We start from the raw sequence: 49,381 nt of genomic DNA, 5'->3' as shown, positions 1-49,381 counted from the left end.
TCACGCAGTCTGGTGCACAGTTCCAGCCCGGTACACCCCGGGGACCCGTAAGCACCCGAGGACCCGGCCGGAACACCAGCACGCATCCGCCATCACACCCCGGGACCGGCTGATCCTCACGCTCACGCTTGCGGCCTGCCGGCCGACTCGTTTGCGGCTGCGGTTCCCAGCGCCACCGACGGCAGCAGGCGCCCGCCGGGGTGCAGCGCGCCGATTCCACACCTCACCCAGACTTGCATAACGGACAAGGACCCCGCCCCAGGGCCAAGCCCCGGGCGGCGCATATCCGTCTGGGGCGGGGCCTTTGCAGGGCGGATGACCCATACAAGGGCACGACAAGGGTAAGGGTCGGAGTGCTCCATCACATCTGTGCCAAGCGCGGAGGTCGATGAAGTGGCCGCCGGTGCTTCGTGGTTCCATAGATAGGTAAGACCCACAGCAAAATAGAGATCCGCCGGCAGAGAAGCGCCGGCACCTGATGAGAGGACCCCGCTGCCATGGCTGACCAGGAGCACACCGCTGGACGAGACGGGGAGTCCCGCAGGGCGGGAGATGGCACCGGCGGCCGTCAGGGAGGATCCGAGCAGTCGGGTCGCCGTCATTCATGGGGATCGAAAGCCGGCAATGCGAGTGCACGGTCGTCGTCACCCCGTAGTTCCAGCAGTGAGCAATCCCGTGACCGTCGGGAGCCCGGACGGACCGGGTCAGAGCCGGGCAATGCGACGCGCGGCCGGGCAGGCGGAGAGCGTGCGACGTCCAACGACGAACGCCGCGGCCCCCGCGCGGAGGGCGGTTTCCGCGGAACGAGTAGCGGCGGACGGCCCACGGGCGGACGTCCGGCATGGAAGGGCCAGTCTGATCCACGAGGCGGCGATCGCACGGGCGGGTCGTACAGCCGGGACGGTCAGAGCGGTCAGCGTGATCGTCCGGGTTACAGCCGGGACGGTCAGAGTGGTCAGCGTGATCGTCCGGCATACGGACGAGATGACCAGGGTGGTCAGCGTGATCGTCCGGCGTACGGACGGGACGACCGGGGCGGGCAGCGGCGCAGCGAGGGTCGCAACGACCGCACGGGATCGGGCGGCCGGTCCGCAGAGCAGTCTTCGGATCGTCCGACTAGGGCACCCGAGGGTGGCAGGGGCGCGCAGCTCCGTGGCACAGCCTCTCGTGGTGGTTCAGCATCAGGATCTTCCAGCGACAAGCAGTCCCGCTTTGCGGGTCGTGGGGCGCCGACCAGCCGCACCGGTGAAAGCCGTGAGCGTCCTTGGCAGTCGCGCTCAGCATCGGAGGAAGGACGCCCGGGGAGTGAACGTCGTTCGTCTGAGCGGAGTGGTTCCTTCCGTCGCCCTGCAGATCGCCAGGACCGGGGCGGCAGCGCGGAGCGTCGCAATGATGATCGGCGCCGCGGGACCCGGCCGGACGATGCAGTGTCGGCAGGGCCGCGCCCTCACAACGCGCGTGACCTCCGCAGCGCCAATCGGCCGGATCGCGAACGGTCTCCCGAGATCGATGAGGACGTCAAGGGTGATGAACTCGACCGGGTGACCCGCGCTCAGGTCCGCAACCTCGAGGAACGCAGTGCCGAGTGGGTCGCGAAGCACCTCGTGATGGCGGGGCGGCTCATCGACTTCGAGCCTGAACTTGCCTTCCAGCACGCCCTCGCAGCGAGTCGTCGCGGTGGACGCCTGGCTGCAGTCCGTGAAGCCGTAGGCCTGACAGCGTATGCTGCCGGCCACTACGGCGAAGCGCTCCGGGAATTCCGGACCTTCCGGAGGATCAGCGGATCGAACGTCCACTTGCCGGTCATGGCGGATTGCGAGAGGGGCCTCGGGCGTCCCGACAGGGCGCTGGATCTTGCGCGGAGCGAGGAAGCGGAGTCGCTCGACGCTACCGGCAAGGCCGAGCTCGCCATGGTGGTCTCCGGCGCACGCGCCGATCTCGGTCAACTGGATGCTGCTGTCGCTGCGCTCGAGATCCCGCAGCTGGACCTCCACCGGGCCTTCTCCTTCAGCCCCCGGCTGTTCCGCGCTTACGCGGATGCACTCGACGCTGTCGGGCGCTCCGACGAATCGGGTAAATGGCGTCGTCAGGCGGGCGTCGCAGAGAAGGCCCTCGGGCTCGACGACGATCTCGAGCCCGACATCGTCGACCTCGGCGAGGACGACGAGCCTGCTCCCGTGACTGTACCCAAGGTCGGTGACCTGCTCGGCAGGGCCGCTGCCGCTCCGGCGGCAGATCCTGCCGGTGATGCCCCCGTACAGAATGGCGACGCCCCCGTACAGAATGGCGACGCCCCCGCACAGAATTGCGACGCCCCCGCACAGAATGGCGATGTCCCTGCTCAGCATGGACAAGCAACGGATACCAGCGATGCCGAAACCCCCGACGGTGCGACGGACGACACGGCTGAGGGTCTGCCTGACCCTGACGGGGATGCGGACGGGGATGCGGACGCGGACGGAGGCCCGGGTCTGCCGCTCAGCACAGAGGGGGCAGAACCCGAGGCAGCAGGCGACCCGGCGGATGACACCGAAGAAACCGAGCGGGACGGCGGTGAAGCCCAGGCAGTGCCGGTCGATGCCGTGCCGGTCGATGCCGTGCCGGTCGGCGAGACCGCCCACCCTGTCCAGTCCCTCCAGACCGAGATGCTCTTCAGCATGGACGAGTCGGGTGCGGCGGACATCGCGCCGTCGGGCGACGACGGATCAGCGGACGAACGCCGGCCCTCGGCAGGCCCGGCTGTCGAGTTCTCGGAAGCAGGATCGAGCCCGGCGGGGCACGATGCCGGCATAGGCGAGCAGGCTGGCGAGCAGGCAGGCGGCGAAGCCGATGCGCGCGAGCGGGCCGGCAAGGCCGAGGCGAGCCAGGACGACGTCGTCGATGACTGAGCGCCTCATCGACGGATACGACGGCGTGCTCGCTGACCTCGACGGCGTCGTCTACGCCGGACCGCAGGCCATCCCGGGGGCTACTGAGGCCCTCGAGAAGCTCGCCGGGGAGGGCAAGAGCCTCGCGTACGTGACCAACAACGCGTCCCGCTCCTCCGAGCAGGTGGCAGCCCATCTCCGGGAACTGGGCGCTCCGGCCACCGCGGAGCAGGTCTTCGGTTCGGCCCTTGCCGGCGCGGAACTGCTGGCCGGCCGGGTGGCCGCGGGGTCGACGGTGCTCGTCGTGGGGAGCGAGACCCTCGCTGACGCCGTCAGGGCGCAGGGGCTGGTCGTCGTCGCGTCGGCGGACGACCAGCCGGATGCCGTCATCCAGGGGTTCGCTCCCGGGCTGGGCTGGAAGGACCTCGCCGAGGCTGCCTACGCCGTGGCTGCGGGCGCGGTCTGGGTCGCCACGAACACGGACATGTCCATTCCGCAGGAGCGGGGCATCGCGCCCGGGAACGGCACCCTGGTGGCGGCGGTCGCCGCTGCCACGGCGAAGTCGCCGGCGGTCGCAGGGAAGCCCGAGGCCGCCCTCTTCGAGACGGCGGCCCGCCATTCCGGCGTCGACCGCGCGCTGGTGGTCGGGGACCGCCTCGACACCGACATCCTGGGTGGGAACCGCGCGGGGATGGCCACAGCACTGGTCCTCACGGGCGTGGACTCGGTCCGCACCGCCCTGGTAGCGCGGGTCGACGAGCGCCCGGACTACCTGATCGGTTCCCTCGCGGAGCTGTACGAGGAGTACCCGGAGGTGACGCACGACGACGGCTCGTACGGCTGCGGCGGGGCCGCGGCTCAAGCGACCGAGACGACGGTGACCATCAGCGGGCGCGAGGGGGACCTCGACAGCTGGCGTGCCGCGTGCGCGGCGTGGTGGGCCGTCCACCCCGAGGAGGCGCCGGCGGTTCTGCCGGAGATCCGATTCACAACCGGTCGTTAGGCTGGAGGCAGGAACGACAGCTTCGGCGCGGAAGGGCGATCAATGGACGACGACATGGGTAGCGGGGACGACGGCGACCTGCGTCCGCTGACCGGCGACCCGCAGGTCGACCGGATCGTGGCCGTGCTCGACGGGCTGGACGACCTTCCCGTTCCGGAGCACGTCGACATGTACCTCGACGTCCATGCCCGGCTGAGCAGAGAGCTGAACCCGGAACAAGGACTCCGCCAGGCGGGAGCCCATGGCGCGCCTTGACCAGGAACTCGTCGCCCGCGGGCTCGCACGGTCCCGCTCCCACGCGGCGCAGCTGATCGCGGCCGGCCGTGTCCTGAGGGATGGTGCCGTGGCGAGGAAGGCCTCCGCTCCGATCCTCCCGGCCGACCGCCTCGACGTCGAGGAGCGCGGCGAGGAGTACGTCAGCCGTGCCGGTACCAAGCTCGACGGCGCCCTCCGTGCCTTCCCGGCCGTGGATCCGGCGGCCCGGCGGTGCCTTGACGCGGGTGCCTCGACCGGAGGGTTCACGGACGTCCTCCTGCGGCGGGGAGCGCGCGAAGTGGCCGCGGTCGACGTCGGGCACGGCCAGCTCGTGCAGCAGTTACGCGACGACCCCCGCGTCCAGGTCTTCGAGGGAATGAACGTCCGCCACCTGGACCCTGCCGACATCGGGGGGCAGGTGCAGCTGACCGTCGCGGACCTGTCCTTCATCTCGCTCCGGCTGGTCATGCCGGCGCTCGCTCATGCCACCTGCCCCGGCGGCGAGCTGGTCCTCATGGTGAAGCCCCAGTTCGAGGTCGGGCGCAGCGGGCTGAACCGGCTCGGCGTCGTCACGTCCCCCGAGGCCCGACACAGGGCTGTTGCGGGAGTGCTGCGCAGCGCGCTCGAGTGCGGGCTGGAGATCGCCGGGGTCGCGCAGAGCGAATTGCCGGGCCAGGACGGCAACCTGGAGTACTTCGTGTGGATAAAGGTGCCGAGCGGGGGATTGATGCCTAGGATCGAAGGGGAGCTGGACCGGTTGGTGGACCAGGCACTCGCCCAGGGAGCCCTCTTTCCGCCACCGCCCCGCCCGACCAATCAGACGGAGCTTGATGAGTAGAAGAATTCTGGTGCTCGCGCACACCGGCCGAAGGAACGCAATGGTCGCGGCGCAGGAAGCGTGCACGCGCCTCCACGACCTCGGACTCCAGCCGGTCATGCGTCCCGAGGAACTCGCCGACCTCCAGCGCGAGTACGGCGCCCTCGCTGCTCCTGCCGAGGCGCTGGGCGACGGCGTCGACTTCGGCGACGTCGAACTCGTCATGGTCCTCGGTGGTGACGGCACCATCCTCCGTGCGGCGGAGCTCGTGCGGGAAGCGGAGATCCCCCTGCTCGGCGTCAACCTCGGACATGTCGGTTTCCTTGCCGAGAGCGAGCGGGCCGACCTCGAGGAGACGGTGCGCTGGGTGGCCGACCGCAGCTACACCGTGGAGGAGCGGACCACCATCGAGGTCCTCGTCTGGCAGGGCGACACCCTGCTCGGCCAGAGCTGGGCCCTCAACGAAGCGGCCATCGAGAAGGCGAACCGTGAGCGCATGATCGAGGTGGTTATGGAGGTGGACGGGCGTCCCGTGAGCTCCTTCGGCTGCGACGGCGTCGTCCTTGCCACGCCGACCGGTTCCACCGCCTATGCCTTCTCCGCCAGCGGCCCCATCGTGTGGCCGGAGGTGGAGGCGCTGCTCATGGTCCCGATCAGCGCCCACGCGCTGTTCGCGAAGCCACTGGTCGTGGCACCGACGTCGGTGCTCGCCGTCGAACTCCTGACCCGCACCGAAGCCGCGGGAGTGCTCTGGTGCGACGGACGACGGAGCATCGACCTCCCGCCCGGAGCCCGGGTCGAAGTGCGGCGCTCCGAGCACCCCGTGCGCCTCGCCCGCACGCACCAGACACCGTTCTCGGAACGCCTCGTCCGGAAGTTCGAGCTGCCGATCCAGGGGTGGCGCGGCCCCGTGAAGCACCAGGACGGACAGCGATGATCGAGGAGATGCGCATCCGCGACCTCGGTGTGATCACCGACGCCACACTCAACCTCGGCCCCGGCCTGACCGTCGTGACCGGCGAGACGGGCGCGGGCAAGACCATGGTCATCACCGCGCTCGGGCTCCTGCGCGGTGCCCGCTCCGACGCCGGCGCCGTCCGCCTGAACGCGAAGTCCGCGTCGGCGGAGGCCGTCCTCCGGCTGGACCCGAACAGTCCGGCTGCCCTCCGTGCCGCGGAGGCGGGGGCCGTGCTGGAGGAGTACGACGGCGTCGCCGAACTGATCCTCGCGCGGACCGTGACGAGCGAGGGACGAAGCCGCGCCTACGTCGGCGGCCGGGCCGCACCCGTCGGTGTCCTGGCCGAGCTGGGTGACGAACTCGTCGTCGTGCACGGCCAGTCGGACCAGTTGCGGCTGAAAGGCGCCCCCGCGCAGCGGCAGGCGCTCGACAAGTTCGGCGGCAAACCTGTCGAGGAAGCCCTCCGGGCCTACGGGGATGCGTTCCGCCAGTGGCGCGACGCCCTCGCCGAGCGCGACCGTCTGCGCAGCGAAGCCCGCGAACGGCTGCGTGAGGCCGAGGGCCTCGAAGCCGCGCTCACCGAGATCGGGGATCTCGATCCGCAGCCCGGGGAGGACGTGGCGCTGAAGGCGGAGTCGATGCGGCTCGGCAACCTCGAGGAACTGCGCACAGCTGCCCTCGTGGCCCATCAGGCGCTCGTCTCCGAGGACATCGGAGCCAGTGCCGACGCCGTGTCGCTGGTCGACGAGGCGAAACGGCAGCTCGAGGCCGTGGCCGAGCACGACGCCGACCTGGGCGCGCTGGCCGAACGACTCGCCGAGGTCGGTTACCTCCTGGCCGACATCTCGGCCGAACTGGCGGGGTACGGCACGGCACTCGACAGCGAGGGCGCGGGCAGGCTCGAGGAAGTCGAATCGCGGCGTGCGGCGCTCTCCGTCCTCGTGCGGAAGTACGCTCCCACGATCGACGAGGTGCTGGCCTGGCAGGAGGACGCCATCAAGCGCCTGCTCGAACTCAGCAGCGACTCCTCCCGCGTGGAGGAGCTCGACGACGTCATCGCCGATCTCGACCGCCAGGTGCACGAACTCGCGGACGGTCTGTCCGCCCTGCGCCGCACCGCAGCCGAAAGCCTCGCCGCGAAGGTCAGTGACGAGCTCACTGCCCTCGCGATGCCGGACGCCCAGCTGCTGATCGACGTCACCCCGGCGGAATCGCTGACGGCCCACGGTGCCGACGACATCGCCTTCACCCTCCAGCCGCATCCCGGCTCGGCGCCGCGCGCCCTCGGCAAGGGAGCGTCCGGTGGAGAGCTCTCCCGCGTGATGCTCGCCATCGAAGTCGTCCTCGCCGCCGTCGACCCCGTGCCCACCTTCGTCTTCGACGAGGTCGACGCCGGCGTGGGAGGCAAGGCTGCCGTCGAGATCGGCCGGCGGCTCGCCATGCTCGCGGAGCACGTCCAGGTCATCGTGGTGACGCACCTGCCCCAGGTCGCGGCCTTCGCCGCACGGCACATCCGGGTCACGAAGAATGTCTCCCGCGACGGCGAGGGCGGGGGCGTCACCGCAAGTGATGTCGAGGTGCTGCCCGACGAGGAACGCGTGAGGGAGCTGGCGAGGATGCTCGCGGGCCAGGAGGACTCCGCCTCGGCCCGCGCACACGCCGAGGAACTCCTCGCCGATGCAGCCCGCACCTTCGCTCGGTGATAGGCTTGAATTCCGTGGCGCAGCAAATAAACTCCCGGTTCCTGAAATCCGCAACGACCAAGCACATCTTCGTGACTGGCGGCGTGGCCTCCTCACTCGGCAAGGGACTGACGGCTTCCAGCCTGGGTCACCTCCTGAGGGCGCGCGGCCTCTCCGTGACGATGCAGAAGCTTGATCCCTACCTCAACGTCGATCCCGGCACGATGAACCCCTTCCAGCACGGGGAGGTGTTCGTCACGGACGACGGCGCCGAGACCGACCTCGACATCGGACATTACGAGAGGTTCCTCGACGAGAACCTCGACGGGTCGGCGAACGTCACGACGGGCCAGGTCTACTCGACCGTCATCGCGAAGGAACGCCGCGGCGAGTACCTCGGCGACACCGTCCAGGTCATCCCGCACATCACGGACGAGATCAAGCGCCGCATGCGCCTGCCGGCCGACGCGGTACCGGGCAAGAAGACCCCCGACGTCATCATCACGGAGATCGGTGGAACGGTCGGCGACATCGAGTCGCAGCCCTTCCTCGAAGCGGCCCGCCAGGTCCGCCAGGACGTCGGCCGGAACAACGTCTTCTTCCTGCACGTCTCGCTGGTCCCGTACATCGGCCCCTCGCAGGAACTCAAGACCAAGCCCACCCAGCACTCCGTCGCCATGCTGCGCTCCATCGGCATCCAGCCGGACGCCATCGTGATCCGCTCCGACCGTGAGGTTCCCGCAGCGATGCGGGAGAAGATCGGCCGCATGTGCGACGTCGACCTCGACGCCGTGGTGAACGCCGCGGACGCCCCCAGCATCTACGACATCCCGAAGACCCTGCATGCCCAGGGCCTCGATGCGTACATCGTCCAGGCACTCGACCTGAAGTTCAAGGACGTCAACTGGACCAAGTGGAACAAGCTCCTCGAAGCCGTCCACAACCCGAAGCACCAGGTGGAAGTCGCGCTGGTGGGCAAATACATCGACCTGCCCGACGCGTACCTGTCGGTGACCGAGGCCCTGCGGGCGGGCGGCTTCGCGAACAAGGCGAAGGTCACCATCAAGTGGGTCCCCTCCGATGAATGCCAGACCCCCGAGGGCGCTAAGAAGGCCCTGGCGGGCGTCGACGCCGTCTGCATCCCGGGCGGGTTCGGTATCCGCGGCCTCGAGGGGAAGCTCGGCGCGCTGACCTACGCCCGCGAGAACAAGATCCCGACCCTCGGACTCTGCCTCGGACTGCAGTGCATGGTCATCGAGTACGCCCGGAACGTCGTCGGACTCGAGGGCGCCTCCTCGAGCGAGTTCGAGCCCGACACCCAGTACCCCGTCATCGCGACCATGGCGGAGCAGCTCCACATCGTCGCAGGTGAGGGGGACATGGGCGGCACCATGCGCCTCGGCCGCTGGGAAGCGAAACTCCAGGAAGGCTCGGTCGTCGCCGGGACCTATGGCAAGACCACGGTCTTCGAGCGCCACCGCCACCGCTACGAGGTGAACAACGAGTACCGCGAGCAGATCGCAGATGCGGGCCTCGTGTTCTCCGGAACGACGACGGACGGCAATCTCGTGGAGTTCGCGGAGCTGCCGAAGGACGTGCACCCCTACTACGTCTCTACGCAGGCGCACCCCGAGCTGAGCTCGCGCCCGACACGGCCGCACCCGCTGTTCGCGGGCCTGGTCAAGGCGGCACTCGAGCTCCGCGGCGCGAAGGCCTGACGGTGCAGCCGGCCGGCAGCGACGACGCCACGTTCAGCGACGAGCAGAGCCCGCGCCGCCTCCTCGGGACCACCACGGTCTACGAGGGGCGGGTGTGGGACGTCGTCAGCGAGGAGTTCACCCTCGCGGACGACGGCGAGGCCATCACGCGCGACTTCATCCGGCACCCGGGCGCCGTTGCCGTGCTGGTGCTGAACGACGAAGGACAGGTGCTCCTTTTGCGTCAGTACCGGCACCCGGTGCGGATGGCGCTCTGGGAGATCCCCGCGGGCCTCCTCGATGAGGAGGGCGAGGACTTCGTCGATGCCGCCGCACGCGAACTCGCGGAGGAGGCCGACCTCACGGCTCGGCAGTGGGACGTGCTCGTGGACATGTTCCTGTCGCCCGGCTCGTCCTCGGAGGCCCTGCGCGTGTACCTGGCGCGGGGGATCGGGGACGTCCCGGAGGCCGACCGGCACACGCGCATGCACGAGGAAGCCGAGATCGAGCTGATGTGGGTGGACCTCGACGCCGCGGTGGACGCCGTGCTGGAAGGCCGCATCCACAGCCCGTCCGCCGTCGTCGCGATCCTCGCAGCACGCGTGGCACGCGAGACCGGCTTCCGCGAGCTCCGCCCCGCGACGACCCCCTGGCCCGAGCACCCGAGCCAGCATTCGACCTGGCCGCGTGGCGCCGTGCTGGAGAACTGACGACCGTGCCGGATCCGGCGGCAGGGGACGACGGGCCGGTAGCAGTCCTCGTCCGGGACTACCTGCAGCACATGTCGGTGGAACGCGGGCTGTCCGCCAACACGCTCGCCGCGTACCGGCGCGACCTCCGGCGCTACGAGTCCTTCCTCGTGTCCCGGGGTGCGGACGATGCCGCCCGCATCACCCGGCATGACGTGTCGGCCTTCGCGCAGGCCGTCGTATCGGGGGAGGACGGGTTCTCACGCCTGAGTCCACGTTCCGCTGCACGCACCATCGTGGCCGTCCGGGGCCTTCACCGTTTCTGGGCACTGGAAGGCGTCACCGACGGCGATCCGGCCCGTGACGTCCATCCTCCGATGACGGGCCAGCGCCTGCCGAAGGCGATCCCTGTCGCCGAGGTGGTGCGGATCCTGGAGGCCGTGGACGTCGGGACGCCGTCCGGGCAGCGCGACCGCGCGCTGCTCGAATTCCTGTACTCCACCGGCGCCAGGATCAGCGAGGCCGTCGGCCTCGATGTCGACGACGTCTCCGTCAGCGACGCGCTCGAGGGCCCCGCCGTCGTCCGGCTCACGGGTAAGGGCTCGAAGGAGCGGCTCGTACCGGTAGGGTCCTTCGCTGCGCGCGCGGTCGACGCGTACCTCGTGCAGGGCCGTCCTGCCCTCGCCGCGAAGGGCAAGGGCAGCCCCGCGCTCTTCCTCAATACGCGCGGGGGCCGCCTGAGCCGCCAGAGCGCCTGGAGCATCCTCAAGACGGCGACGGAGCGGGCCGGGGTGACGCGCGAGGTCTCACCCCACACGCTGCGGCACTCTTTCGCCACCCACCTGCTCGAAGGCGGGGCCGACGTGCGGGTGGTGCAGGAACTCCTCGGGCATGCGTCGGTCACGACCACCCAGGTCTACACGCTGGTCACGGCCGACACCCTGCGCGAAGTCTATGCCGCGGCGCATCCCCGAGCCCGTGCCTGAGGCCGCGCCGGTGCCGGAGACCGGGCCGGTGCCGGAGACCGGGCCGGTGCCTGAGGCCGGGCCGGTGCCTGAGGCCGGGCCGGTGCGGGAGGCCGGGCCGGTGCCTGAGAGCGCGCCGGTGCCTGAGAGCGCGCCGGTGCCTGAGAGCGCGCCGGTGCCTGAGAGCGCGCCTGCGCCTGAGAGCGCGCCTGCGCCGCAGGCGTCCCCGGAACCGGAGCCTCCCGGGGAGTGGATGACCGTCGACGGCGTCGCGTATCGCTGCGTGGTCCTGTGCTTCCTCTTCCGGTCCCGCGGCGGCGCAAGGGAGGTCCTGCTCGGACTCAAGCGCACCGGATTCGGCACCGGCAGGGTCGTGGCGCTCGGCGGGAAGATCGACGGGCGGGAGTCCGCCGTCGGGGCCGCCGTCCGTGAGGTCGCCGAGGAGAGCGGCATCGAGCTGGCGCGAGACGAGCTGCGCGACGCCGGCCGCATCTCGTGGTCCTTCCCCGCGCAGCCGGCCTGGAACATGGCGGCGTTCCTCTTCACCGCGGACGCCGGCGTCACGCCCCCGGTGGCCAGCGAGGAGATCGAACCGCGCTGGTACGCCGTCGACGACATCCCCTGGTCCGGTATGTGGCAGGACGCGCCCTACTGGATACCGGCCCTGCTCGACGGGCGCCAGATCGACGCGCGCATCGTGATGGATCCGGACAACGAGGGCGTGGCCAGCGCCGTCGTGGACTGAGCTGCGGTGGGCCGACTCGGCTGCCCTCGACTCCGGCTGACCCGGCTCCTGGGCAGCGGAACCATGACCGGCGGCACCGGCGGCACCGGTGGTGTCGTGCCGCCGGTGCGGGTCCTCAGCTGTCGCCCACGTGCCGCTCGTCCGGGCCGTTGTAGAGACTCAGGGGGCGGATGAGCGAGTTCGACGCCGCCTGCTCCATGATGTGCGCCGTCCAGCCGGTGATGCGCGCTGCGATGAAGAGCGGCGTGAACATCTCGGTGTCGAAGCCCATCAGGTGGTAAGTGGGGCCGGCGGGGTAGTCGAGGTTGGGCTTGATGCCCTTCGCCTCGTCCATGGCCGTCTCCAGCCCGGAGTACAGCCCGAGGATCTCGCTGCGCCCGTAGTACCCGATCATCGCGTCGAGTGCCGCCTTCATGGTCGGGACCCGGGAGTCGCCGTTCTTGTAGACGCGGTGCCCGAACCCCATGACCTTCTTCTTCGACGCCAGGGCGTCCTCCATCCAGGCCTTCGCGCGGACGGCGGCCTCCTCGGCGGTCTCGTCCTCCCGGATGCCGATCTCCTCGAAGGTGTGCATGACCGCCTCGTTGGCGCCGCCGTGCAGAGCACCCTTGAGGGCGCCGATCGCGCCCGTGACGGCCGAGTGCAGGTCGGAGAGCGTCGAGGTGATGACCCTCGCCGTGAAGGTGGACGCGTTGAACGAGTGCTCGGCGTACAGGACCATGGAGACGTCGAATGCATGGACCACCTCTGCCGGAGCTTCCTCCCCGAAGGTCATCCACAGGAAGTTGGCCGAGTAGCCGAGGTCGTCGCGGGGCTCCACGAGGCCCTGGCCGCGCCGCCGGCGCTGGTCATAGGCGACGACGGCGGGGAAGACGGCGAACAGCGCCGCGGCCTTCTCCCGATTCGCCTCGACCGAGTCGTCCCCTGCGAGGGGGTGGCTCGCCCCCAGGACGGACACGGCGGTCCTCGCCACGTCCATGGGGTGCGCCGACAGGGGCAGGAGGTCGATCGCCGCGACCACGTGCCCGGGCAGCGTGCGGTGCTCCCGCTCGAAGGCGTCGAACTGGCGGCGCTGGGAGGCATCCGGCAGCTCCCCGTTCCACAGCAGGTAGGCGACGTCCTCGAAGTCGCGGTGCCCGGCCAGCTCCTGCACGGGGTACCCCCGGTAGAGCAGCGAATTCGTCTCGGGGTTGACCTTCGAGATCGCGGTGTAGTCCACCACGACCCCTGCAAGCCCCTTGTGGATCTCTGGTTCTGTCACGGCTGCTCCTCCTGGGATGGTCCTGCGGAATCCGGTGTGCGTGCCGGCGCGGTCAACGATCGCCCCGGCCGGAGCGCCCGTCCGGCACCTCGAAGTTGAAGACGGAGGAGTCGAAGCGGTTGTATCCCTCGTAGTCCACCAGCTCGTAGAGGCGGCTGCGCGTCTGCATGGACTCCACGGCAGGCTCCTGCGTCCCGTGCGTCCTGATCGAGTCCAGCGTACGCTCGGCGGCGCCCATCGCACTGCGCAGCAGCGTGACCGGGTAGATCACCATCGTCACGCCTGCCTCCTGCAGCTGGTCCACGGTGAAGAGGTCGCTCTTGCCGAACTCCGTCATGTTGGCCAGGACCGGCACGTCGACGACGGCGCGGATGGCCCGGAATTCGTCCAGGGTCCGCATCGCCTCGGGGAAGATGGCGTCCGCCCCTGCCTCCACGAGGGCACGGGAGCGCTCCTGTGCGGCCTCGAGGGTGTCGGTGCCGCGGATGTCGGTGCGGGCCATGATGAGGAAGTTCGGATCACGGCGGGCATCGGCCGCGGCACGGATCCGCTTCACGGCCGTCTCGAGGTCGACGACGTTCTTGCCGTCGAGGTGCCCGCACCGCTTCGGATTGAACTGGTCCTCGATGTGGCAGCCGGCGAGCCCGGCGTTCTCGAGTTCCTGCACGCTGCGGGCGACGTTCATCGGCTCGCCGAACCCCGTGTCGGCGTCGACGATGCACGGCAGGTCGGTCATGCGGGCGATCTGCCCGGCACGGTGCGCGACCTCGGTGAGGGTGGTGAGGCCGATGTCCGGCAGCCCGAGGTCGGCGGCGATGACGGCACCGGAGATGTAGACGCCGTCGAATCCCTTGTCCCCGATGAGCCGGGCGGACAGGGGATTGAAGGCTCCGGGGAACTGCTGGAGGCGTCCGGACGCGAGTCCGTCCCGCAGTGCACGGCGCTTCTGCTCGGGGGTCACGGTCGAGTACAGCACGGCGGCCTACAGGAGTCCCTGCGGCGCGGCGGCCGCATCGAGGTACCCGGGTCGGGCGAGGATGTTCAGCTGTCCCAGCGAGTCTGCCGGGAGGTCGGGCAACTGCTCGACGGCGGCCAGGAAGCGGTCCAGTTCCGCGTCCTCGACGACGCCCTCGGCGAGCATCCGCAGCTTGGCGATGTAGTCCGTCCGCGCGAAGGGCCGGGCTCCCAGGGGATGGGCGTCCGCCACCGCGATCTCGTCCGTGATGACCGTGCCGTCCGTCAGGGTGATCTCCACGCTGCCGCCGAAGGCCTTCTCGGCGATGTCCAGGGAGTGGTAGCGGCGCGTCCACTCGGGGTCCTCCACCGTGGTGACCTTCCGCCACAGTGCCACGGTGTCCGGCCGGGCGGCCCGTGCGGGGGCGTAGGAGTCCTCGTGGTGCCAGCGGCCGTCCTGCAGGGCGACTGTGAAGATGTAGGGGATCGAGTGGTCGAGCGTCTCACGGGAGGCAGCCGGATCGTACTTCTGCGGATCGTTCGCACCGGAGCCGATGACGTAGTGGGTGTGGTGCGAGGTGGAGATGACGATGGACACGACGTTGTCCGGATCGGTCGCCTCCGGGTGGGCCCCGTGCAGGCGCCGCGCGAGGTCGATCCAGGCCTGGGCCTGGTACTCGGCGGAGTGCTCCTTCGTGTAGGTGTCGAGGATGGCGCGCTTCGGCTCGCCCCGCGCCGGAAGGGGCACCTCGTAGTTCGCCTCGGGGCCGTCCAGCAGCCAGGCGATCACGCCGTCCTCGCCCTCGTAGATGGGCGTGGGGGAGGTCTGCCCGCGCATGGCCCGGTCGATCGCCTCGACGGCCATCTTCCCGGCGAACGCCGGGGCATGGGCCTTCCACGTCGAGATCTCGCCCTTGCGTGACTGCCGGGTCGCCGTCGTCGTGTGCAGCGCCTGGCCGACGGCGTGGAAGATGACGTCGGGGTCCAGCGCGAGGAGGGTGCCGATGCCGGCGGCCGCGGACGGGCCGAGGTGGGCGACGTGATCGATCTTGTGCTCGTGCAGGCAGATCGCCTTCACGAGGTCGACCTGGATCTCGTAGCCGGTGGCGATGGCGCGGACCAGGTCCCGGCCCGGGGCGCCGGTGTGCTGCGCGGCGGCGAGGATCGGCGGGATGTTGTCGCCGGGATGGGAGTAGTCCGCTGCGAGGAACGTGTCGTGGTAGTCGAGTTCACGCACGGCGACACCGTTGGCCCAGGCGGCCCATTCCGCCGAGACGGGGGAGTCGACGCCGAAGACGGCGGCACCCGCGCCGTGTGCGGAGACCGGGTGGCTCGTCGCCTGCGCGCGTGCGGCGATCACCGGGGCCCGGTTCAGGGACGCGAGGGCGACGGAGGCGTTGTCGATGATGCGGTTGATCACCATGTCGGTCACGTCGGCGGGAACCTCGACGGGATCGGCGGCGACTTCGGCGATCTTCCAGGCGAGCTGCCCGGCTCGGGGGAGGTTCTCCTCGCTGCGGTGGACGCGGACGGGATGGAATTCAACCATGGTGTTCCTCTCGGTGGTGCGTGTCGTGGTCCCCGGTAAGCGGGGAGCGGAGGTGCTGCAGACTGTTGTGGAGGTGCACGCGCATGGAGGCCTCGGCGAGCTCGGCGTTCCCGGCACCGAGGGCGAGGGCGATCTGCTCGTGCTCGCGTGCCGAGGCCAGGAGCCGGCGGGGGTTGTCCCGTGCCAGCCTGCGCACGCGGGCGAGGTGTGTGCGGATCGGTTTCTGGGCCTGCAGCAGGTAGGGGTTCCGCGCCGCATCGTCGATCTCCCGGTCCAGCCGTGCGACGAGCGCGTAGTAGGCGTCCTGCCCGCCGTCGTCGTCCTCGATGAGCCTCCCCGCAGCGGCGAACTCCTCCGCGAGCGCGGTGAAGAGTGCAGGGTCTCCCCGATGGGCGGCGAGCCGGACGGCCGCGCATTCCAGGGGCAGCCGGACCTCGAACAAATCCGTCACGGCGTCGAGGGAGATGGCGGAGACGACGACGCCGCGGCCGGCGGGGGCGGCGAGCCCTTCGGCGACGAGCCGGGAGAGTGCCTCCCGTAGGGGCGTCCTCGAGACGCCGAGCCGGGCGGACTGTTCGACCTCCGCGAGCAGGTCACCCGGGGCCAGCCGCCATTCGACGATGTCGGAGCGCAGGAGGGAATAGGCGCGATCGCTGGCCCGCATCCTCGTCGCCTCCGTTCCTTCCGACATCTCCGCGTTCGGGACGCGCGATATGCCCAATGTATACACAACAGGGGACGGGAGCAAGAGAAAGCGGGCCAATCCGAACGCACCTACCGGTTGTGTATACAGATCCTCGGACTGGTTGGTATGCCCGTGGTACTGTTCCTCCACGCGCGACGAAGGGCGATCATGGCTGCTGCAGGACACGACGTCGACCAGGGGAACGTGGACCAGGCGAACTCCGGGCTGGACCGGTACCGCCGGCTGCACGCTGCGAGCTTGGCCGACCCCGAGGCCTTCTGGCGCGAGGCAGCCGGAGCGGTCGACTGGGTGACGCCGCCGACGACCGTCCTCGACGCCTTCGCCGCCCCCTTCTACCGGTGGTTCCCCGACGCATCCCTGAACACCAGCTACAACGCGCTCGACCGGCACGTCGACGCGGGCCGAGGCGGCCAGGCCGCACTGGTCTACGACTCGGCGATGCTCGGAGTCAGCCGGACCTACACCTACGCCGAGCTCCTGGACGAGGTCGCCGTCTTCGCCGGTGTGCTGGCGGGGCTCGGCGTCGGGAAGGGCGACCGTGTCCTCATCTACCTGCCGATGATCCCCGAGGCCGTGGTGGCCATGCTCGCCGCGGCCCGGCTCGGCGCTGTCCACTCCGTGGTCTTCGGCGGGTTCGCCCCGGCCGAGCTGGCCGCCCGCATCCGGGACGCCCGGCCCTCGGTCATCCTCACGGCGTCGGGAGGGATTGAGCCGGGCCGGCGCGTCGAGTACCTGCCCGCGGTCCACGCGGCACTCGCGCTCGCGGAGAGCGCCGGCACGCCCGTCGTCGCTAAGGCGCGCGAGGGCTTCGCGCACGGTATTCGGGACTACCAGGAGCCGGGAACCTCCTGGCTCGACTGGGACGACGCGGTGTCCACCGCCTCCGCTGTCCCACCGGTCGAGGTCGCGGCCACCGATCCGCTCTACATCCTCTACACCTCGGGCACGACGGGTGCTCCCAAGGGGGTGGTGCGCGACAACGGAGGACACGCCGTCGCCCTCACGTGGTCGATGCAGGGGATCTTCGGCATCGGACCGGGCGACGTGATGCTCACGGCGTCCGACGTCGGCTGGGTGGTCGGCCATTCCTACATCGTCTACGGGCCGCTGCTGGCGGGCGCCACGACGGTCCTGTACGAGGGCAAGCCGGTCGGCACGCCCGACGCCGGGGTCTTCGGCCGGCTCATCGAACAGCACTCCGTCAAGGTGCTGTTCACCGCGCCGACCGCCCTGCGCGCCATCCGGCGGGCGGATCCCGAGGGCGCGGCGCTCCGGGCCCACGACCTGTCCTCGCTGGCCACGCTGTTCTCGGCGGGCGAGCGGCTCGACACGGGAACGTCCGGGTGGATCGGGGAGGTCCTCGGCGTGCCCGTCGTCGACAACTGGTGGCAGACCGAGACCGGCTGGCCGATCTGCGCGAACCCCCGCGGACTCGGCGGCGTACCGCTGCGGGCCGGTTCGCCGTCGCTGCCGTCCCCAGGGTTCGACGTCGTCGTCCTCGACCACCAGGGGTCCGCGGTTCCGGCCGGGACGGAGGGGAGCATCGCCCTCCGTCTTCCGCTTCCGCCGGGTGCCCTGACCACGCTGTGGGGGAGCGACGCCCGGTACCGGGACTCCTACCTGAGTTCGTTCGAGGGGTACTACACGAGCGGTGACTCGGGCTACGTGGACTCCGACGGCTACGTCTTCGTCATGGGACGCACCGACGACGTCATCAACGTCGCAGGCCACAGGCTCTCGACGGGGGCCATCGAGCAGGTGATCGCACAGCACCCCGCCGTCGCCGAATGCGCCGTCCTCGGTCTGCAGGACCCGCTCAAGGGACAACGGGCCAGCGGGTACGTGGTCCTCAAGTCGGGCGCGTCCGTCGATCCGCTGACGCTCCAGGCAGACCTCGTGGCCATGGTCCGCACGGCGATCGGCCCGGTCGCGGACTTCAGGTCGGCAGTCGTGGTCGAGGCGCTGCCCAAGACCCGATCGGGCAAGATCCTGCGGAAGACCATGCGGCAGATGGCGGCGGGAGAGTCCTACGTGGTGCCCTCGACCATCGAGGATCCCGCTGTCCTCGCGGCGCTCGAGCCGCTGCTGCGACCACGGCCGGAGTGACGGTCCTGCTGGAACGTTCCTGCGGTGACCGTTCCGGGCGCAACCTCGTGGTGCTGGGCTCCCGAGAGGCGGACCGTCACCCCTCCGTGCTGGTCCGCGCCCAGCTGTATTCGAACTCGGGGCGTCCCCGCGTGCCGTAGCGGGGGGTCCGGAGGACGGACTGTTGGTCCGCAAGGTACTCCAGGTAGCGCCGCGCGGTGACCCGGGACATGGACAGGGACTCCGACACCTCGATGGCCGACGTCGGTTCCCGGAGTTCCTTCAGCAGGCGCGAGACAGCCCGCAAAGTCTCGGCCGAGAGGCCCTTGGGCAGCGTGGCCGCCGTGACGGGCCTCAGGGAGGCGAAGGCCTGGTCCACCTCGGCCTGCGTCGTGGCGGACGCCTGGTCCACCAGGTTCTGGCGGAACTCCCGGTAGGCCTCGAGCTTCTCCCGGAACGCGGAGTAGGTGAAGGGCTTGATGAGGTACTGCACGATGCCGGACGAGATGGCCGAGCGCACCACGTGCAGGTCACGCACCGCGGTGATCGCGATGATGTCCAGCGGCAGGCCGAGCCCGCGCACCCGGCGGATGATGTCCAGTCCGTGCGCGTCCGGCAGATTCATGTCCAGCAGCATGAGGTCGACGGCCGCCTCCGCCTGGCCCGTCCCCTCACCGGCCAGGTGGAGGAAGACCGCGAGTTCCGCACCGCTCCGGGCGACACCCACGAGTTCGAAGCCCTCGAGCCGACGCACGTACTCGGCGTGCGCGTCCGCGGCCACGGGGTCGTCCTCCACGACGAGGACACGGATCGTGCTCATGCCACGCCTCCGGTGTCGGCGCGGAGTGGGACGTCCGGCTCTCCGGGCGCTCGCGGACTGCTGTCTGGATCCTGCGCTGGACTGCCCGTCGGACTGCCTGCCGGATTGCCTGCCGGATTGCCTGCCGGATTGCCTGCCGGATTGCCTGCCGGATTGCCTGCCGGATTGCCTGCCGGATTGCCTGCCGGCGCAGCCGGGTAGGGGAGGCGCACGGCGAAACGGGCTCCGCCGTCGTCCGTGTCGGTCACCTCCAGCGAGCCGCCGAAGCGCTGGACCGCCTGGCGGACGAGGGCGAGGCCGACGCCGCGCCCGGCACCCGTCGCATCAGGGGATGCCTTCGTGCTGTAGCCGAAGTCGAACACCTTCGCCTTCTCGGAGTCGGGTAGGCCGTTGCCGCTGTCCTCCACGGCGATCTCGAGTTCGGGGGACCCGCTCCCGCCGGTCACCCTGTGCACGGTGAGGAGCACCCGGGGGTCCTCGGAGGCGGCGGCCTCGTCGAACGCGTTGTCCAGGAGGTTGCCGATGATCGTCACCAGGTCCACGGGGTTGAGGGAGCCCGCCTGCGCGTCCGGAGCGATGTCCGAGGTCAGTTCGATGCCGCGCTCGTTCGCCTGGGCGGCCTTGCCCACCAGGAGCGCCGCGAGAAAGGGCTCGTCGATGGCCTCGACCACCTCGTCGGTGAGCCGCTGCGACTGCTGCAGGTCCCTCGTCGCGAAGTCGACCGCATCCGCGCTCCTGCCGAGTTCCACCAGCGAGACGATGGTGTGCAGGCGGTTGGCGTGTTCGTGGGTCTGCGAGCGCAGGGCGTCCGTCAGGGTGCGCATGGTCTCCACCTGACCCGTCAGGGCCTGGATCTCGGTGTGGTCCCGCAGGGTCGTGACGGTGCCGAGGGCCGTGGGCGCATGGGCGCCGCGCCCGGCAGCGGTGGGAGGGACGGCAGGCTCCTGGTTGACCACCAGGACCCGGTCGTCGGTCAGGTGCACTTCGTCGTGGGCCCTGCGCCCCGACATGAGGAGTTCGCGCAGCGACGGCGGAACCGCGAGGTGCGTCGCCGGCACCGGCTCCTGCGTCCCGTCGAGGCCGAGGAGCCGCGCGGCCTGGTCGTTGTACAGGATCAGCCGTCCCGACGCGTCGATGAGGAGGAGGCCCTCACGGACGGAATGGAGGACCGAGTCGTAGAAGACGAAGGTGCGTGAGAGTTCGGCGGGGCCCATGCCCAGGGTCGCGTCCCGCAGGCGCCGGCTCAGCAGGAACGAGGCGAGGGCGCCCAGCGCGAGCGCACCGAGGGCGATGAAGGCGACGAGCGGGAGCTGCGCGTTGCGCGCGATGACGGCGCGATCCACCGTGATCCCCGCAGCGACCATCGCCTGCACCGTCCCGTCGCCGTCCACCACCGGAACGATGGAGCGGATCGACGGGCCGAGGGTCCCTACGTATGTCTCGGTGTGCGTACGCCCCGCCAGGGCTTCGGACACCGAACCGATGTACGGCCTGCCGATCTGCTCCGGGTTGCGGTGCGTGTAGCGCGTCCGGTCCGGAGCCATGATCGTGATGAAGTCCACGCCCAGCCGGTCCATGACGTCGACGGCGTAGGGCTGGAGCGTGGCGGACGGATCGGTCCCCTCGACAGCGTCGAGCACGGCCGGGTCGAGGGCGATGGCGGTGGAGACGGCGACCATGCGCTCCGCTGCGGCGTCGTTCACGCCCTCCGCCGCGTCCGCATAGAGGATCACCGAGAGGGATGCCGAGAGGATGAGGATGAAGACGAGTTGGGCCAGGAAGAACTGCCGGGCGAGGCTCCAGCGACTCACGCGGTGATCCTGCTCCTTCCGATTTCTGCCGGCCTCGGCCGGCGGCAAAAGCGCCGGATTCGCCGGGCCACGACCAGTATGAACTCAATGGTGACCGCGGTCACTCGCAGTGCCATGATGAGGGGGAAATACTCAACAGTACGCTTCCTGGAGAGACCCCCGCGGACGAAGAACGACCTTCGCCGCCGGCGCCGCCGGGCGGCCGACACCAAGGGAGAACATCATGGCTATGGCGCCATCGAGGTCCGACAGCGGACCCGCAGAACCCCGCAAGCGGGTCGACAAGACCCACTTCCTCTACATCGCGGTCATCGCCGCCGTGGTGCTCGGTGCGATCCTCGGCCTCATGGCCCCCGAATTCGCCAAGTCGCTCAAGCCTCTCGGCACGGGCTTCATCAACCTCATCAAGATGATGATCGCACCAATCATCTTCTGCACCATCGTGCTCGGTATCGGCTCCATCGCCAAGGCCGCGACCGTCGGCAAGGTCGGCGGCCTGGCACTGGGCTACTTCATGCTGATGTCGACCTTCGCGCTCGCCATCGGCCTCGTCGTCGGGAACCTCATCCAGCCGGGCGAGGGCCTCGACATCTCATCGACGACCTACGAGGTGCCCGCAGCCGCCGAGGGTGCACCGGAGGGAACCGTCGGCTTCCTGCTCAGTATCATCCCCACCACGCTCCTCGCGGCGCTCACGGGCCCGAGCATCCTCCAGACACTGTTCGTGGCACTGCTCGTCGGTTTCGCCCTCCAGAAGATGGGCTCGGCCGGCAAGCCGGTCCTTCGCGGCATCGGCTACATCCAGGCGCTCGTGTTCCGCATCCTCGTCATGATCATGTGGCTCGCGCCCATCGGCGCCTTCGGTGCCATCGCCGCCGTGGTCGGCGAGACGGGCGTGCAGGCCATCATCAGCATGGCCACGCTGATGCTCGCCTTCTACATCACCTGCATCCTCTTCATCGTCGTCATCCTCGGTGGCCTGCTGAAGCTCGTGACCGGCATCAACATCCTGAAGCTGATGCGCTACCTCGGCCGCGAGTACCTGCTCATCTTCAGCACCTCCTCCTCCGAGGCGGCCCTGCCCCGCCTCATCGCCAAGATGGAGCACCTCGGCGTCTCCAAGCCCGTGGTCGGCGTGACAGTACCCACCGGTTACTCGTTCAACCTCGACGGCACCGCCATCTACCTGACGATGGCATCGCTCTTCGTGGCGGAAGCACTGGGCAAGCCGCTGGCCCTCGGTGAGCAGATCTCCCTGCTGATCTTCATGATCATCGCGTCCAAGGGCGCAGCGGGCGTCACCGGCGCCGGCCTCGCAACCCTTGCCGGCGGCCTGCAGTCGCACCGTCCCGACCTGGTCGACGGCGTCGGCCTTATCGTCGGCATCGACCGGTTCATGTCCGAGGCGCGTGCGCTGACGAACTTCACCGGCAACGCCGTCGCCACCGTCCTCATCGGCACCTGGACGCGGGAGATCGACCGCGGCCGTGTCGACGAGGTCCTCGAGGGACGCCTGCCCTTCGACGAGACCACGATGAGTACCGATCACCGCTTCGAGAACGGCGACGACGTCGACGTCGAGGAGGGTGCCGCCGTTCGGACCGACGCGGCGGTACGGGGAACCAGCGCTCACTAGACCCTGCGCTGAAGAGACCCTGCGCTCGCTGAGTCGGCGGCGCGAGCCAATGGCTCGGCAGACAGAACGGCGATGGCCCGGAACACGACCGGGCCATCGCCGTCGTCGTGTCCGGCAAGGAGGCAGGCAGGGGAGGCGGGCAGACGGGCGGCCACGCAGGCCGGCAGGCAGGCGGGAAGGTCGGCTGGCAGGCGGGAAGGTCAATCGACAGGCCGGTGGACGGGTCAGTGGGCGGGTCTCCGGACAGGTCGCCGAGCGGCCGGTGGAGCCCCTACGGACGGCATGACCGGGGAACGTTCGACCTCAGGCTGAGGCTCAAGGCTCGTAATGGAAGAGCACTCGTCTCCACGGGTGCTGCCGTAGGCGTTGTACCGTGGACTATAGAAATGCCGCTCGGGAACGATGATCGACCGGCCTGCACCGATTCTGATGGAAGCGTGGAGAAATACGTGAGTAGTGAACAGGGTTCCACAACTCTGCCCAGCGCAGCGGACGCGGGATTCGGCCCGACCGGCCGCCCTGTGACGGAGTTCCCTGAGCCACGGGTCCTAGACTCGCACGGCCCGGCGAGGGTTATCGCGATGGTCAACCAGAAGGGCGGCGTCGGTAAGACGACGTCCACCATCAACCTGGGTGCCGCGCTCGCCGAAGCGGGACGCAAGGTGCTGCTCGTCGACTTCGACCCGCAGGGCGCGCTCTCCGCCGGCCTCGGTACCAACCCGCACGAGCTCGACGTGACCGTGTACAACGTGCTCATGGACCGGAAGGTCTCCATCCAGGACGCCATCCAGCACACCGCGATCGAGAACATCGACCTGTTGCCCGCCAACATCGACCTGTCGGCGGCCGAGGTGCAGCTCGTCAACGAGGTGGCACGCGAGCAGGTCCTCGACCGGGCGCTGCGCAAGGTGTCCGACGACTACGACGTCATCCTCATCGACTGCCAGCCGTCCCTCGGACTGCTCACGGTCAACGCCCTCACGGCGGCCCACGGCGTGATCATCCCGCTGATCTGCGAGTTCTTCGCCCTGCGCGCCGTGGCCCTGCTGGTCGAGACCATCGAGAAGGTGCAGGACCGTCTGAACCCGCGTCTGCAGATCGACGGCGTGCTCGCAACCATGTACGACGCGCGGACGCTGCACAGCCGCGAGGTCATCGCGCGCCTCGTGGAGGCCTTCGGCGACAAGGTCTTCGAGACGGTCATCAAACGCACCATCAAGTTCGCGGACGCGACGGTGGCCGCCGAACCCATCACGTCCTATGCAGCCAACCACTCGGGTGCGGATGCGTACCGCAGGCTTGCGAAGGAGCTCATCAGTAGGGGCGGAGCGCCCTAGTGCCCGTCGATCCCGGGTCCGCCCGGTTCCGCTGAATGGCGGGCACAACGTCCGCGCGTGCGGGCGGAGAGGCGACGACGGCGCAGGCCACCCTGCGCGGGAACCCGGGACCCGGCAACGGCCGCTCCACCGGGGGTAGTGCTGACGGTGGTGGCGACGGCGATGCCGTCGAGAGTGCTGCGGCGCAGGTTCCTGCCCGCCCGCCGGTCTTCGAGGTGCAGCTGACCAATTTCAGCGGTCCCTTCGACCTGCTGCTGAACCTCATCTCGCGGCGCGAACTCGACATCACCGAGATCGCCCTGGCGCAGGTGACCGACGAGTTCATCGCCCACATCCGCCGCATCCAGGCTGCGGAGGGGGAGTGGAAGCTCGACGAGGCGAGTGAGTTCCTGGTCGTCGCCGCCACCCTCCTCGACCTGAAGGCCGCCCGGCTCCTGCCCGCCGGCGCCGTGGAGGACGAGGAAGACATCGCGCTCCTCGAGGCGCGCGACCTGCTCTTCGCCCGCCTCCTGCAGTACAAGGCGTTCAAGGAGATGGCCCGGCACCTTGCGGGCCGGCTCGAGGAGGAGGAGGCGCGGCACCCGCGGAGCGTACCCCTCGAGGCCGAGTTCACCCGGCTCCTGCCGGAACTCATCTGGAAGCACTCACCCGAGGAATTCGCGGCACTCGCGGCGAAAGTGCTCACGCCGCGTCAGGAGCAGCCGGCCGAGGTCAGCATCGAGCACCTGCACTCCCCGCCGGTGAGCGTGCGTGACCAGGCGGTCGTGCTGCAGGACCTGCTGCAGTCACGGGGACCGCTGTCCTTCCGGCAGCTGACCGCGGACGCCGAGTCGCGGCTGGTCCTCGTGGTGCGGTTCCTGGCCCTCCTCGAGCTGTTTCGGGACGGCGTCGTCTCCTTCGACCAGGCCGCGCCGCTGACCGAGCTGGTGGTGCGCTGGAGCGCGGAGGACGAGCGCTGGACGGCCGAACTGCTGGCGAGCGACTTCGAGGACCAGGACCAGGACCAGGCACACAGGAAAGGAGTGCACGATGCATGAATCCGACGAGAGCGCGCCCGACGGACACGGCGTCTCCGTCGAGGACCTCCCGGGCGGGCTCCGCGGCGCGGTGGAGGCGATCCTCATGGTGGCGGACCGCCCGGTGACGGACGAGCAGGTCGCAGCCGTGCTCGATCGGCCGACGGCGCAGGTGCACGCGGTGCTGGTGGACCTGCAGCGGGAGTACGACGGCTATACTGGGTCAGGCCCCCGAAGCACCGAATCATTCGTGCCGCGCGGTTTCGAACTCAGGAACATCGCCGGCGGGTGGCGCATCTTCTCCCGGAAGCACTTCGCCTCCGTTGTTGCCGACTTCGTGCTCGATGGCCAATCTGCCCGGCTTTCACAAGCAGCACTCGAGACTCTGGCGGTCATCGCGTACCGCCAACCCGTGTCCCGTGCCCGGGTTTCTGCAATTCGGGGCGTCAACGTCGATTCCGTGGTCCGCACCCTGCTCCAGCGCGGACTTGTTGTCGAGCTGGAGACCGATCCGGAGACCGGCGCAGTCCTTTATGGGACCACCACCTTCTTTCTGGAAAGATTGGGGCTGGGCAGCGTCGACGAATTGCCCCGGATCGCTCCCCATCTGCCGGGCCTCGAGAGCCTTGGGGAGTATGACGAGACGACGTACTGAGCACGACCTACGAGAAGGACTTTCTACATGACACAGCAGCCAGGATCCGGTTCCGGACGCAATACGCCGCGCCGCGGCGGATCGACCGGACGCCCATCCGACGCTGCCCGGCGGACGTCCTCACCGCGCGGCGGATCGGGACAGGGCGGCGGCGGCCGTTCCGGCGAGGGCCGTCCGTTCCAGGAGCGCAACGAGCGCGGCGGCCGTTCCGGCGAGAGCCGTCCGTTCCAGGAGCGCAACGAGCGCGGCGGCCGTTCCGGTGAAGGCCGTCCGTTCCAGGAGCGCAACGACCGCGGCGGCCGTTCCGGGGAGAGCCGTCCGTTCCAGGAGCGCTCGTCCGAGGGGCGCCCGGCTGCGGGAGGCGATCGCCGTCCTTCCACCGACGGCCGCGCCCGTTCGGCCGCAGGAAGGCCGTCCGCAGGGACCCCGTCCAGCCGCTTCGGCGTCAAGGCCGGAGGACGTGCGGGCGGGAAGCCCGGGCGCCCCGGTGCCACGTCCGGTGCCCGTTCCGGCGGCCAGGAGGGTGCCGGTCGCCAGAAGCCCGCGGGAGCAAAGGCCTTCGGGCGGGAACGCTTCGGGCAGAACCTCGGCCCTGTGCGTCCCTCGAAGCCCAAGCGCGCGAGCCGCCCGGCGGACGAGATCGACGTCCACAATCCGGAGGGCGTGCGCCTGCAGAAAGTGATGGCGCTCGCGGGCGTCGCCTCTCGCCGCGTGTGCGAGGAGATGATCCTCGACGGACGTGTGGAGGTCGACGGTACCGTCGTCACCGAACTCGGCGTGCGCGTCGATCCTGAGCAGGTGGCCATCCATGTGGACGGCATTCGCCTGCAACTCAACGAGCACCTGAAGTACTACGTCTTCAACAAGCCGCGCGGCGTCGTCTCCACCATGGAGGACCCCGAGGGCCGTCCCTGCATCAGTGACTTCCTGAAGAACAAGAACAAGAACGAGCGGCTCTTCCACGTCGGTCGTCTCGACGCCGAGACCGAGGGTCTGCTCCTGCTCACCAACGACGGTGAACTCACCAACCGCCTGACCCACCCCTCGTACGAGGTCCCGAAGACCTATCTGGTGCAGGTCCGGGGACCAATGGCGCAGGGCATCGGCGCGCAGATGAAGGAGGGTATCGAGCTCGAGGACGGCCCCGCACAGGTGGACTCCTTCAAGCTCGTCGACTCGACACCGGGACACGTCCTCGTCGAGGTCGTGCTGCACTCCGGCCGCAACCGCGTGGTCCGCAGGCTCTTCGACGCCGTCGGCCACCCCGTCGAGCGCCTCGTCCGGACCCAGCTCGGCCCCATCCGGGTCGGCGACCAGCGCCAGGGCAGCATCCGCGTGCTCGGGCGCCAGGAGGTCGGGCACCTGCTGGCATCGGTGGGCCTCTAACCGATGACCATGCGCACGGAGCAGGGAACGCACCTCGCCGGACCGGTCCTGATCATCGGGGCCGGCCTGCTGGGTGCCAGCATCGGGTTGGGTCTGCGCATGCGCGGGCTCGACGTCGTCCTGTCCGATAGTTCGCCGTCGACCGAAGCCGTCGCCCGCGACATCGGCGCCGGCCGGCTCCTCGCCGAAGCCCAGGGCGCGGGGCGGGTGGCGCCGGAGGTCGTCGTGGTGGCCACGCCGCCCGACGTCACCGCGCGTGTGGTCGCAGCCGCCCTGCTGGCGTACCCCGACGCCGTCGTCGTCGACATCTGCAGCGTGAAGGAGTCGATCCTCCGGGAACTCGCCGCCACCCCCGGCGTCGAGGGACACCTCTCCCGCTACGTCGGGACGCACCCGATGGCCGGCCGCGAGAAGTCCGGGCCCGTCGCTGCGCGTGCGGCGCTCTTCACGGGCGCTCCGTGGGTCCTCTGCCCCCATGCCGACAGTGCTCCCGAGGCCGTGCTGTGCGCCGAGTCGCTCGCCGTCGACCTCGGCGCCGTACCGGCGCGGATGTCCGTCGAGGAGCACGACGAGGCTGTCGCCCTCATCTCGCACCTGCCCCAGGTGGTGTCATCCCTCGTGGCGAGCAGGCTGCAGGATTCGCCGGTGCAGGCCCTCTCGCTCGCCGGCAATGGACTGCGGGACGTCACCCGCATCGCGGCCAGCGACCCGCGCCTCTGGGTGCAGATCCTGTCCGCCAACGCCGGCCGCCTCGTCGACATCCTCTACGGCGTCCGGGAGGACCTGAACCGCCTGATCGGCACCCTAGAGGACCCGACGGCCGGCGGAGCCCGGCTCGACATGGCGCAGCTGATGTCCGAGGGGAACGCCGGCCAGGCGCGTGTTCCCGGCAAGCACGGCACGCCGCCGAACTCCTTTGCGCGCCTGACCGTGCTCGTCGACGACGTGCCCGGCCAGATCGCGAAGCTCCTCACGGAGATCGGCCACACCGGCATCAACGTCGAGGATTTCCGCCTCGAGCACTCTCCCGGACGGCAGGTGGGCCTTGCGGAGCTCTCGGTCCTGCCGGGCAAGCGACAAGAATTGACGGAGTCCCTGACGCAGCGGGGCTGGAAGGTAGTGCAGTGACCCAGACTTCAGCAGAAACCACGCAGGCACTCCGGGCCGCGGGTCCCGTGGGGGAGTCCGCTCCGTCGGGCCCCTACTCGGGGTTCCGCCTCGGCAAGTCCCTCGTGGTCGCCATCGACGGTCCCTCCGGGTCCGGCAAGTCGAGCGTCAGCCGCGAGGTGGCCCGCCGCCTGCGCGCCGCCTACCTCGACACCGGTGCCATGTACCGGGCCGTCACGCTCCACTGCATCGCCACGGGGATCGACCTCCAGGACAGCGCCGCGGTCGAGGCGGCGGCACGGTCCATCGAACTCTTCATCAGCACCAGCCCCGACCGTGAGTCCGTGACCATAGCGGGCGACGACGTCACCTCCGCCATCCGCGAACCCGAGGTCTCCTCGGCGGTCAGCGCCGTCGCCACGACCATGGGTGCGAGGGCCGAGCTGATCCGTCGCCAGCGTGCACTGATCGCCGGTGCCGGGCACCGGATCGTCGCCGAAGGACGGGACATCACCACCGTCGTCGCTCCCGACGCGGAGGTGCGCATCCTCCTGACCGCGAGCGAGGAAGCCCGCCTGCGCCGCCGCGGCGACCAGCTCGGCGGAACGCAGACCGACGCGCAGCTCAAGCGGCAGGTCACCGACCGTGACGCGAAGGACTCGACCGTGGTCAACTTCCAGCAGGCGGCGGACGGCGTCGTCACGCTCGACTCGTCGGACCTCGACTTCGAGCAGACCGTGGCGGCGGTCATCGGCATCGTGCGCACCGTCGCGCACTAGCCGGGCGCCAGCCGGGCACAACCGCAAGATCTCGGGCGCGAGCCCACCAGGATTACCGTCGGGAGACGGTGAACACCAACCGAAGGAAACAACATGAGCGAGAACCTTTCGCCGAACGCGACGGACCAGGGCGCCGACGAGGACTACGAGCCGAGCGGCGAGGACCATGTCAGTGAGGTGCTCGATACCCTCGACGACGCCGAGGCCGAGCAGCGCGCCGCCTCGCTGCGGGCCGGGCTCGAGGACTACGAGCTCGACGAGGAGGACGCCGCGCTCCTCGCCCGCCAGGACGAGGACTACGACGACGAGGCAGAGGGTCGGCTCAACCCCGTCCTGGCGATCGTCGGGCGACCGAACGTGGGCAAGTCCACCCTGGTGAACCGCATCCTCGGCCGCCGTGAGGCCGTCGTCGAGGACACCCCCGGAGTCACCCGCGACCGGGTGTCCTACCCGGCGCAGTGGTCGGGCCGCAATTTCACACTGGTGGACACGGGAGGCTGGGAGCAGGATGCGAAGGGCATCGCTGCCCGCGTCGCCGACCAGGCGGAGATCGCCGTGGACATGGCCGACGCCGTGCTGCTCGTCGTGGATGCAACGGTCGGCGCCACCGCGACCGACGAGGCCGTGGTGCGCATGCTGCGTCGCAAGAAGAAGCCGGTCATCCTCGTGGCCAACAAGGTCGACGACATCCAGAACGAGGCCGATGCCTCGGTGCTGTGGGGACTCGGCTTCGGTCAGCCCTGGCCGGTCTCCGCCCTGCACGGGCGCGGCACGGCCGACATGCTGGACAAGGTCAACGAGATCCTCCCGGAGTTCTCGGAGCACGGCGGCATCGAGCGGTCCGGCGGTCCGCGGCGCATCGCCCTGATCGGGCGCCCCAACGTCGGCAAGTCCTCCCTGCTCAACAAACTCGCCGGCTCTGACCGCGTCGTCGTCGACCCCCTGGCCGGGACCACCCGCGACCCGGTGGACGAAATGATCGAGCTCGGGGGCCGCACCTGGCGCTTCGTGGACACCGCAGGTATCCGCCGCCGCGTGCACATGCAGCAGGGCGCCGACTTCTACGCCTCGCTGCGCACACAGTCGGCGCTGGAGAAGGCCGAGGTCGCCGTCGTCCTCCTCGCTGTCGACGAGGTGCTCAGCGAGCAGGACATCCGCATCCTGAACATGGCCATCGAGTCCGGCCGGGCGATCGTGCTGGCCTTCAACAAGTGGGACCTGCTGGACGACGAGCGCCGCCGGTACCTCGAGCGCGAGATCGAGCAGGACCTCGCGCACGTGGACTGGGCGCCCCGCGTGAACATCTCGGCCCTGACCGGGTGGCACAAGGACCGCCTGGTGCCCGCCCTCGACGTCGCGCTCGAGTCCTGGGACCGGCGCATCCCGACGGGACGCCTCAACGCGTTCCTGGGCGAGCTCGTCGCGGCGCACCCCCACCCGGTGCGCGGAGGCAAGCAGCCGCGCATCCTCTTCGGGACGCAGGCCTCCAGTCGGCCGCCGAAGTTCGTCCTGTTCACCACGGGGTTCCTGGACCCCGGCTACCGCCGTTTCATCACGCGCCGCCTGCGCGAGACGTTCGGCTTCGAGGGCACGCCCATCGAGGTCAGCATGCGCGTCCGCGAGAAGCGGAGCCGCAAGCGCTGACCCTGTCCCGGTGTGCTGATCCGCTCCGAGAATGCTGTATTGTTATCCGAGTGGTTTGGCCTGCTGGACAGGCCGATCGGGATGTGGCGCAGCTTGGTAGCGCACTTGACTGGGGGTCAAGGGGTCGCAGGTTCAAATCCTGTCATCCCGACACTGCAGGGCCCGTTTCCACCGGCGATCCGCCGGAGGAGACGGGCTTTTTGCATGTCCGGGGCGAGGGCAGCCCGCCGCGACCGGCCGCGTGAGAGGCGCGTCACGTGCCCGCCGGATATGCCTATACTCGACCAGTACCCGGCGGCCGTCCGCCGCTGAAGACCGCGCGTCCGAAAGGCAACCATGAGCAACATTCCCGATGGCCTCTACTACACCGCGGAGCACGAGTGGGTCAGCGAGCCCGCCATCGACGGCACGGTGCGCGTCGGCATCACCGATTTCGCCCAGGATGCGCTCGGCGACGTCGTTTACGTGCAGATGCCCGAGGAGGGCACCAGCGTGGCAGGCGCCGATGTGATCGGCGAGGTCGAATCGACCAAGAGCGTCAGCGACATCTACGCACCGGTCACCGGCCAGGTCGTCTCGCGCAACGAAGCGCTCGACGACGATCCGTCCCTGATCAACTCCGACCCGTACGGCGAGGGCTGGCTGCTGGAGATCAAGGTCTCCGACCCCTCCGTGGTCCAGGATCTCCTGAGTTCAGCCGACTACTCCCAGCAGGTAGGCTAGAACTACCCGGCGAAGTCAGCGGGGACGGTACGGCTGGCGACAACCGGGCGTACCGCGCAGCAGGGGGAGGAAGACCGATGGTACGCAACGTGAATCGATCCGGAAAAGGAGAAGAGCCGAACATGACGTCTCCTGAAACAACGTCGATCAGTCTGCCGCCGTACTCCACCGCGGAAGAGATCGAGCGACATCTGACACGGGAGGAGCAGGCCTCCGTTGCCGCACTTCCGGCGGGTTCAGCCCTCCTGATAGCCCACTCCGGGCCGAACGCCGGCGCGCGGTTCCTCCTCCACGAGGACATCACCAAGGCCGGACGCCACCCCAATGCCGACATCTTCCTCGACGACGTCACGGTGTCCCGCCAGCACGCCGAGTTCCGGAGGACCGACAGCGGCTTCGTCGTCGTGGACACCCGAAGCCTCAATGGCACGTACGTGAACAACGACCGCGTGGACAGCGTCGCGCTGCGCGACGGCAACGAGGTGCGGATCGGCAAGTTCCGCCTGACCTTCTACGCAGCGCGCAGGGCGTCCGGCCGGGCTCCGCGGCATACGGCAGCGCAGGCCTAGTCCGGTTCATGCCTGTTTCCCGACCCGCCCGCCACCCGGCCGGCATCGCCTCCGGCTCCTCCGGCACCGGTGTCCTCAACATCGGTGAGGTCCTGCGCGAGCTGGCCGAGGACTTTCCCCGGGTCACGGCCTCCAAGATCCGCTTCCTCGAGGAGAAGGGCCTGATCTCCCCGCAGCGGACACGCGCCGGGTACCGGAAGTATGCAGGCCACGACGTCGAACGGCTGCGTTTCGTCCTGGCCCTGCAGCGCGACCAGTACCTTCCCCTGAAGGTCATCAAGGACTACGTCGACGCGATCGATCGCGGAGAGCGGCCCGAGTCGCTGCCCGGAGGCATGACGCTTTCCCCGCGCGTCGTGTCGGACCAGTTGTCCCGCGAACTCAGTGCGCACGGCCGTCGGCTCACCGCGGAGACGCTCGCCGCCGAGGCCGGTGCACCCCGCCGGCTCGTCGACGACCTCGTGAGCTTCGGTCTGATCACCGCCGTGGACAACCGCTTCGACGAGCACGCCCTCAAGATCACGAAAGCGTGCCTGCAACTCGAGAGCCACGGGATCGAACCCCGCCACCTGAGGCCCTTCCGTGCCGCAGCGGACCGGGAGCTGGGCCTCGTCGAGCGCGTCGTCGCTCCTGTCGCGTCCCGCAAGGACGTCGCATCGAAGGCCCGTGCAGCCGAGACGGCGCGTGAGATCAGCGAACTCTGCCTCGGTCTGCACAGTGCCCTCGTGCACAGCCATATCGCCCGAATGGACAGTTAGGCGGTTCCCCGTGATCGAAGTAGAAGTGGTGGGCGTGCGGATCGAACTGCCGTCGAACCAGCCCCTGGTCCTTCTGCGTGAGACTGCGGGGGAGCGGCACCTGCCGATCTGGATCGGAGCCCCGGAGGCCAGTGCCATCGCCTTCGTCCAGCAGGGCATCGTGCCGCCGCGGCCCATGACCCACGACCTCCTGGTCGACGTCGTCGCAGCGGCAGGCAAGACGATCTCCGAGGTGCGCATAACCTCCGTGGAGGACACGGTCTATCACGCGCAACTCGTCTTCAGCGACGGGGTGACCGTCAGCTCCCGGGCTTCCGACGCCCTCGCGATAGCACTGCGGGTACCCTGCCCCATCTACTGCGCGGACGAGGTCCTGGCCCTGGCCGGCGTCGAGATAGCGGATGCCGACGCCGAGGAGACGGAGGACGGCGACACCGAGGAGACGGCCGAGAAGGAGGTCCTCCAGTTCCGGGAGTTCCTCGCCGACGTTGAACCCGAGGACTTCGAGCGCTGACGCGGCCCCCTCTACGGCGCGGTCGCGGGCCGGCGATGCCCGCGCGCCGGGGCGGCTGCCGGCGACACGGCCATGCTTGCGGCCCAGCATCTTTGACCTTGCCCCTCCCGCGATCTAACGTCGAAGGATACAGTTCCCATTGCGTGCGTGGGGGACTCGGGGCACACTTGAGTGCACATCCCGAGGTCCCGCCCAGCCGGCATTTTCCCCGGGAACCCGACGAGGAGGCAACACGTGAGTCCGAAGGGTGACGCCGGCAAGGCAGCCAGCCCGGCAGGCACGGGTGTCCCGCCCAGCGCCCAGGGCTTACTGTTCACGGAAGACCTCCCCGTCCTCGACGAGGACGCCGGATACCGCGGCCCCACCGCCTGCAAGGCTGCAGGCATCACCTATCGCCAGCTCGACTACTGGGCCCGCACGGGCCTCGTCGAACCCGCCGTGCGCGGCGCCTCCGGCTCCGGCACACAGCGCCTCTACGGCTTCCGCGACATCCTCGTCCTCAAGGTGGTCAAGCGGCTGCTCGACACTGGAGTGTCACTCCAGCAGATCCGTTCAGCGGTCGAGCACCTGCGGGAGCGCGGCGTCGAGGACCTCGCCCAGATCACCCTCATGAGTGACGGTGCCAGCGTGTACGAATGCACGTCCGCGGACGAGGTCATCGACCTCGTGCAGGGCGGGCAGGGGGTTTTCGGTATCGCCGTCGGCCGTGTGTGGCGCGAGGTGGAGGGCAGCCTCGCGGCCCTTCCCAGCGAGCACGCTCCCGACCAGGAATTCCCCGGGGACGAACTCAGCAAGCGCCGCGTGACACGCAAGATCAGCTAGCAGACAACGGAGCGGGCCCCTCGGGGCCCGCTCCGTTGCATTTCCCGGCGCACTGCTACCTCCGGGCCGTCCGCCTAGCTTGCGGGATCAGGCACGCCTGGCGGTACGGCTCCGCATCCTGCCCGAATCCAGGACACTTCTCAGCAGCTCATCGAAGTAGCCCGCCGACTGCTGGGCGGAATCCCCGGGCCAGTGGTGCACGGAGTGGGCAGCGCCCTGGATCTGCTGCCAGTTGGCCTGCTCCGGGATCGTCGGGCTGAGCAGCAGGTCGCCGAACATCTGCCGCATCTCGCCGAGGCGGAACGCATGCTCGTTCGACGTCGGCCGCACCCGGTTCGCCACGATGCCCGCCGCGTGCAGGTCGGGGGCGAACTCCCGGCGGAAGAGCTCGAGGGCGCGCATCGTCCGCTCGGTGCCCGCCACGGAGAACAGGGCCGGTTCGGCAACGAGGAGGACCTTGTTGCTCGCGGTCCAGCCGATGCGCGTGAGGCCGTTGAGCGACGGCGGGCAGTCGATCAGGACGAGGCTGTAGCCCGTCACGCGGGACAGGAGCGTCGCCAGCCTGCGCTGGTCGCGCCGGCCGAGGTCCGGCCGGTCGTAGATGCCGGAGTAGGCGGAGCCCATGGCAACGTCGAGCGTGGACCGCCCCGATCCCCTGAGTTTCGCAGCGGTGGTCACCCAGCCGCTCGGGACGGTGTTGGCCCTCAGGTCCCCGCGTCGCGCGTCCTTCAGCAGACGTCCGACGTCGATCTGGTCGGAGGGCCGGACCGCCAGTCCGGTGGTGGCATCCGCATGGGGATCGAGGTCGACCACGAGTGTGGGGACTCCTGCTGCCAGTGCGGCCGAGGCCAGCCCCAGGGTGACCGACGTCTTTCCCACGCCGCCTTTGAGGCTGCTGATGCTCACTACCTGCACGGAATAACCCTCTACCTATCTCTGGCGGACACCGAGGCTCGCGGATCGGCCCCCGACCCATTCTAGGGTGATCGCTACGGGCCCCCGGGACGCCCGTAGCCCGCGGATTCGAGGCGTCCGCGCGGTCATGAAGCAGGATGACATGCACCGTGGACCCGCCGGGCGGGCCGGGTAGGATCGATCCAGCGTGCAGGACCCGACCCGCAAGGATGCAGGAGCGTTATGTTCTCGAAGATTCTGGTAGCTAATCGTGGCGAGATCGCCATCCGTGCTTTTCGCGCCGGATATGAGGTGGGGGCGAAGACGGTTGCGGTGTTCCCGCAGGAGGACCGGAATTCGATCCACCGGCAGAAGGCCGACGAGGCGTACCTGATCGGGGTGGAGGGCCACCCGGTGCGGGCGTACCTGGACATCGACGAGATCATCCGGGTCGCCAAGGACGCCGGCTGCGATGCGATCTACCCGGGGTACGGGTTCCTGTCGGAGAACCCGGGCCTGGCCCGCGCGGCGGCGGATGCGGGCATCACGTTCGTGGGCCCTCCCGCTGATGTGCTCGAACTCGCGGGGAACAAGGTCAAGGCGCTAGACGCCGCCCGGGCGGCGGGCATCCCCGTCCTCGCCTCGTCCAGGCCCAGTGCGGATGTGGGCGAGCTGATCGCGGCGGCGGAGAAGATCGGGTTCCCGGTGTTCGCCAAGGCCGTGGCCGGGGGCGGGGGCCGGGGGATGCGCCGGGTGGATACCCGGGAGGCGTTGCCGGAGGCTCTGGAGGCCGCGATGCGGGAGGCGCAGTCGGCGTTCGGGGATCCGACGATGTTCCTGGAGCAGGCGGTCCTGCGGCCGCGGCATATCGAGGTGCAGATCCTCGCGGACGCGCACGGGAATGTGATGCACCTGTTCGAGCGGGATTGTTCGTTGCAGCGCCGGCATCAGAAGGTCATCGAGATCGCCCCGGCCCCGAACCTGGACGAGGGGATCCGGCAGGCGTTGCACCGGGACGCGGTGAAGTTCGCCACGGCCCTGGGCTATGTGAACGCGGGCACGGTGGAGTTCCTGGTCGACACGGTCGGGGAACGGGCCGGACAGCACGTGTTCATCGAGATGAACCCGCGGATCCAGGTCGAGCACACGGTCACGGAGGAAGTCACCGACGTGGACCTGGTCCAGTCGCAGCTGCGGATCGCCGCCGGGGAGTCCCTGGCGGACCTGGGATTGAGCCAGGACACGGTGACGCTGCGGGGTGCGGCCCTGCAGTCGCGGATCACGACGGAGGACCCAGCCAACGGGTTCCGCCCCGACGTGGGACGGATTTCCGCGTACCGCTCGGCCGGCGGCGCCGGGGTGCGCCTGGATGGTGGGACGGTGTATGCGGGGGCGGAGATCAGCCCGCACTTCGATTCGATGCTCGTCAAGCTCACCTGCAGGGGCCGGGACTACCCGGCCGCCGTGACCCGTGCCCGACGTGCCCTGGCGGAGTTCCGGGTCCGTGGCGTGTCCACGAACATCTCCTTCCTGCAGGCGGTGCTGGATGACCCGGATTTCATCGCCGGGAACGTCGCGACGTCGTTCATCGACGAGCGTCCCGAACTGCTCACCGCCCGCATCCCCGCGGACCGGGGCACGAAGCTGCTGACCTGGCTCGCGGACGTGACCGTGAACCAGCCCAACGGGACCCGCCCCGCCCACCTGGACCCCCGGGAAAAACTGCCTGCCCTCCCTGAAGCCGACACCGATGAGCAGCGTGAGAAGCCGCTGGTGGGGAGCCGCCAGCGGCTGCTCGAACTGGGGCCCGAGGGTTTCGCGAAGGCGTTGCGGGAGCAGACCGCGGTGGCGGTGACGGATACGACGTTCCGGGACGCCCACCAGTCGCTGCTGGCGACCCGGGTGCGGACCCGGGACCTGACCGCGGCCGGGGCCAGCGTGTCGGCGCTGACACCGGGACTGCTGTCGGTGGAGGCCTGGGGTGGGGCGACTTACGATGTGGCCCTGCGCTTCCTGGGTGAGGATCCGTGGGAGCGCCTGGACGCTTTGCGCCGGGAAATCCCGGACATCTGTCTGCAGATGCTGCTGCGTGGCCGGAACACGGTCGGCTACACCCCGTACCCTGAAGCCGTCACGACCGCCTTCGTGGCAGAGGCCGCAGCGTCGGGGATTGACATCTTCCGGATCTTCGATGCCCTGAACGACGTGTCGCAGATGGAACCGGCGATCCGCGCGGTGCGGGCGACCGGAACCGCGGTCGCCGAAGTGGCCCTCTGCTACACCGCGGACATGCTCGACCCCGCCGAAACCCTCTACACACTGGACTACTACCTGGAGCTGGCGCAGCGAATCGTGGACGCCGGCGCGCACATCCTGGCGATCAAGGACATGGCCGGGCTGCTGCGCCCCGCCGCCGCCGCGCAGCTGGTGACCGCCCTGCGGGAACGCTTCGACCTGCCGGTGCACCTGCACACCCATGACACCGCCGGTGGCCAGCTCGCCACCCTGCTGGCCGCGGTGGACGCCGGGGTGGACGCCGTCGATGTCGCCAGCGCGCCCCTGGCCGGGACCACCAGCCAGCCCTCCGCCTCGGCCCTGGTCGCGGCCCTGGCCCACACCCCCCGCGACACCGGGCTCGACCTGGGAGCAGTGTGCGCACTGGAACCCTACTGGGAGGCCGTGCGGCGGATGTATGCCCCGTTCGAATCCGGGCTGCCCGGCCCCACGGGCAGGGTCTACCGGCACGAGATCCCCGGAGGCCAGCTCTCGAACCTGAAGCAGCAGGCCATCGCCCTCGGGCTCGGGGAGCGCTTCGAGGCCATCGAGGACATGTACACGGCCGCGGACAGGATCCTGGGCCGGCTGGTGAAGGTCACCCCGTCCTCCAAGGTCGTGGGCGACCTCGCCCTGGCCCTGGTCGGCTCCAACGCCGACCCGGCCGAGTTCCAGGAGAACCCGCAGGCCTACGACATCCCGGACTCGGTCATCGGGTTCCTCAACGGGGACCTCGGCAACCCGCCCGGCGGGTGGCCGGAACCGTTCCGCAGCAAAGCGCTGAAGGGCCGGGAACTCAAACCCCGCGACGCGGAGATCACTGCCGAGGACGAGAAGAAACTCGCCGGCACGCCCGCGGAGCGCCGAAACGCCCTGAACACCCTGCTGTTCGCCGGGCCCGCCCGGGAGTTCACCGCGACCCGCGACACGTACGGGGACGTGTCCGTGCTGGGCACCGCGGACTACCTCTACGGCCTCCAGTCCGGCACGGAGCACGTCATCGAACTCGACCGGGGCGTCCGGCTCATCGCGACCCTCGAAGCCGTGTCCGAGCCCGACGAGAAGGGCATGCGGACCGTCATGTGCACCCTCAACGGACAGATGCGACCCGTCACCGTCCGCGACCGCAGCATCACCAGCGCCGTGAAGACCGCCGAGAAAGCCGACCCCGCCACCCCCGGCCACATCCCCGCACCCTTCGCCGGATCCGTCACCATCAGCCTCACCGAAGGAACCGCCGTCACCGCCGGAGACACCGTCGCGACCATCGAGGCCATGAAGATGGAAGCCAACATCACCACCCCCATCACCGGCACCATCACCCGCACCACCTTCACCGGCGTCCAACCCGCCCAGGGCGGAGACCTCCTCCTCGTCATCACCCCCGCCTGACGGCCTCCCGCGCCCGCCTGCCCACCGAGGGGACGGGCGGGCGCGGCTAGACTGCGTCGTGTGACCCACTACGACCTCGCGATCATCGGCTCCGGCTCAGGGAATACGCTCATCTCGCCCGCGTGGGACGACCGGAAGGTGGTCCTCGTCGAGGGCGGTACCTTCGGCGGTACCTGCCTCAACGTGGGGTGCATCCCGACGAAGATGTACGTCTACCCCGCCCAGCAGGCCTCGGCGCCCGCGGAGGCGTTCCGACTCGGAGTGGACCTCACTCTCGACGGCGTGCGCTGGAGGGACATCCGGGACAGGATCTTCACCCGGATCGACGCCATCTCGAGTGGCGGGAGGGACTACCGCGCGGACGAGCTCGAGAACGTGACCTTGATCGAGGAGTACGTGCGGCTCACGGGGGAGAAGTCGTTCGAGACTCCCTCGGGCGATGTCATCACCGCGGACCAGCTCGTGATCGCGGCGGGTTCACGGGCAGTCCTGCCCGAGATCCCCGGCATCGCCCTGCCCCAGGTCCACACCTCGGACACCGTGATGCGCCTGGACGAACTACCCCGCCGCCTGCTGATCGTCGGCGGCGGATACGTCTCGGCGGAGTTCGCCCACGTGTTCGGCGCCTTCGGGACCGATGTCACCATCGCCGTCCGCTCCGGCGGCATGCTCCGGCATCTCGACGGGACCGTGTCCGAGGCCTTCACGCGCCAGGCCGCCCACCAGTGGGACCTCCGGTTGGACACCGACGTCACGCAGATCGTTGCGAACGACGACGGCAGTGTGACGGCTCGCCTGAACGGGCCGGCCGGTCCGACGGAGATCGAGGTCGACGTCGTCCTCATGGCCGTCGGGCGCACGCCCAACACCGACAGGATCGGGGCAGCGGACGCCGGCCTGGACCTGCACGACGACGGCCGCCTGGCCGTGGATGAGTACCAGCGCGTCCTCCGCCACGGGGAGCCCGTCGAGGGGCTGTGGGCGCTCGGCGACGTGAGCAGCGCGCACCAGTTGAAGCATGTGGCGAACCACGAGGCGAACGTCGTCGCGCACAACCTGCTGCACCCCGACGCCCTCCGCGCCAGCGACCACCGTTTCGTGCCCGCGGCGGTGTTCTCGCACCCGCAGGCGGCCTCCGTCGGCATGACGGAGGAGGAGGCCCTCGCCCATGCCGAGGCGTCGGGAACCCTGATCGTCACCGCCGTCCAGCACTACGGCTCGACGGCGTACGGGTGGGCGATGGAGGACACCCAGGGCTTCGCCAAGCTCATCGCCGAGCAGTCGACAGGGCGCATCCTCGGCGCGCACATCCTCGGCCACGAGGCCTCGATGATCATCCAGCCCGTCATCCAGGCGATGTCCTTCGGCCTCGATGCGCACACCATGGCCCGGGGCCAGTACTGGATCCACCCGGCACTCACCGAGGTGGTCGAGAACGCGCTGCTGTCCCTTCGGACCGGCTGACTCCTCCGGTGCCTCGCCCCGGGGGCGAGGCACCGCGTCCCTAGACCGTGGCCCGCGCGTAGATCGACTCGACGACGTCCGAGTAGTCCGTCAGGACCTGCGCGCGCTTGATCTTGAGGGACGGTGTCAGGTGGCCGGTCGCCTCCGTGAAGTCGGTCGGGACGATCCGGAACACCTTGATGGCCTCCGCGCGGGACACCGTCGTATTGGCGCTGTCCACGAGGTCCTGGATCTCGGCGAGGACCGCCGGATGCCCGGCGGCCTCGGCCGTCGTGGTCCCGGCCGGCAGGTGGTGCCGCTCGAGCCAGCCGGGCAGCGCCTCCTCGTCGAGCGTGATGAGCGCCGAGATGAAGGGGCGCTGGTCGCCGAGCACGACGCACTGGGAGACCAGGGCGTTCGACCGGATGGCGTCCTCCAGCATCGCCGGGACGACGTTCTTCCCGCTGGCCGTCACGATGATCTCCTTCTTGCGGCCCGTGATGCGGAGGAAGCCGTCGTCGTCGAGTTCGCCGATGTCGCCGGTTCGGAACCACCCGTCGACGAAGGTCTCGTCGGTGAGGTCGGGTCGGTTGAAGTAGCCCTTCATGACGCAGACACCCTTCGTGAGGATCTCGCCGTCGTCCGCGATCTTCACGGCATTGCCGGGGAGCGGAGCGCCCACCGTGCCGATCCTGACGCGCTTCGGGGTGTTCACCGTGATGGGGGCGGTTGTCTCCGTCAGCCCGTAGCCCTCGAGCACCAGGAGTCCGATGCCGTGGAAGAAATGGCCCAGCCGGTCTCCCAGGGGTGCGCCGCCCGACACCGCGTACTGCACGCGCCCGCCCATGGCGGTGCGGATCTTGCCGTAGAGCAGCCGGTCGAAGACGGCGTGCTTCACTCGAAGGCCCAGCGGGATCCTGCCGGCCTGCTCGGCCTTCGACCAGGCGATGGCGACGTCGGCCCCTGCGTGGAAGATCTTGCCCTTGCCGCCGTCCTCGGCCTTCAGCATCGAGTTGTTGTACACCTTCTCGAAGACGCGCGGTACGGCCAGGATGAACGTCGGCTGGTAGCTCTGGAGGTCCGGGAGCAGGTTCTTGACGTCGGGGGTGTGGGCGACGGTGGCGCCGGCCGCGACGCACAGCACGGAGATGAACCGCGCGAAGACATGTGCCAGGGGCAGGAACATGATCGTCTGGGCGCCCTCGTCCACCACTTCGGGAAGGGCGGCAGCGGCGTTCTCGGAGAGTTCCACGAAGTTGCCGTGCGTCAGCTCGCAGCCCTTGGGTTTTCCTGTGGTGCCGGAGGTGTAGATGATCGTCGCGACGTCGTCGAGACCGGCGTAGGCACGCCGGTCGGAGAGGGTCTGCTCGTCGGTCCCGGCGCCGGCGGTCCGCAGCGTGTCGAGCCCGTCGCCGTCGAACTGCCAGACGTGCTGCACCGACCCGATGGTCCCCAGCGCCACCGCCTGGCGGACCACGTCCTCGTGGCGGGCTGATTCGACGAAGGCGCCGACGGCCCCGGAATCACCGAGGATCCACGCGACCTGCGCGGGGGAGGAGGTCTCGTAGACGGGAACCGAGACCGCGCCCGCGAACCAGATGGCGAAGTCGGCCAGCGACCACTCGTACCGCGTGCGGGCCATGATCGCCACGCGGTCACCCGGCTGCACGCCCGACGCGATCAGGCCCTTCGCGACGTCCTCGACCTGCCGGCGGAACTCCGTGGCCGAGATGTCCTGCCACTCGCCCGATGCGCCCTTGACGGCGAACAGCGCCGGATCGGAGGGCTTCGCCGCCTGCCGGACGACCAGGTCCGTCGTATTGGTCCGGCGGGGGACGTCCACGAGGACGGGAACGCTGATGTCGCGCACGATAACTCCTTTGGTATCACCTTGACCGGTCTCTTCAGCCTATAGGGTTACCCGCTCGAATTACTGTCCAGTACTGTACGAATCGGTAACGGCGGCGCGTCATCGCGCAGCACACGACGAGGAAGGGACCGCATGCCGATCATGCCCGAGGCGGCCGGCCCCCATGCCCGTCGGCTGCGCACGGAATATGGTCTCGCGTGGCGCGGCAACGGCCCGCTGACGGCACGGGCCGCCCGCAGCACCTTCCCCAATCCCGCACGGCGCGGCCTCTCGGTCGGCATCGACATCGGCGGGACGAAGGTCGCAGCGGGTGTGGTCGACGTCCACGGGCAGATCCTCGCCGAAGCGCGCCGCGCGACCCCGGGCCAGGACCCGCGCGCGGTCGAATCCGTGATCACCGACCTCGTCCGGGAGCTGTCCGCGGACTACAGGGTCCGTTCGATCGGCATCGGAGCGGCCGGGTGGATGGATTTGTCCAACAGCACGGTCCTGTTCAGCCCGCACCTCGCGTGGCGCAACGAGCCGCTGCGGAGGAACCTCGAGAAACTGCTCCGGCGGCGCGTTACGGTGGTGAACGACGCCGACGCCGCCGCCTGGGCCGAGTGGCGGTTCGGCGCGGGCCGCGGTGAATCCCGCCTCGTCTGCGTCACCCTCGGCACCGGCATCGGGGGTGCGATGATCCTGGGCGGGCGCGTGGAGCGCGGCCGGCATGGCGTCGCGGGGGAGTTCGGACACCAGATCATCGTGCCCCAGGGCCACCGCTGCGAGTGCGGCAACCGCGGGTGCTGGGAGCAGTACGCCTCGGGTAACGCGCTGGGACGCGAGGCCCGGGAACTCGCCGCAGCGAACTCCCCGGTGGCCCAGGCGGTCATCGCGGCGGCCCAGGGTGACAGCGCGGCCATCACGGGCGCGCTCGTGACCCGCCTCGCGATGGAGGGCGACCCGGCGTCGCGCGAGCTGGTCGACGACGTCGGGCAGTGGCTGGGACTGGGGTTGGCCAACCTGGCTGCCGCCCTGGACCCGGGGACGTTCGTCATCGGAGGTGGACTGAGCGCGGCCGGCGACCTGCTGCTCGAGCCTGCTCGGCGGGCTTTCGGAAGGAACCTGACGGGCCGCGGTTTCCGCCCGGCCGCACGCATCGAACGCGCGGCCCTGGGGCCCGAGGCCGGACTCATCGGAGCGGCGGACCTGTCCCGCCTGCTCTCCCGCAGCGGAACCTGACCGGTCGCCGTCCCACCGCGGGCAGCGCTAGACTTCCGCGCCGTCGTCCCCGATGTCGCGGTTCTTCGGCAGCTTCGTCACGAGGTAGCCGGCACCCGCGAGGAAGAGGGCCAGGACTCCGAGCGTGGCCGCCAGTGGCGCGTTCCGCCAGAACATGGCGAACAGGAGGAGCAGGATGGGCCCGCCCGCCGCTCCGATCCAGGCCAGGACCGTCAGGGGATCGCCCGAGCCGAGGGGCGGGGGCTCCTCCGGTGTGAAGCCCTCGTCGTCCTCCGGCTCGACGGGCTCGGAGTCCCGCGGCCCGCTGGGACGGAAGGGCTGGTTGCGGAAGATCGCGTCGGCACGCTCGCGGTCCGTCGGTCCGGCGGCGCCCGAGGCACCGGATTCGCCGCGCGCGTCGGTCCGTTCCCGTCCGGCGCCCCCGTCCGGATCCGTCCGTTCGGCGGCGGAGGAGCCGGACGCGTTCGGGGTGGGGGGATCCGCGGAGGTTCCTTCCAGGCGCGCCACCAGGTCCTGCCAGACTGCGTCATCCGTGGATTCGTTCGGTTCCTGACCTCGGGGGCCCATACGTTGCTACCTGCCGTTGCGTGCTGCGGCCCGGGTTCGGAGGGTATCCGGCCGGCGTCCTGGAAATCAGAGGGCGTGCTGATTCAATCGTGGACATCCGGCGCCCCTACGTCAACAGGCCGCTTCCCGGCCGGTCATGGCGTCCGGACTGCCGCCCCGAGGGGGCGGCGTCCGGAAGATCGCCGCCGTCGAAAGGCCTCGGCGCCCTTAGAGTAGGCTTCCACAGGAAAAAGCGGGCGGCATGCCGGATGCCGCACCGTCCATGCAGGGAGGCTGGCAGCGTGTTCTATTGGGTGATGAAGAGGATCATCGTCGGTCCGATCCTCAACCTCCTCTTCCGGCCGTGGGTGAAGGGTCTCGACAACATCCCCTCGTCCGGACCGGCGGTGATCGTCAGCAACCACCTGTCCTTCTCCGATTCGATCTTCCTGCCGATCGTCGTCCCGAGGCCCGTCGTCTTCCTCGCGAAATCCGAGTACTTCACGGGCAAAGGAGTCAAGGGCAGGCTGACCGCCCTCTTCTTCCGGTTGTCGAACCAGTTGCCGATGGACCGCTCGGGCGGCGCGGCGTCGTCGTCCTCGCTCACGGCGGGCATGGACATCCTGAACGAGGGTGGCATCCTCGGCATCTACCCGGAGGGGACCCGCAGCCCCGACGGACGCCTCTACCGCGGCAAGACGGGCGTCGCGAAGCTGGTGCTGGCCACGGGCGTGCCGGTGATCCCCGTGGCGATGATCGGGACGGACAAGGTGCAGCCCATCGGCCGCCGCATCCCCAACATCCGCCGCGTCGGCATCATCATCGGTGAGCCTCTCGACTTCACCCGGTACGAGGGACTGGAGGACGACCGTTTCGTCCAGCGGTCCGTCACCGACGAGATCATGTACGAACTGATGCGCCTGTCCGGGCAGGAGTACGTCGACGCCTATGCGAGCACGGTGAAGGAGCGCCTGGCAGCGGAGAAGGCAGCAGGCCGCAAGACGCCGAAGCCCGGAGCCGACAGTCGCCGGGCCGCCGTGCGGATCTCGAGCGACCCCGCCGGTCCGGCGCCGGGTACGGTCACGGAGATCGGCCGGGCCGCTCCGGCGGACAGGGCGACGCCGGCGGACGACGGGGAAGCCGGAACCGAAGCGGTGTGACGCTGCCGCCGGAGCGGCCCGGCCGGCTGTATGACATCGCGCTAAGCGGCGATGACAGGCCGAATCGGGGGCCGGGCTCGCAGCCAGTAGAATTTCCGTGTGACTGATTCACTAGCTCCCGTCCTTCCGCGCATCGCGGCTCCTGCCTCGTCCCCCACCGCCGGCCTCGATGCCTGGCGTTCGATGACCGCAGTCCAGCAGCCCTCGTGGCAGGACCCGGATGTCTATACGGCGTCGGTCAAGGAACTCTCGAGCCTCCCGCCGCTGGTCTTCGCCGGTGAAGTGGACGTGCTGCGTGAGCGGCTCGCAGCCGCAGCCCAGGGGAAGGCATTCCTCCTGCAGGGCGGCGACTGCGCCGAGACCTTCGACGGTGCGACCGCCGACAAGATCAGCGCGCGCGTCCGCACCATCCTCCAGATGGCCGTCGTCCTCACCTACGGCGCCTCGCTCCCCGTCATCAAGATGGGACGCATGGCCGGCCAGTTCGCCAAACCCCGTTCGTCCAACGACGAGACGCGCGACGGCGTCACCCTTCCCGCCTACCGCGGTGACATGGTCAACGGCTACGACTTCACGCCCGAGACCCGCGGGCACGACGCGTCGCGCATGGTGAAGGCCTACCATACCTCCGCATCGACCCTGAACCTGATCCGCGCGTTCACGCAGGGCGGGTTCGCGGACCTGCGGCTGGTCCACCACTGGAACAAGGGCTTCATGGCGAACCCCGCGCACTCACGCTACGAATCGCTGGCGCGGGAGATCGACCGTGCAGTGAAGTTCATGGACGCGTGCGGAGCGGACTTCGAGGCACTGAAGCGCGTGGAGTTCTTCGCCAGCCACGAGGCCCTGCTCCTCGACTACGAGCGCGCGCTGACCCGCATCGACTCGCGCACCTCCCTGCCGTACGACACCTCCGCCCACTTCCTGTGGATCGGGGAGCGGACACGGGACATCGACGGCGCGCACGTGGACTTCCTGTCACGCGTGCGGAACCCGATCGGCGTCAAGCTCGGGCCGTCGACGTCGGGCGACGATGCGCTCGCCCTGATCGACAAGCTCGATCCGAACCGTGAGCCCGGCCGGCTCACGTTCATCACGCGCATGGGCGCCCAGAACATCCGCGAGAAGCTGCCCAAGCTCGTCGAGCGCGTGACCGGCTCGGGTGCACAGGTCCTCTGGGTCACCGACCCGATGCACGGCAACACGGTGACCTCGCCCAACGGGTACAAAACACGCAACTTCGACGACGTCATCGACGAGGTGCGCGGCTTCTTCGAGGTGCACAACTCGCTGGGGACCTTCCCCGGCGGCCTGCACGTGGAGATGACGGGCGACGACGTCGCCGAGTGCCTCGGTGGGTCCGACCCGATCGACCAGGACGCGTTCATCGAGCGCTACGAGTCGGTCTGCGATCCCCGCCTCAACCACATGCAGTCGCTCGAGATGGCGTTCCTCGTCGCCGGAGCGCTGTCCAAGCGCTGACCCACCCGTTTCCGTTCAAGCACGGTGCACCGAAGGCGGCTACCCCTGGTAGCCGCCTTCGGTGTCCCGGATGGCTTCGGTGTCCCGGATGGCGGGGCCCCCGATCACGGAGTAGCCCGGGTCAGGTGACGGTGATACGGATCGTCGTCCCTTCGGGCTGGTCGCCCGTCGGACTCTGTCCGGCCACGAGGCCGAGGACGGCGCTGCCGAAGGTGTAGTCCACCTGCACGGTGAAGCCGGCAGCCTCGAGGGCCGCGACAGCCCGACCCTCGGGAAGCGAGAAGACGTTGGGGACCCGGACCATGCGTGGCCCCTTGGACAGCGTCAGGGTGATGCGCGTTCCCCGCTGCACCTCGCCCGAGGGGCTCTGTCCGAGGACGGCGCCGGCGGGCACGGTGCGGCTGTACTCGGCGGCGTCGTCCAGGACCGCCTCCAGCCCCGCCTGCTCCACCGCCGCGACGGCTTCCTGCTCGGGGAGGCCCGTGACGTCCGGGACGGCGACAGGCTCGGGGCCGAGCGAGACGACCAGGTCCACGGCGGAGCCGCGGCGCCGCTCGGCGCCCTGCTCGGGTACCTGCCGGACGATGATCCCTGCAGCCACCGACTCGTCGTACTGCTCCTCGATGGTTCCCACCGCGAAGCCGGCCGCTCCCAGTTCGGCAGCCGCCGTGATCTGCGTCCCGCCGAGCAGGTCGGGAACCCGGAACAGTTCGGGCCCCTTCGACACGATGACGTGGACCCGCTCGAACCGTCGGATCTCGGAGGATGCTGCGGGGTCGGTGCCGATCACCAGGCCCGGCAGCACGTTCTCGTCGAAGACCTCCTCGGTGGACAGCGACGCGATCCCTTCCTCGTCCAGTGCGGCCCGCGCCGTTGCGAGCGGGACGTCGGCGACGTCCGGCAGTGAGACAACACCTCCCGGGCCGGCCCCGAAGAACCAGCCGGCCGCGGCGGCGAGGCCCGCGAGGAGCACGAGGAGGACCACGAGCAGCCGCACTGAGCGCCGGGCAGTCCGTCCGTGCAGTGTGTTCTGCGGTCGTTGGGCCTGCCGCGCCTGCTGCCTCCTGGACGGCGGGCGGACGGTGCTCCCCGTCCTGCCACCCGTGGGACGGGCGCCGGTGGATGCTGCGGAGCCGTGGCGGTGCTGTTCGTCGGCAGGGCCGCCCTCTCCGGGACCGTCGTCGAACCCGTCCTCGTCGAACCCGTCCTCGTCGAAGCCCTCCTCGTAGACCCCGTCCTCGTCGAAGCCCTCCTCGTCGACGCTGCTGCCGAGGCGGGTGCCCTCTGCGGTCCTGCGCGGGATCCCACCGGCAAACGCGCCCGTGCCGGATGCGGCGGGCGGCGAGGACGGCATCGGTGGCACTGCCGGCACCGCGCCGAACACCCTCGTGGAGTTGGAGTCCCGGCGGATCACACTGGTGGCGTTGTCGTGGGCTGCAAGCGGCAGCACGTCCGTCGATCCCGGCGGGGAGGCAGCGTCGTCGCCTCCGAGGTCACGCCGGGAGAGCGCCTCGGTCCGCCCGTCGTCCGGGAGCCGCGGAACCACCGTCGCCGTGAGCTGGTCCTGGTGGAGCGCAGGGGAGGGGGCAGCTGCGGGCGCGAAGTCGAGTTCTTCGTCGGTCAGGGTCTGCCGGATGTGGCGCAGTTCGCCGAGCAGGGCCGAGCCGTCGACCGGGCGGTCCTCCGGGTCCCGCGAGGTGCACCACTGGACGAGCTCGTCGATGTCCGGCGCCAGTCCGGGGAGCAGCACGGACGGGGCGGGCACCTCCGACTGCGCGTGCTGGATCGCCACCTGGATGGGCGTCTCGCCCGTGAAGGGCTGGTGGCCCGTCAGGAGTTCGAAGAGCAGGACGCCCGTCGAGTAGATGTCGCTCTGGGCTTCCGCCGGCCTGCCGAGCACCAGCTCGGGGGAGAGGTAGGCCGCCGTGCCGACGAGGGTGGCCGTTCCTGTGGTCGCCGACACCGCGCGTGCGAGGCCGAAGTCGGCGATCTTCACCTGCCCGCCATCGGACAGGAGGACGTTCTCCGGTTTGACGTCGCGGTGGATCAAGCCGGCCTCGTGGGCCGCCGCGAGCCCTTCGACGACGGCATCCAGCAGGTCCAGCGCACGGCGGGGAGGAAGGCGGCCGTGCTCGCGCAGCACATCCCGCAGCGTCCTGCCGGGGACGTACTCCATCACGAGGTAGGCGACCGCCTGGCCGCCGATGGTGTCCACGCCCTGGTCGAGGACTCCGACGACACGGGGATGGGACAGGCGCGCGGCCGACTTCGCCTCCTGCTCGAAGCGGTCGACGAAGCCCGGCTCGTCCGCGAGGTGCGGATACAGGACCTTGAGCGCGACGCGGCGGTCCAGCCGGCGGTCCGTCGCCAGGTAGACGGTGGACATGCCGCCGCGGGCCAACCGCGACTGGACGACGTATCGCCCGTCGACGGTCGCGCCCTCGAGCGGATCCTTCCGTTGCTGGTGCACCATCCGATACTAAGCGCGCGCGGCAGAAGGGGCGGGACCACCACGCGATCCCGCCCCCGTACCATCCCGCATTCCACCGGCGCGCGGTAGGACCCGTGCCTGCCGGGCGCCGCCGGGCCGAGGAGTGGCCGGTCCTACCGGAAGTTCTTCTGGTGGGCCTTGATGGACGCGACGTACTGCTTGGTGTCCTCGAACATCCCCCGGGTCTGCACCGAGTACTGGCCCTGGTAGTACGAGGCGATGGCGATGTCCAGGGACGGGCTGGTGCGCACCAGCGAGCGGATGATCGCGATGCCCGCCGTCGCGTTGTCGTACGGATCGAGGAGGTTCAGCTTGCGGCCGACGAGGTCGCTCGCCCACTCCCCGGAGGAGGGGATGACCTGCATCGTGCCGATGGCATTCGCAGGAGAGACCGCCCGCTGGTTGAACCCCGACTCCTGGTGGGCGAAGGCGAGCGCGAGGCTGGGATCGACGCCCATGGAGCGGGCGGTGTCGGCGACGATCTGCTTCATCTCCGCGGGCGAGGGCGCGGGGAGTGAGTTGAGCAGTGCCTTGTTGGCGTTCGCGTCGGCAACGACCCTGTCGGGGTAGGTGTAGCCGAGGAAGGTCGAGGGGACGAGGTCGGAGGGAGCGGGAGCCGGAGCCGCTGTGGTGTCCTTGCCCGGGAGGATGAGTTTCTGCCCGGGGTAGATGACCGTGGCCGTCGTCATCCTGTTGGCAGCGAGCAGGGCCGAGAGGCTGACACCGTTACGGGATGCGATGGCACCGAGCGTGTCACCGGCCTTCACCGTGTAGGAGGCGGGTGCGGGTGCGGGTGCG

40 protein-coding genes and 1 tRNA gene (1 of these 41 cut by a window edge) are annotated in these 49,381 nt (G+C 69.7%); 30 read left to right on the top strand and 11 right to left on the bottom strand.

The annotated features are described in order from the left end of the window. Positions 1–1,427: 1,427 nt before the first annotated feature. From P5G52_RS14655 to P5G52_RS14610, 10 genes are all read left to right on the top strand, one after another. The gene (locus P5G52_RS14655; RefSeq protein ID WP_301228562.1) at positions 1,428–2,888 is read left to right on the top strand and encodes a hypothetical protein; all 1,461 of its coding nucleotides are present in this window, start codon (positions 1,428–1,430) and stop codon (positions 2,886–2,888) included. Further along, positions 2,881–3,870 carry an HAD-IIA family hydrolase gene (locus P5G52_RS14650; RefSeq protein WP_301228560.1) on the top strand — a complete coding sequence of 330 codons (990 nt, stop codon included), beginning with the start codon at positions 2,881–2,883 and terminating at the stop codon, positions 3,868–3,870. The genes P5G52_RS14655 and P5G52_RS14650 overlap by 8 nt, the downstream gene beginning before the upstream one ends. A 42-nt stretch (positions 3,871–3,912) precedes the next feature. Beyond that, a complete protein-coding gene (locus P5G52_RS14645; protein ID WP_301228558.1) occupies positions 3,913–4,125 on the top strand; it encodes a hypothetical protein in 213 nt (70 codons plus the stop codon). Continuing rightward, entirely contained in the window at positions 4,112–4,963 is an 852-nt protein-coding gene (locus P5G52_RS14640; RefSeq protein ID WP_301228556.1) for a TlyA family RNA methyltransferase, read from the top strand. Before P5G52_RS14645 ends, P5G52_RS14640 begins: the two co-directional genes overlap by 14 nt. Further along, positions 4,956–5,879 carry an NAD kinase gene (locus P5G52_RS14635; protein WP_301228555.1) on the top strand — a complete coding sequence of 308 codons (924 nt, stop codon included), beginning with the start codon at positions 4,956–4,958 and terminating at the stop codon, positions 5,877–5,879. The genes P5G52_RS14640 and P5G52_RS14635 overlap by 8 nt, the downstream gene beginning before the upstream one ends. Further along, a complete protein-coding gene (gene recN / locus P5G52_RS14630) occupies positions 5,876–7,603 on the top strand; it encodes a DNA repair protein RecN (RefSeq protein ID WP_301228553.1) in 1,728 nt (575 codons plus the stop codon). The genes P5G52_RS14635 and recN overlap by 4 nt, the downstream gene beginning before the upstream one ends. Continuing rightward, positions 7,600–9,300 carry a CTP synthase gene (gene pyrG, locus P5G52_RS14625; protein ID WP_301228551.1) on the top strand — a complete coding sequence of 567 codons (1,701 nt, stop codon included), beginning with the start codon at positions 7,600–7,602 and terminating at the stop codon, positions 9,298–9,300. The genes recN and pyrG overlap by 4 nt, the downstream gene beginning before the upstream one ends. Before the next feature lie 2 nt (positions 9,301–9,302). Then, positions 9,303–9,989, top strand: a complete 687-nt coding sequence (locus P5G52_RS14620; protein ID WP_301228549.1) for an NUDIX domain-containing protein — start codon at positions 9,303–9,305, stop codon at positions 9,987–9,989. A 5-nt stretch (positions 9,990–9,994) separates the two neighbouring features. Continuing rightward, positions 9,995–10,954 carry a site-specific tyrosine recombinase XerD gene (gene xerD / locus P5G52_RS14615; RefSeq protein WP_225437347.1) on the top strand — a complete coding sequence of 320 codons (960 nt, stop codon included), beginning with the start codon at positions 9,995–9,997 and terminating at the stop codon, positions 10,952–10,954. Between the two features lie 232 nt (positions 10,955–11,186). Further along, a complete protein-coding gene (locus P5G52_RS14610) occupies positions 11,187–11,678 on the top strand; it encodes an 8-oxo-dGTP diphosphatase (protein WP_301228546.1) in 492 nt (163 codons plus the stop codon). 115 nt (positions 11,679–11,793) lie between these two features. Here the strand turns inward: P5G52_RS14610 and P5G52_RS14605 are convergent, their stop codons facing one another. From P5G52_RS14605 to P5G52_RS14590, 4 genes are read right to left on the bottom strand one after another with little or no spacing between them, the layout of a single operon-like run. Beyond that, positions 11,794–12,939 carry a bifunctional 2-methylcitrate synthase/citrate synthase gene (locus P5G52_RS14605; protein ID WP_301228544.1) on the bottom strand — a complete coding sequence of 382 codons (1,146 nt, stop codon included), beginning with the start codon at positions 12,937–12,939 and terminating at the stop codon, positions 11,794–11,796. Positions 12,940–12,991: 52 nt separating this feature from the next. Beyond that, positions 12,992–13,915, bottom strand: a complete 924-nt coding sequence (gene prpB / locus P5G52_RS14600; protein WP_301228542.1) for a methylisocitrate lyase — start codon at positions 13,913–13,915, stop codon at positions 12,992–12,994. Between the two features lie 6 nt (positions 13,916–13,921). Continuing rightward, a complete protein-coding gene (locus P5G52_RS14595; RefSeq protein WP_301228540.1) occupies positions 13,922–15,442 on the bottom strand; it encodes an MmgE/PrpD family protein in 1,521 nt (506 codons plus the stop codon). Then, the gene (locus tag P5G52_RS14590) at positions 15,435–16,106 is read right to left on the bottom strand and encodes a GntR family transcriptional regulator (RefSeq protein WP_301228538.1); all 672 of its coding nucleotides are present in this window, start codon (positions 16,104–16,106) and stop codon (positions 15,435–15,437) included. The genes P5G52_RS14595 and P5G52_RS14590 overlap by 8 nt, the downstream gene beginning before the upstream one ends. A gap of 189 nt (positions 16,107–16,295) precedes the next feature. Between P5G52_RS14590 and P5G52_RS14585 the strand changes: the two genes are divergently transcribed. Beyond that, positions 16,296–18,254: an AMP-binding protein gene (locus tag P5G52_RS14585; protein WP_301228536.1), complete on the top strand. Its 1,959-nt coding sequence runs from the start codon at positions 16,296–16,298 to the stop codon at positions 18,252–18,254. 76 nt (positions 18,255–18,330) lie between these two features. On the opposite strand, the gene P5G52_RS14580 is transcribed toward P5G52_RS14585, so the two are convergent. Then, complete coding sequence (locus P5G52_RS14580) at positions 18,331–19,053, bottom strand: response regulator (protein WP_301228534.1); 723 nt, start codon at positions 19,051–19,053, stop codon at positions 18,331–18,333. Then, positions 19,050–20,864 carry a sensor histidine kinase gene (locus P5G52_RS14575; protein ID WP_301228532.1) on the bottom strand — a complete coding sequence of 605 codons (1,815 nt, stop codon included), beginning with the start codon at positions 20,862–20,864 and terminating at the stop codon, positions 19,050–19,052. The genes P5G52_RS14580 and P5G52_RS14575 overlap by 4 nt, the downstream gene beginning before the upstream one ends. A 229-nt stretch (positions 20,865–21,093) precedes the next feature. Here P5G52_RS14575 and P5G52_RS14570 point away from each other — a divergent pair, with 229 nt between their 5' ends. The 14 genes from P5G52_RS14570 (at position 21,094) to P5G52_RS14505 (ending at position 33,810) form a co-directional block, all read left to right on the top strand. Beyond that, positions 21,094–22,500, top strand: coding sequence for a cation:dicarboxylate symporter family transporter (locus P5G52_RS14570; RefSeq protein ID WP_301228839.1), 1,407 nt, complete (start codon positions 21,094–21,096; stop codon positions 22,498–22,500). Between the two features lie 449 nt (positions 22,501–22,949). Beyond that, complete coding sequence (locus P5G52_RS14565) at positions 22,950–23,837, top strand: ParA family protein (RefSeq protein WP_087073902.1); 888 nt, start codon at positions 22,950–22,952, stop codon at positions 23,835–23,837. Between the two features lie 35 nt (positions 23,838–23,872). After that, positions 23,873–24,874: a segregation and condensation protein A gene (locus P5G52_RS14560; protein ID WP_301228529.1), complete on the top strand. Its 1,002-nt coding sequence runs from the start codon at positions 23,873–23,875 to the stop codon at positions 24,872–24,874. Further along, the gene (gene scpB / locus P5G52_RS14555) at positions 24,867–25,508 is read left to right on the top strand and encodes an SMC-Scp complex subunit ScpB (protein WP_301228527.1); all 642 of its coding nucleotides are present in this window, start codon (positions 24,867–24,869) and stop codon (positions 25,506–25,508) included. Before P5G52_RS14560 ends, scpB begins: the two co-directional genes overlap by 8 nt. 27 nt (positions 25,509–25,535) lie before the next feature. Then, positions 25,536–26,894 (top strand): pseudouridine synthase, encoded by a 1,359-nt coding sequence (locus P5G52_RS14550; protein WP_301228525.1) that lies wholly within the window; start codon positions 25,536–25,538, stop codon positions 26,892–26,894. A gap of 9 nt (positions 26,895–26,903) precedes the next feature. Next, positions 26,904–28,022 (top strand): prephenate dehydrogenase, encoded by a 1,119-nt coding sequence (locus P5G52_RS14545; RefSeq protein ID WP_301228523.1) that lies wholly within the window; start codon positions 26,904–26,906, stop codon positions 28,020–28,022. A gap of 47 nt (positions 28,023–28,069) precedes the next feature. Next, positions 28,070–28,780, top strand: a complete 711-nt coding sequence (gene cmk / locus P5G52_RS14540; protein WP_301228836.1) for a (d)CMP kinase — start codon at positions 28,070–28,072, stop codon at positions 28,778–28,780. 93 nt (positions 28,781–28,873) lie between these two features. Further along, positions 28,874–30,424 (top strand): ribosome biogenesis GTPase Der, encoded by a 1,551-nt coding sequence (der, locus tag P5G52_RS14535; RefSeq protein ID WP_301228521.1) that lies wholly within the window; start codon positions 28,874–28,876, stop codon positions 30,422–30,424. Positions 30,425–30,501: 77 nt separating this feature from the next. Further along, positions 30,502–30,575: transfer RNA gene (locus P5G52_RS14530), tRNA-Pro, on the top strand. Between the two features lie 185 nt (positions 30,576–30,760). Beyond that, positions 30,761–31,147, top strand: coding sequence for a glycine cleavage system protein GcvH (gene gcvH / locus P5G52_RS14525; protein ID WP_087073750.1), 387 nt, complete (start codon positions 30,761–30,763; stop codon positions 31,145–31,147). Positions 31,148–31,269: 122 nt separating this feature from the next. Beyond that, complete coding sequence (locus P5G52_RS14520) at positions 31,270–31,716, top strand: FHA domain-containing protein (protein WP_301228518.1); 447 nt, start codon at positions 31,270–31,272, stop codon at positions 31,714–31,716. 8 nt (positions 31,717–31,724) lie between these two features. Then, the gene (gene ftsR / locus P5G52_RS14515; protein ID WP_301228516.1) at positions 31,725–32,474 is read left to right on the top strand and encodes a transcriptional regulator FtsR; all 750 of its coding nucleotides are present in this window, start codon (positions 31,725–31,727) and stop codon (positions 32,472–32,474) included. A 10-nt stretch (positions 32,475–32,484) separates the two neighbouring features. After that, positions 32,485–32,988, top strand: coding sequence for a bifunctional nuclease family protein (locus tag P5G52_RS14510; protein ID WP_301228514.1), 504 nt, complete (start codon positions 32,485–32,487; stop codon positions 32,986–32,988). Between the two features lie 234 nt (positions 32,989–33,222). Continuing rightward, positions 33,223–33,810 (top strand): MerR family transcriptional regulator, encoded by a 588-nt coding sequence (locus P5G52_RS14505; protein WP_301228512.1) that lies wholly within the window; start codon positions 33,223–33,225, stop codon positions 33,808–33,810. Positions 33,811–33,897: 87 nt separating this feature from the next. On the opposite strand, the gene P5G52_RS14500 is transcribed toward P5G52_RS14505, so the two are convergent. Beyond that, entirely contained in the window at positions 33,898–34,725 is an 828-nt protein-coding gene (locus P5G52_RS14500; protein WP_301228510.1) for a ParA family protein, read from the bottom strand. Positions 34,726–34,947: 222 nt separating this feature from the next. Between P5G52_RS14500 and P5G52_RS14495 the strand changes: the two genes are divergently transcribed. Beyond that, positions 34,948–38,370 carry a pyruvate carboxylase gene (locus P5G52_RS14495; RefSeq protein WP_301228508.1) on the top strand — a complete coding sequence of 1,141 codons (3,423 nt, stop codon included), beginning with the start codon at positions 34,948–34,950 and terminating at the stop codon, positions 38,368–38,370. A gap of 60 nt (positions 38,371–38,430) precedes the next feature. Beyond that, complete coding sequence (locus tag P5G52_RS14490) at positions 38,431–39,834, top strand: mycothione reductase (RefSeq protein ID WP_301228506.1); 1,404 nt, start codon at positions 38,431–38,433, stop codon at positions 39,832–39,834. Positions 39,835–39,874: 40 nt separating this feature from the next. Here the strand turns inward: P5G52_RS14490 and P5G52_RS14485 are convergent, their stop codons facing one another. Continuing rightward, positions 39,875–41,683, bottom strand: a complete 1,809-nt coding sequence (locus P5G52_RS14485; RefSeq protein ID WP_301228504.1) for an AMP-dependent synthetase/ligase — start codon at positions 41,681–41,683, stop codon at positions 39,875–39,877. A 141-nt stretch (positions 41,684–41,824) separates the two neighbouring features. Here P5G52_RS14485 and P5G52_RS14480 point away from each other — a divergent pair, with 141 nt between their 5' ends. After that, positions 41,825–42,904, top strand: a complete 1,080-nt coding sequence (locus tag P5G52_RS14480) for an ROK family glucokinase (protein ID WP_435868702.1) — start codon at positions 41,825–41,827, stop codon at positions 42,902–42,904. Between the two features lie 27 nt (positions 42,905–42,931). Here the strand turns inward: P5G52_RS14480 and P5G52_RS14475 are convergent, their stop codons facing one another. Beyond that, entirely contained in the window at positions 42,932–43,471 is a 540-nt protein-coding gene (locus tag P5G52_RS14475; protein WP_301228500.1) for a hypothetical protein, read from the bottom strand. A gap of 281 nt (positions 43,472–43,752) precedes the next feature. Between P5G52_RS14475 and P5G52_RS14470 the strand changes: the two genes are divergently transcribed. Next, the gene (locus tag P5G52_RS14470; protein ID WP_301228498.1) at positions 43,753–44,610 is read left to right on the top strand and encodes a lysophospholipid acyltransferase family protein; all 858 of its coding nucleotides are present in this window, start codon (positions 43,753–43,755) and stop codon (positions 44,608–44,610) included. A gap of 132 nt (positions 44,611–44,742) precedes the next feature. Continuing rightward, entirely contained in the window at positions 44,743–46,092 is a 1,350-nt protein-coding gene (locus P5G52_RS14465; RefSeq protein WP_301228834.1) for a class II 3-deoxy-7-phosphoheptulonate synthase, read from the top strand. Between the two features lie 121 nt (positions 46,093–46,213). On the opposite strand, the gene P5G52_RS14460 is transcribed toward P5G52_RS14465, so the two are convergent. Next, positions 46,214–48,565 (bottom strand): Stk1 family PASTA domain-containing Ser/Thr kinase, encoded by a 2,352-nt coding sequence (locus P5G52_RS14460; protein ID WP_301228497.1) that lies wholly within the window; start codon positions 48,563–48,565, stop codon positions 46,214–46,216. Between the two features lie 131 nt (positions 48,566–48,696). Continuing rightward, on the bottom strand, positions 48,697–49,381 hold the 3' portion of the coding sequence (locus P5G52_RS14455; RefSeq protein WP_301228496.1) for a lytic transglycosylase domain-containing protein. The gene runs 878 nt beyond the window's last position; only the last 685 of its 1,563 coding nucleotides appear in the window; the start codon falls outside the window, past its right edge; it ends in the stop codon at positions 48,697–48,699.

The organism is Arthrobacter burdickii, from assembly GCF_030433645.1.
GTDB classification, from domain to species: domain Bacteria; phylum Actinomycetota; class Actinomycetes; order Actinomycetales; family Micrococcaceae; genus Arthrobacter_D; species Arthrobacter_D burdickii.
Note: the sequence above shows the minus strand (reverse complement) of the source record. Positions and strands in the feature narration are given on the sequence as shown.

Excerpts from the sequence above, each read along its gene's own strand:
- P5G52_RS14650 (WP_301228560.1), top strand. The coding sequence starts at position 2,881 with ATGACTGAGCGCCTCATCGACGGATACGACGGCGTGCTCGCTGACCTC.
- P5G52_RS14645 (WP_301228558.1), top strand. The coding sequence starts at position 3,913 with ATGGACGACGACATGGGTAGCGGGGACGACGGCGACCTGCGTCCGCTG.
- P5G52_RS14640 (WP_301228556.1), top strand. The coding sequence starts at position 4,112 with ATGGCGCGCCTTGACCAGGAACTCGTCGCCCGCGGGCTCGCACGGTCC.
- P5G52_RS14635 (WP_301228555.1), top strand. The coding sequence starts at position 4,956 with ATGAGTAGAAGAATTCTGGTGCTCGCGCACACCGGCCGAAGGAACGCA.
- recN (WP_301228553.1), top strand. The coding sequence starts at position 5,876 with ATGATCGAGGAGATGCGCATCCGCGACCTCGGTGTGATCACCGACGCC.
- P5G52_RS14610 (WP_301228546.1), top strand. The coding sequence starts at position 11,187 with ATGACCGTCGACGGCGTCGCGTATCGCTGCGTGGTCCTGTGCTTCCTC.
- P5G52_RS14595 (WP_301228540.1), bottom strand. The coding sequence starts at position 15,442 with ATGGTTGAATTCCATCCCGTCCGCGTCCACCGCAGCGAGGAGAACCTC.
- P5G52_RS14590 (WP_301228538.1), bottom strand. The coding sequence starts at position 16,106 with ATGCGGGCCAGCGATCGCGCCTATTCCCTCCTGCGCTCCGACATCGTC.
- P5G52_RS14585 (WP_301228536.1), top strand. The coding sequence starts at position 16,296 with ATGGCTGCTGCAGGACACGACGTCGACCAGGGGAACGTGGACCAGGCG.
- P5G52_RS14580 (WP_301228534.1), bottom strand. The coding sequence starts at position 19,053 with ATGAGCACGATCCGTGTCCTCGTCGTGGAGGACGACCCCGTGGCCGCG.
- P5G52_RS14570 (WP_301228839.1), top strand. The coding sequence starts at position 21,094 with ATGGCGCCATCGAGGTCCGACAGCGGACCCGCAGAACCCCGCAAGCGG.
- P5G52_RS14560 (WP_301228529.1), top strand. The coding sequence starts at position 23,873 with ATGGCGGGCACAACGTCCGCGCGTGCGGGCGGAGAGGCGACGACGGCG.
- scpB (WP_301228527.1), top strand. The coding sequence starts at position 24,867 with ATGCATGAATCCGACGAGAGCGCGCCCGACGGACACGGCGTCTCCGTC.
- P5G52_RS14550 (WP_301228525.1), top strand. The coding sequence starts at position 25,536 with ATGACACAGCAGCCAGGATCCGGTTCCGGACGCAATACGCCGCGCCGC.
- P5G52_RS14545 (WP_301228523.1), top strand. The coding sequence starts at position 26,904 with ATGCGCACGGAGCAGGGAACGCACCTCGCCGGACCGGTCCTGATCATC.
- der (WP_301228521.1), top strand. The coding sequence starts at position 28,874 with ATGAGCGAGAACCTTTCGCCGAACGCGACGGACCAGGGCGCCGACGAG.
- gcvH (WP_087073750.1), top strand. The coding sequence starts at position 30,761 with ATGAGCAACATTCCCGATGGCCTCTACTACACCGCGGAGCACGAGTGG.
- P5G52_RS14520 (WP_301228518.1), top strand. The coding sequence starts at position 31,270 with ATGACGTCTCCTGAAACAACGTCGATCAGTCTGCCGCCGTACTCCACC.
- ftsR (WP_301228516.1), top strand. The coding sequence starts at position 31,725 with ATGCCTGTTTCCCGACCCGCCCGCCACCCGGCCGGCATCGCCTCCGGC.
- P5G52_RS14495 (WP_301228508.1), top strand. The coding sequence starts at position 34,948 with ATGTTCTCGAAGATTCTGGTAGCTAATCGTGGCGAGATCGCCATCCGT.
- P5G52_RS14480 (WP_435868702.1), top strand. The coding sequence starts at position 41,825 with ATGCCCGAGGCGGCCGGCCCCCATGCCCGTCGGCTGCGCACGGAATAT.
- P5G52_RS14475 (WP_301228500.1), bottom strand. The coding sequence starts at position 43,471 with ATGGGCCCCCGAGGTCAGGAACCGAACGAATCCACGGATGACGCAGTC.
- P5G52_RS14460 (WP_301228497.1), bottom strand. The coding sequence starts at position 48,565 with ATGGTGCACCAGCAACGGAAGGATCCGCTCGAGGGCGCGACCGTCGAC.